We start from the raw sequence: 57,500 nt of genomic DNA on the forward strand, positions 1-57,500 counted from the left end.
TGTTACCTGAACTTCACCCTGGACATGGGTAGATCACCTGGTTTCGGGTCTACGACCACGTACTCATGCGCCCTATTCAGACTCGCTTTCGCTGCGGCTCCGCATCTTCTGCTTAACCTTGCACGGGATCGTAACTCGCCGGTTCATTCTACAAAAGGCACGCCATCACCCGTTAACGGGCTCTGACTACTTGTAGGCACACGGTTTCAGGATCTCTTTCACTCCCCTTCCGGGGTGCTTTTCACCTTTCCCTCACGGTACTGGTTCACTATCGGTCACTAGGGAGTATTTAGCCTTGGGAGATGGTCCTCCCGGATTCCGACGGAATTTCACGTGTTCCGCCGTACTCAGGATCCACTCAGGAGAGAACGAAGTTTTGACTACAGGGCTGTTACCTCCTATGGCGGGCCTTTCCAGACCTCTTCATCTACCTCGTTCCTTTGTAACTCCGTACAGAGTGTCCTACAACCCCAAGAGGCAAGCCTCTTGGTTTGGGCTAATCCCGTTTCGCTCGCCGCTACTCAGGGAATCGCATTTGCTTTCTCTTCCTCCGGGTACTTAGATGTTTCAGTTCCCCGGGTCTGCCTTCTCATATCCTATGAATTCAGATATGGATACCACTCCATTACGAGTGGTGGGTTTCCCCATTCGGAAATCTCCGGATCAAAGCTTGCTTACAGCTCCCCGAAGCATATCGGTGTTCGTCCCGTCCTTCATCGGCTCCTAGTGCCAAGGCATCCACCGTGCGCCCTTTCTAACTTAACCGTTAAAAAGAATCACTATGTGATATCTTGTCTTACTAATTGAATGTGATGTCTACTGTTATCTAGTTTTCAAAGAACACGTTTCGAAGGAATGATCCTTCAAAACTAAACAAGACAGGGAACGTTCTGTTTATAAGACCCAAGGTCTTATATTCCGTAATATATCCTTAGAAAGGAGGTGATCCAGCCGCACCTTCCGATACGGCTACCTTGTTACGACTTCACCCCAATCATCTGTCCCACCTTCGGCGGCTGGCTCCTAAAAGGTTACCTCACCGACTTCGGGTGTTACAAACTCTCGTGGTGTGACGGGCGGTGTGTACAAGGCCCGGGAACGTATTCACCGCGGCATGCTGATCCGCGATTACTAGCGATTCCAGCTTCACGCAGTCGAGTTGCAGACTGCGATCCGAACTGAGAACAGATTTGTGGGATTGGCTTAACCTCGCGGTTTCGCTGCCCTTTGTTCTGTCCATTGTAGCACGTGTGTAGCCCAGGTCATAAGGGGCATGATGATTTGACGTCATCCCCACCTTCCTCCGGTTTGTCACCGGCAGTCACCTTAGAGTGCCCAACTGAATGCTGGCAACTAAGATCAAGGGTTGCGCTCGTTGCGGGACTTAACCCAACATCTCACGACACGAGCTGACGACAACCATGCACCACCTGTCACTCTGCCCCCGAAGGGGACGTCCTATCTCTAGGATTGTCAGAGGATGTCAAGACCTGGTAAGGTTCTTCGCGTTGCTTCGAATTAAACCACATGCTCCACCGCTTGTGCGGGCCCCCGTCAATTCCTTTGAGTTTCAGTCTTGCGACCGTACTCCCCAGGCGGAGTGCTTAATGCGTTAGCTGCAGCACTAAGGGGCGGAAACCCCCTAACACTTAGCACTCATCGTTTACGGCGTGGACTACCAGGGTATCTAATCCTGTTCGCTCCCCACGCTTTCGCTCCTCAGCGTCAGTTACAGACCAGAGAGTCGCCTTCGCCACTGGTGTTCCTCCACATCTCTACGCATTTCACCGCTACACGTGGAATTCCACTCTCCTCTTCTGCACTCAAGTTCCCCAGTTTCCAATGACCCTCCCCGGTTGAGCCGGGGGCTTTCACATCAGACTTAAGAAACCGCCTGCGAGCCCTTTACGCCCAATAATTCCGGACAACGCTTGCCACCTACGTATTACCGCGGCTGCTGGCACGTAGTTAGCCGTGGCTTTCTGGTTAGGTACCGTCAAGGTGCCGCCCTATTTGAACGGCACTTGTTCTTCCCTAACAACAGAGCTTTACGATCCGAAAACCTTCATCACTCACGCGGCGTTGCTCCGTCAGACTTTCGTCCATTGCGGAAGATTCCCTACTGCTGCCTCCCGTAGGAGTCTGGGCCGTGTCTCAGTCCCAGTGTGGCCGATCACCCTCTCAGGTCGGCTACGCATCGTTGCCTTGGTGAGCCATTACCTCACCAACTAGCTAATGCGCCGCGGGTCCATCTGTAAGTGGTAGCCGAAGCCACCTTTTATGTTTGAACCATGCGGTTCAAACAAGCATCCGGTATTAGCCCCGGTTTCCCGGAGTTATCCCAGTCTTACAGGCAGGTTACCCACGTGTTACTCACCCGTCCGCCGCTAACATCAGGGAGCAAGCTCCCATCTGTCCGCTCGACTTGCATGTATTAGGCACGCCGCCAGCGTTCGTCCTGAGCCAGGATCAAACTCTCCGATAAAAGTTTGACTGACTACGCACATCGCTGTGCGATTTATAAAAAATGAATTAACAGGTACGTTTTGTCTTGTTTAGTTTTCAAAGATCATTTTGTTTGTCGACTTCGTTTAAGCGACTTTATTATTATAACTCGCTGACTCAGTGAAGTCAATAACTTTTTTGAATTTCTTTTTTGGTCATTGCCTTGTTTAGCGGCAACGAATAATAATATACCACCTTGTAAATAATAGTGCAATAGTTTTTTTGAAGAAATACTTAAGAATTTAAAAAGAGCGGCATCCTTTCACTTGAAGGATGCCGCTCTTCTTTATTAGCGCTGTCTCATTTGCGGGAATAACAGCACATCGCGAATAGAAGGTGCATTCGTCAGCAGCATAACCAGACGGTCGATACCAATTCCTAAGCCTCCTGTTGGCGGCATGCCGTATTCCAGAGCTTCAACAAAGTCTTCATCCATTAAATGAGCTTCATCGTTACCAGCTTCACGTTCTTTTAATTGCTCTTCAAAACGTTCTCTTTGATCAATAGGATCATTCAGCTCTGTAAACGCGTTTGCATGTTCACGGCCAACGATAAACAGTTCAAAACGATCTGTAAAACGCGGGTCCTCTGGATTTTTCTTGGCTAGAGGAGAGATTTCTACAGGATGTCCGTAAATAAACGTTGGCTGAATCAGCGTTTCTTCGATTTTTTGTTCGAAGAATTCGTTGATGATATGGCCTACCGTCATAGAATCTTTTATCTCTACGCCATGTTCTTTTGCGTATTCACGCGCTTGTTGAACATTAACCTCTTCCCAGAAATCAACACCAGTCGCTTCTTTGACTGCGTCAACCATATGGATTCTTTTCCATTCAGGTTTAAGGTCGATTTGTTCTTCACCGTATTGGATCGTAGTCGTACCAAGCACTTCTTGGGCAATATGAGCAACGAGGTTTTCAGTTAAGCTCATGATATCTTTATAGTCCGCATATGCTTCATATAACTCAATCATCGTGAATTCAGGGTTATGGCGTGTAGAGACACCTTCATTACGGAAAACACGGCCGATTTCATAAACCTTTTCTAATCCGCCGACAATCAGACGTTTTAGGTGCAGTTCAATTGCAATACGCATGTAGAGCGGAATATCCAATGCATTGTGATGGGTGATAAACGGGCGTGCAGAAGCGCCCCCAGGAATGCTATGCATTGTCGGTGTTTCTACTTCTAAGTATCCGTGATCATCAAGGTATCTTCTCATAGCTTGAATGATCTTGCTTCGTGCGATGAACGTATGTTTGCTGTCTGGATTTACGATAAGATCCAGATAGCGCTGGCGGTAGCGCTGCTCAACGTCTTTTAAACCATGGTATTTGTCAGGAAGCGGACGAAGCGCTTTTGTCAGCAATTCAAAAGAAGTTGCTTTAACAGACAATTCGCCTACATTTGTTTTGAAGACTTTTCCGGTTACACCGATAAGATCCCCGAGGTCAGAAGACTTGAAGATTTCGTATTGGTCATCACCGACACTGTCTTTTCGTACATAGATTTGGATTTGGCCTTCTAAGTCCTGAAGATGGGCAAAACCAGCTTTTCCTTTACCTCGTTTTGTCATCATGCGGCCTGCGATTGTGACTTCAATCGCTTTTTCTTCTAACTCTTCTTTGGTTAGTTCTTGATATGCTGAAATAACTTCCTGAGATTGATGAGTTCTTTCAAAACGTGCGCCGAACGGATCAATGCCGTTATCTCTCAGCTGGTTCATTTTATCGCGTCTGACTTGCAGCTGGTCATTCAATTCTTCATGGTTTTGCTCTTCTTGACTCATTGTTATCACTCCATTACAGATATTGTTTCATGAAAAAAGCAGAAAAACTGCCAGCATAAAACTGGCAGTGAGCAGCAAATAGAGGTGAGTATTATCCTACTTTTGCGTTTTGAAGCTCTTTTGCCTCAACTTCAACAGTAAATGCATCTAAAAGCTGCACAACCTCTTCTCTTGTCTCGCAATGATTGATGTCATTACGAACATTCGCATTGCCTCTTACGCCTTTCAGATACCATGCAGCGTGCTTTCTCATTTCTCTTACCGCTACGTTTTCACCTTTTAAGTCAATCAGGCGGTCAAGGTGCAGTTTGCATACAGCCATCTTTTCGCGTACTTGCGGCTCTTCTTTCAATTCACCTGTTTCAAGGTACTGAACCGTACGGTAAATCATCCACGGATTGCCCAATGCAGCGCGACCAATCATGACACCGTCTACTCCTGTTTCATCGAGCATACGCTTTGCATCCTGCGGCGTCTTAACATCGCCGTTTCCGATAACCGGAATTGATACTGATTGTTTTACTTCTTTAATGATGTCCCAGTTTGCGGTTCCTTCGTACATCTGAACTCTTGTACGGCCGTGGAGCGCAACTGCTTTTCCGCCGGCACGTTCTACAGCCTGTGCGTTTTTCACTGCGAAAATGTGGTCTTCATCCCAGCCCATTCTCATTTTTACTGTAACTGGTTTATCAACGGCATCCACTACTGCAGAAACCATTTCGTAAATCTTATCAGGATCGAGAAGCCATTTCGCTCCCGCGTCACATTTTGTAATCTTCGGTACAGGGCATCCCATATTAATATCAATAATATCAGCAGTTGTGTTTTGGTCTACAAACTTCGCCGCTTCCACAAGGGTTTCCTTTTTTCCTCCAAAGATTTGAAGGCTGAGCGGTTTTTCGCGTTCATCAATGTAAAGCATCCCCATGGTTCTTGCATTGTTGTAAAGGATCGCTTTGTCACTGACCATTTCAGCGCATACCAACCCAGCACCGAATTCCTTTACAGTCAACCTGAATGCCGAGTTGCAGACACCAGCCATCGGAGCAAGGACAACCCGGTTTTTCAATTGAATATCTCCGATTTTAAACATATTTGACCTCCCTTCATCATTTGTTATCTTTTTCTGACGGCGCTAATTCGTCCACGCTTATATTTAAAACATCTGCTGCACCTTGAATGATGTCAGCTGATGGCAATCGGTTTCCGCGTTCAATTTCGCCGAGAATAGAAACTGATATACCTAATGCTTTTGCAAATCCTTCTTGAGTATAACCTTTCAGCTTTCTGAATGCACGAATTCGTCTACCCCAGATATCTGCTTCCATACTCTTACACCTTCTTGGTCTGTTTCCGCGCTTATTGCCTCTTCTTCAACCTGCTGGCAAATCTCCGCGAGCGGCACAAGGACAAACAAACGCTCATACATTCTCGGATGCGGAACAATTAGTTGCTCTGTTTCAATATTTTCACGATTAAACAGCAAAATGTCAAGGTCTGCCGTCCGCGGTCCCCATCTTACTTCCCTTGTTCTGCCTAACTCATATTCTATATGCTGTGTCAGTTCTAGAAGTTCAAAAGGGTTCAGCGATGTCGTGATTTCAACAGCCATATTCAAGAATTCAGCTTGATCTTCGTATCCGACCGGATCAGTTTCGTAAATAGAGGATACTTTAGTAACTGTCACCTCATCATGTTGATGCAACAATGTCACCGCTCGCCTTAAATACTTTTCTTTATCTCCAATGTTCGACCCAAGCGCAATATAAGCTATATTGTTCATGATTTTTTTCTCGTGATTTCAATCGCTACTGATTTATAGTGTCCGGGAATTGGCGGATCGGGCTTAATGACTTTCACAGTACATTGCTTTACTGGCTTAAATTTGTTAAGGACAGATTCAGCAATACGTTCCGCCAGTGTTTCCACCAATTTCACAGGTTCCCCTTCTACGATATCTTTACATACGTGATAGAGCTCAGCGTAGTTGATCGTTTCCTCAAGGTCGTCTGTTTGTCCGGCTTTGCTTAAATCCAGCTCAGCGGTTAGATCAACTTTAAACCGCTGACCAAGCTTGTTTTCCTCTTTGAACACACCGTGATATCCGTAAAACTCCATTCCTTCTACATAGACTTTATCCATGGTGCTTCCCTCCCTTATTCAGCATTGCGTCCATCATTTTCGCCATTCTGGCAATTTGTTTTACATCATGGACCCTGACGATGTCGCAGCCTTTTTGAATCCCGAGACACACAGTTGCACCTGTGCCCTCAGTCCGCTCCTCAGGCGGAAGATCCAACACACGTCCGATGAATCTTTTTCGGGAGGTTGCCAAAAGAACCGGATACCCCAGCCCGCTGAAAATCTCGAGTTTGTTCATCACTGCCAAATTATCGTGATAGGTTTTCGCGAAACCAATTCCGGGATCAAGAATAATGTTCTTCTCCTCCACACCGGCCTCAACAGCGATTTTCACACTCTCCAATAAGTCCGATAACATATCCGGCAATAAGTCATTGTAATTCCTCTCTGGGCGGTTATGCATGAGAACAATCGGTACGTTGTGTTCGGCTGCAACAGATGCCATCTTTGGGTCATGTTTCGCTCCCCAAATATCATTGATGATAGATGCGCCGGCTTTAACAGCTTCATCTGCGACAGAAGCCTTGTACGTATCTACAGAAATCGGCACGCCCAGTTCTTTTGTGATACGCTCAATCACAGGAATCACTCTGGACATTTCCTCATCCTCTGACACATACTCGGCGCCGGGTCTTGTGGATTCTCCTCCGATGTCAATGATATGGGCACCGTCATCGATCATCTCTTTCGCGTGCAGCAACGCCTTGTCCAAGCTGTCATATTTTCCGCCGTCCGAGAAAGAGTCAGGCGTTACGTTTAAAATCCCCATCACCAGTGTCTTCTCGTTATATGATAAAGCGCTGGGCTTGGTGTGGATTACTTGTGTTTGGTCTATTGTTTGCTGCGCCATTCTCTTCCCCTCTTTTCATGAATCATGTTCTTTATTTCTTTTTTGTAAAGCATTTGAAGTGCAGAGAACGCTTCTCCGCTTCGGCCCGCATAGTTTGCATTTTCTATTTTAGTAAATGGGATGATTTCCAGAACCGAGTTTGTCATCCACGCTTCATCAGCTGCCAAAAGAGCTTCCAGCGCGTATCGGCCCGTTTTGAGCTCCAGTCCTAATTTCTTTGCATTTTCAATGACAAAACGTCTCGTGACGCCGTCCAGAATACCTGTATCAATCGACGGAGTATAAATGCAGCTGCCTTTTCTCCAGAAAACATTTGATATGATGCCTTCTGCAACAGCTCCATCGTCCGTCAAGAAAATCCCTTCGATACGCGGATCATTTCCGATTTCCCTTTTCGCATACATATTATTTAAATAATGATGAGATTTTAATCGGAACGGGCCCTCTGGTGTGTTTCTCCTTATTGATAAAACCTTACCTTCTTTTTGCATAGGAAGGCTTTCTGGGTTCAGCTGGTTCACAATACATAAAACAGTGGGGCTATCGTAAGTCTGGGCAACAAAGCCTTTATCGCTGATGCCGGCTGATATGTTCAATCTGACGCGGGCATCGCCATCCCTGATATCATTCAGCCAAAGCAGCTTGTCCAGCATCTCAAGAACCTCATGCTTTGAAACAGTATATTCGATTTGCAGATCTAAGAGCGCACGCTCAAGCCTTTCTATATGCCAATCAAGTAAAAACGGACACCCTTCGTAGAGCCTGAAGGTTTCGAAAACACCGATCCCATATAAAAAACCATGGTCAAAAGGAGAAAGAACTGCATCTTTCTCCTCTATATACCGGCCGTTAACATATATCATCACGCAATAACTTCCTTGCGGTATGTCTCAATGAAATTTCTGAGCATTTCTTTCCCAAATGAGGTCATAATGGATTCCGGGTGAAATTGCACGCCCTCAATCGGGAGGTCATTGTGGCGAATGGCCATGATTTCTCCTTCTTTCGTTTGTGCTGTTACTGTAAAACAGCTTGGCAGTGTCTCAGGTTTTACGATTAGCGAGTGATAACGAGTCGCAACAAGGGGATTTTTCAAACCTTCAAAGATTGTCTTGCCGTCATGCTCGATATTCGAGGTTTTTCCGTGCATCAGCCGCTCTGCTCTCACCACGTCACCGCCAAACACTTGTGCGATGGACTGATGTCCGAGACAAACACCGAAAATGGGGATTCTTCCTGCAAAATGTTTAATTGCTTCTAGGCTAATCCCTGCCTCATCGGGGCTGCACGGTCCGGGTGAAATCATCAGAAAATCCGGAGAAAGATCTTCAATTTCTTCGATCGTAATGTCGTCATTGCGTTTCACAATCAATTCTTCCCCAAGCTCGCCTAAATACTGCACCAAGTTGTACGTGAATGAATCGTAGTTATCAATCATTAAAATCATGTCTCAGCTCTCCTCATCTCATTTTTGGTCTCTTCTTTGCTCAGCTCTAACGCCTTTTGCATCGCAAAAGCTTTTTTGAATGATTCCCTGTATTCGTGCTTTGGAACAGAATCAATCACAACTCCTGCGCCGGACTGCATGAATGCCTGCCCTCCGGTTGCATAAATGGTTCGGATGACGATATTAAAATGAAGATCGTTGTTATATCCAAACCACCCTATAGATCCAGTATAAAGCCCGCGGCGTGTCGGCTCAAGTTCTTCTATAATTTCCATCGTTCTTACTTTGGGAGCACCTGTAATGGTTCCTCCGGGAAATAAGGCATGAATAATATCTACAGCATCGTACCCATCCTGCAGTTCCCCTTGAACGTTAGATACGATGTGCATCACATGCGAGTATTTTTCGATGGCCATAAACTCGTTCACGTTCACAGACCCGTACCTTGATACTCTCCCTAAATCATTTCGCTCAAGATCAACCAGCATGACATGTTCAGCGCGTTCTTTTTCATTGTGGATCAATTCGTTTGCGAGCGCCTTATCTTCTTCATCGGTTTTCCCTCTTGAACGGGTGCCTGCAATCGGTCTCGTCTCTAATCGTTTCCCCTTTTTGCTGACAAGAAGTTCAGGCGATCCGCAAATGATCTGGAAATCAGGTGTCTCTAAATAAGCCATATAAGGAGAAGGATTTACTTCTCTCAGGGTTTTGTAAACTTGATATGGGTGGGCAGACAGTGACTGTGACTGCCTTACTGATAGATTAACCTGAAACACATCTCCGCTGGCGATGTATTGTTTGATTTTCTCTACAGCCTGCGAGAATCCATCCTCAGTAAATGGCGCCGCGAAGGAACCGTCCGTTTCATGCTTTATCTCTCGCGAAGGAATAGCCGGAAGCTCAGTCAGCCACATCTGTTCCAGCCCAGATAACTTCGCGTCTGCGGATGCGCGATCAGAATCATTAACATGAGTAATCAGCCACAGAGACTCTTCTTGATGGTCATAAACTGCTATATCATCAAATACAAGAAAATAAATATCTGGCGTTTCCAAATCATCTAGTGACAGCATTTTAAAATTTTCAATGTAACGTGCGTAATCATAGCTGAGGAAACCGATTGCCCCGCCTTGAAAATCCGGAAGCTCGTGATTTGTTTCTGTTTCCAGCGTTTTAAACCAGCTGTGGAAGGCGCGTAATGGGTCACCTTCTTTAAACAGTATCTCATCACCATGCTTAATAGTCGTCATCCCGTCTTTTCCTTTTACAGTCGCAATTGGATCAAGACCGGCTATACTGTATCTGCCGCCTCTCGCGCTTTCAAGCAGCACATGATGTTTTTTGGTTTGTGCAAGTTTCTCAAATTGTTGTAAGAATGAGTCTTTTAGAAAAGGTACTTTTTTGCCTGCCGGTCTGCGTTGTGCCATTTATATCATTCCTCTATTTTCTTTTTTGCTTGATTTTTATTGTAAAGCAATCTTGTTGGTGAAAAAAGTGAATTTCTCTTCCAAGAATATCATTCGAAACAGACACGGCATATTTGATGCAGAAATAAAAAAACTCCCGGCAGGCCGGGAGTTTGGCTTTTTAATCGAATTGATACAGCGGCGTGCTCAGATAACGTTCGCCGTTACTTGGAATGACGGCCAATACTTTTTTGCCTTTTCCAAGCTTTTTCGCTACTTGAAGAGCAGCATAAATTGCCGCGCCTGATGAGATGCCTCCGAGAATTCCTTCTTCACGTGCAGCTCTGCGTGCATATTCGAATGCCTCTTCATTCTTTACAGGGAAGATTTCATCGTATACTTCTGTGTTTAAGATGTCCGGCACAAATCCAGCCCCGATTCCCTGGATTTTGTGGGGGCCTGGTTTTCCTCCTGAAAGAACAGGAGAGTCTGACGGTTCAACAGCGTAAATTTTGATGGAAGGGTATGCTTCCTTCAGAACCTCGCCCGCTCCTGTAATTGTTCCACCGGTGCCGATACCGGCTACAAATGCATCAAGCTGGTCATCGCCAAATTGCTGAACGATTTCTTTACCCGTTGTTTGGCGGTGAATTTCTGGATTAGAAGGGTTATTAAACTGTTGCGGCACAAAGTACCCGTGCTTTTCAGCAAGCTCTTCAGCTTTCTTAATGGCACCTTTCATTCCTTCCGCACCCGGAGTCAGCACAAGCTCAGCACCATATGCGCGAAGAAGGTTGCGGCGCTCCATGCTCATTGTATCAGGCATAACCAATATGGCTTTTAATCCTTTAGCAGCAGCAACCATCGCAAGCCCGATTCCGGTATTTCCGCTTGTCGGTTCAATGATTGTGTCACCAGCTTTTAATTTCCCTTCTCTTTCAGCGGCTTCAATCATGGCTAATCCGATACGGTCTTTTACACTGCTTCCAGGGTTCATGTATTCAAGCTTTAGATATACATCTGCGCTATTCTCATCTGCAAGGCGATTTAATTTAACGATTGGCGTATTCCCTATTAATTCAGTAATGGAGTTTGCTACACGTACCATTCTCGACACCTCAATTTCCGACTATTTGTATTGGTATTATGTATATAATCTATCAATTTCAAAATTTTTTGTCAATCACTTAGTACTTTTTTCCCCATAAAACCAAGATACATCGGCTTCTTTCCAAAGCGTTTTGACTGTCGCTTTATCACCTAACTGATCCATTGCGATTTGCCGTCTGATCTGATCCTTCACTTCATCATATGAGAATGTTCTCGCCTTTAGTTTTTCTTTCAGCTGAATAACGGCGTATCCGTTACTTACCTTTATCGGTTCGTCAGACCATTCATCCTCTTTAATTGTTTTTGCTTCTTCAATGTATGCTGACGGAATGTTGGCTGATGCTTCTGTGACAAAGCCTAAATCTCCGCCGTATGGTGATGTGTATCTGTCTGCAGACCTTTCCGCCGCTACAGCTTCAAAGCTTGAGCCGCCTTTCAGCTCTTTCAGGACTTCTCTCGCTTCTTCTTCATCTTTTACCACAATGTGACGAATTCGATACGAATCATCAAACTGATACAGCTCTTTATTTTTATTGTAGAATGATTTCATTTCTTTATTAGAAATATCAATATCCTTTGTTAACAGTTCCTCAAGGAGAATATTATAACGAATTTGGTCTTTCCACTCTTTTTCTGTTGTACGTTCGTCTTCGTAAAAAGAATTGTTAACCGCCTTAATCAACAAAAACTCACGATCAATTTCGTTTTTAGACACTTTGAGATTGTTCTTTTTGGCGAGCTGCTCAACGACTCGGGCATTGATCATATCTTCAAGTGTCGACTTTCCATATTGATCTTCCATTTCTTTCAGCCACTCTTGTCTCGTCACGCTTTTGCTTCCGACAGTCGCAATAGACTCCCCGGATGGCGATGCGCCGGCTTGGGATTTCGTCAGCGTATATGCAACGGCAATACAGCAAACCAACAGCGCCCCTAAAATAACGGTCCACATTGTTCTTGATTTCAAACCTGCTTTCAGCTCCTTTATTGAAATGTAAAAAACCCGCTAAAGAGCTTAGCGGGTAGTTTGGTCACGAAGCCCTTCCAGCTCTTCTTTTGTAAATAAGTACTTTTCATTACAAAAATGGCATACTGCTTCGGCTTGTCCATCTTCTTCTATCATATCTTGTATTTCTTTTTTGCCTAGCCCTAAAATGGCTGTTTCAAAACGTTCTTTTGAACAAGAACAATGGAATTGAACAGGCATCGTTTCCAAAATCTCAGGCTTCTCGCCTAGAACTTCTTCTAAAATTTCTTCTGGTGTCAGTCCTTTTTGGATGAGCTTTGAAATCGGCTCTACTTGGGATAGACGTTCTTCAATTTTTGTGATGGTTTCATCATCTGTTCCCGGCATAAGCTGAATAATAAAGCCGCCCGCCGCAAGAATGGTATTATCAGGATTCACGAGCACACCGACGCCTACCGATGAAGGAACCTGCTCAGATGACACAAGATAGTAGGTGAAATCATCTCCCAATTCTCCTGAAACAATTTCTGTTTGTCCTGTAAAGAACTCGCGCAATCCTAAATCTTTTACGACACTTAACGTTCCGCTTGTTCCAACCGCACGTCTGACATCAAGCTTGCCTTGTTCATTTAAATCAAAATGAACTTGCGGGTTAGAGACGTATGCTCTGACTTCTCCTTTTGCGTTAGCATCAGCTACAATAGCACCGATCGGGCCTCCGCCCTCGATTTTCACTGTCAGCTTATCTTCGCCCTTCAGCATAGCGCCGAGCATAAGCGAAGCTGTCATTGTACGGCCCAGTGCGGCGGATGCTGTCGGCCACGTGCCATGTCGTTTTTGTCCTTCGTTTACCATATCAGTTGTTCTCGCTGCATAAGCGCGCACTTTTCCGTCATACGCAAGTGCTTTTATTAAATAATCCATTCCAAAACCTCCTATACACTTCCTACGCGGTTTCGTTCATAAATCAATTCCAGCCCTTTTAAAGTCAAGAATGGATCTACGATATCTATGCAATCTGATTCATTTGCAATGAGCGACGCAAGGCCTCCGGTCGCAATGACCTTTGGTTCCTGTTTTGCCTGCCATTTCATTCGCTTTACAATTCCTTCTACTTGTCCGACATAGCCAAATAAAATTCCAGATTGCATCGCGCTAACCGTGTTTTTTCCAATAATATTGTCAGGCCGGGTGATTTCGATACGAGGAAGCTTTGCCGCACGCGAATAAAGCGCCTCTGTTGAAATCGTAATCCCAGGAGCAATTGCTCCGCCCATATATTGTTTGTTTTCATCAATATAGCAATACGTTGTGGCAGTTCCAAAATCAACGACAATTAACGGATTGCCGTATAGATGTATCGCAGCAACTGCATTTACGATTCTGTCTGCTCCCACTTCTTTAGGATTGTCATATTTTATATTCAAACCTGTTTTCATACCCGGTCCGACAATTTGCGGCTCGATATGAAAGTATTTTGTGCACATTCTTTCTAACGCAAACATAATTGGCGGCACAACAGATGAAATAATAATGCCATCTATCTGTTCAAACATAAGCCCGGAATGCTCAAATAAAGAGCGTAAAATCATTCCAAACTCATCTTCTGTTTTATGCCTGCTTGTCTCTATACGCCAGTGATATTCTAATTTCCCATCATGATATACACCAAGTACAGTATTGGTGTTCCCCACATCGATAACCAGTAACAACCTCTATCACCACTTTTGAATAGTTTCTCTACTTTACTTTTTACAAACATTCTACAATACCATACACGATCAGCGGCTTATTTGTAAACAAAACGATACCAGAACTGGATGATTGTAAAAGCCGCGACCTAACTGATGATTTACATAAAAAAACTGCCGGCGTCAGCCGGCAGTTTTTAGAAAGAAAGCGAATTACTCTGTTGTATCGTCTTTCTTTTCTTCTGTTTTTGTCAGAATGTTTACTTTCACGTCATCGTTCTTCTCTTCATCAGAGAAATTGCGTTCAGGTAACGATCCATGATCGACAAGATGTTTGATTTGTTCAGCATCCAGTGTTTCAACTTTCAGAAGCGTTTGAGCAATCAATTCAAGCTTGTCACGATTTTCAGTCAGGATTTGTTTCGCGCGCTCATAACATTCTTTAATGATACGCTGAATTTCCTGGTCAATTTCGTAAGCGATTTGATCACTGTAGTTCTGTTCGTTGTTGAAATCACGGCCTAAGAATACTTGGCCGCCCTGAGACTGTCCAAATTGCAACGGACCCAGTTTTTCTGACATACCGAATTCTGTAACCATTCGTCTTGCAATATTCGTCGCACGCTGGAAGTCATTGTGCGCCCCTGTGCTGACTTCACCGAAGATGATTTCTTCAGCGACACGCCCGCCCAAGAGGCCGACAATTTTATCAAGCAGCTCCGGCTTTGTCTGGAAGTAACGGTCTTCTCTTGGAAGCATAACAGCATAACCGCCAGCCTGGCCCCGAGGAACAATCGTTACTTTATGAACCATATCAGCCTCATCTAAAACGAGTCCGATCACGGTGTGTCCGCCTTCGTGATAAGCCACGATATTGCGTTCTTTTTTGGAGATGACGCGGCTTTTCTTAGCAGGTCCGGCAATTACGCGGTCCGTCGCTTCGTCAATATCACGCGCATCGATTTTTTTCTTGTTTTGACGAGCCGCCACAAGAGCAGCTTCATTCAAAAGATTTTCTAAGTCAGCGCCTGAGAATCCAGGTGTTCTCATGGCGATTGATTTCAAGTTAACCGTTTCGTCCAGCGGTTTATTTCTCGCATGGACTTTCAATACAGCTTCACGGCCAATGACATCTGGGCGGTCCACTGTGATTTGACGGTCAAAACGTCCCGGACGAAGTAAGGCTGGGTCCAAGATGTCCGCACGGTTCGTCGCAGCAATGATGATGATTCCTTCATTGGCGCTGAATCCGTCCATTTCAACAAGCAATTGGTTTAGCGTCTGTTCACGTTCATCGTGTCCGCCGCCGAGACCCGCTCCACGCTGGCGTCCGACTGCGTCAATCTCATCAATGAAAATCAAACAAGGCGCATTCTTTTTCGCATTTTCAAACAAGTCACGCACACGGGAAGCACCGACACCTACAAACATTTCAACGAAATCAGATCCGCTGATGCTGAAGAAAGGTACGCCAGCTTCACCCGCACAAGCTTTGGCAAGCAATGTTTTACCGGTACCCGGAGGTCCGACTAACAGCACGCCTTTTGGTATTCTTGCGCCAAGTTCGGCAAACTTGCGGGGATCTTTCAGAAAGTCAACAACTTCAACGAGTTCTTGTTTTTCTTCGTCAGCCCCTGCAACGTCTTTAAATTTGACGCGTTTCTTTTCCTCTGTATACAGCTTCGCCTTGCTCTTCCCAAAGTTCATGACACGGCTGCCGCCGCCTTGAGCCTGATTGAGCAGGAAGAAAAACAGAATAAAGATAATGACAAACGGGATGATGGTCGTCAAGAACGTCACCCAACCGCTTGTTTCTTGAGCGGGCTCAACCTTTACGTCTGTCTTTTTCAAAGCATTAAATATCTGGTCTGCTCCCTTTCCTTCAGGAACATGAGTCAAGAAGTATTGATCTTTGTCGTAGTTTTTCAGCTGCCCTTTTACCTCATAAACACCTCTGACAGGCTGAACCGATACGCTATCAACTTTCCCGTCATCCAGGTTTTTGATAAACGTACTGTACGACATATTTTCTGTTTTCGGATTTGAGGTCTGGAAGTAGCTCACAACCCCGATTACTACTAATAAAATAAGTAAATAAAAAATGGTATTACGGAAGACCCGATTCATTCCTTACCTCCTCCCACAGTAAGCACAACTATGTTCAATAGTACCATAGAAAATCATTCCAATACAAACAATAACCATCTCGGAAGCAGGCTGCCGATCAGCTTTCATAAACTGCCGGTTTTAACACTCCGATATAAGGCAGATTGCGATAGCGCTCAGCATAATCAAGTCCGTAACCCACTACAAACGCGTCAGGAACTTCAAAGCCTACAAAGTCTGCTTTAATGTCCGCTTTTCTTCCGCTCGGTTTATCCAAAAGGGTAACAATCTTAATTGATTTTGCTTTACGGTATCGGAAGAGCTCTACTAGATAACTTAAGGTTAACCCACTGTCGATGATATCTTCAATAATTAAGATGTCCCGGCCCTCTACAGATGTATCCAAATCTTTGATGATTTTTACTTCTCCAGAAGAAACCGTGGAGTTTCCGTAGCTTGATACATCCATGAAATCCATTTCCAAATATGTATCAATATGTTTGATAAGATCCGCCATAAAAGGAAGCGCTCCTTTTAACACGCCGATTGCCAACGGAAATGTATCTTGATACTCGCTTGTTAGTTCTGCGCCTAACTCTTTTACTTTCTCTTGTATCTCTTCCTCAGAGATCAGTACTTTCTCGATATCATGTTTCATCATGATTTTGCTTGCCCCCTACACTTTTCATGCTGTCTATATTGTAATACAATGCGGTCGCTATTTGGAATCACAAGATCTTCAAAAATTGATTTTTTCAAGCCCGGTATCCAGATAATTTCACCGCTTGCGTCTGTCACAATCGGCCAGTTGTCTCTTTCCCTGAGAGGCAATTTCTTATCAATAAATATATCCTTTACCTTTCTCGAGCCGTTCATCCCTTTTAGTTTGATCCGGTCTCCAGCTTTTCTTGTCCGAATCGTCAAGGGAAAACTCACCATTTTTTCACTTGTAATAAAAACAGCATTCCCATGTTCTTCAGGCGATTCCGCATATCGCTTTGCCTCTATCAGAAATCCATTGGGGAGCACTGCCGTTTCATCAGCAGCTCCGCTTATTTGGTATTCAAAGGGAACATTTTTGCACTGCCATTGTTCAAATGTAAACAAACATGTCTGATATGATTTGACCACCTTCAGCCCTTTCGGAAAGTTCAATACTCCTGAAGGACCGCCCTTTTCCGCCCATTCGAGAAACTGCTGAATGTGATGAGCTGAAAAGGAGTATGGAACGTTTTCATAAAGATAGTTTAATATTAGTTGAACTCCTCTTCTTTGTAAAGGCATCGGGAGGGCAAGCAATTGAGAGGAATTAATTTCAACTGATGTATTAGACTGGCTTGTGATTACTTTATTCATTTCTTCTTTCGTTAATGACTGTAAGAAATGCTCATCTTCCGTCAGTGCTTCACTTACTTTCTGAAACCTTTTATGCACATCCGGCGACTCCTGTTTCAGAAACGGGAGCACTGTTTTTCTAAATCTGTTTCTTGTGTAGTCATCTTTGGCGTTGCTTTCATCCGTCCGGTAGCTCAAGCCGTTTTGATGGCAGTAGTGAAGGATCTCTTCCTTTGTAATGGGTAAGAACGGCCTAATGATCCGTCCCGTCCCAAAACGTCTGACGGGCTGAATTCCTGCAAGTCCCGCTCCAAGTGTGCCCTTAGCAAGTCTCATAAGCATCGTTTCAACCTGGTCATCACCATGATGCGCAAGCGCCAGATAGTCCGCTTGATGCTTCGACATGACGTCCTCAAAGAACTGGTAGCGGCAATCACGTGCGGCGGCCTGCTTATTGAGACCTTTTTCCTGCGCATATGCAGTTACATGAATCTGAGCCGTTTCGCACGCGAGCTGCTCAGCCTTGCAATAAGCTTGGACAAAACGCATGTCCTCCTCGGATTCCGGGCCCCTGAACCGATGGTCGACATGAGCCGCAATGATATTTGCTGAACGTCCGCATAACGTATGCAACGCGTGAAGAAGAGCTATTGAATCCGGACCACCGGAAACGCCTACAATGATTGTCGCCCCTTTTAACTCAAGATTGTGTTTATGAAAAAAATCTTTGACACTTTTCACAATGTCCTCCTCGCAATGAGCAGGTTTTTTAAAGATATTCATATCCTATCACTTTCAATCCTTCCAAGCAAAGAAGAAGCATAGGCTTAGCAGATTAAGCCATTCAGATTAAGAAAAAGATAATGTAGGCGAAATAAAGTGCTAAAACGCTGATCACGATAAGCGTTGTTTCAAATAATCCCCCCGACTTAGCGGCCTTCTGTTTTGGGGTGTATCGTGTCTTCGTTACTTTCCCTTGGCGCGTTTTTTGCTGCCTTTGTCTTATGGCAGGCTGCGCCGGTGCTTTAGCAGCTTGTTTTCCCTGCACTGTCCTTTGCCCAGTGTCGAGCATATCTTTCTTCATTTCATCTGCGGATTGATAAGCCCCGTTCAATGCTGAAATAAGCACTTTTTTATACTTTTTCAGCAGCGGGTGTCCTTCGATTAGAGATCTAAGCTGTTCCTTAGGCTGATTTGACTTCTTGAATTCTTTTTTATGCACGCTGTTGACCATAATCATGGCAACAGCAAACAGGTCGTAGGATGGCTCTGCTTTTCTCGTTCCATACCCCCAATAGCCTCTGTCGTAAAACTCGGTATACTCTTTTATCGCCCGGCCTGCCTTTGTCGTGCCGCCTACATCAATGCAGCGGATTCTTGCTGGCGGACCGGTTACGATCAGATTGTCAGGTTTAAGATCGCCGAATATCCATCCTTGCTGGTGAAGCACCGATAAGCTGGATAAAAGTTGAATGATCAATACCGGTATCCATTCTGCTCCTTTATCACTGACATAATTCAAAAGCAGCGGGCCTTTTATGTATTCCATTGCATAAAATGAAACCTTCGTATTTGCACTGGGGATATAGGCATCATCTGTATCAAAAAAAGAAGGCCCCATTGTAACGGACTGGGCCTTTGAGAAAGATTTCAAGACATTCACTTCAGAAGTAATAGACAAGCTGTCATCACTCACCTTTAAGGCAACATGTCCATCTGATGCTTCTGCCAAATACACAATTCCATTGGCCCCTTTTCCAAGCTGTTTACGCAGCGTATAAGAGTTTCCGTTCCACTTGCCTTTGATTGCCGTACCCGGCTTGAGGCTACATGCCAAACTCGTTAAAGCGTCGTTCATCATCTGCCAGCATGCTCCTTCTTGAGCGGATTTTTTCAAACTGCTTTGTCGCTTCGCGTATCGCTGGGCCTGTAGGCGTGATGCCGCCTGTCGACAACTTTGCAAAGAGAGTGGAAAGAGATTGCAGCTTCGGTGTCCAGTTTAGCACAAGCTCGACCTCTTGTTTTTTCCCGGGAAATATACACATCGCAAATTCGTTATTCCCGATTCGGGAATTGAGACTGACAGACAAATCAATCAATGCCTCTTTTACAGTTGGAAGCTTAGGCGCCATACTCGCGCTTGTATCGACAAGAACCAACACCTGAAGATGCACCGTTTCTCCAAGCTCGTCCACCACTTCCATCACTTCGCCGCGTTTTTCCGGTGAAAGCTCCTCCATCTCCACATTCTTTCCAAGGATTTGTTTCAGCTCTTGATTGACTACACCTTGCAAGGTTTGCGTCATCGCTTTTTTTGTTACCATTTGCACAGTTTGTGAAAGCTGGGACGCATAAACGACTTGATGCACGCCGCCCCCGGCAAGCGCAATTCCTTCAACTTCCTTCATTGCCTCTGGGTCAATTTGATTTTCTTCCATTATACCTATCACATTTACCGTAATCCCCTGCTCCTTAGCATAAGCAGCCATTGCTAGCGGGTCTTCCCCATGATTCGAGCAGCCATCCGTTATCAACAAGATTTGATTTAAATGTCCGTTGTTCACATTCATTCCTCCTGGAGAATACGAGGATTCTCAGATTCATATATTCTCATCATCGCCAGAAGAAATTTGATTTATACGGAAGCATTATGAAATTTCTTGTTTGTTTTGAAAGATGGCCGGAACAGGAATCGATGCCCACTTTGGTGTATTGTGGTCAATCCGGACGACAACCACCGTCATATCGTCCTCGATCTGGCCGGATCTCGTGCGAATGACTTCCTCCATAAGCAAATCAGCAATCTCCTGCGGGTCATCTGTTTTTAAATCCTTCATTTTGCGTTTCATCCATAAATCATGATTTTCTACATGTTTTGGCCCCTCAAAAATACCATCACTCATCATGATCAAGAGGTCACCCGCTTTCAGCTGCTCACTCACAACCTCCACATCGAATTCATTAATAATGCCGATTGGCAGATTGCTCGCTTGAACTTTCATTACCTGATCACCCCTTTTGATAAAACTAGGCGTCGATCCGACCTTCAAAAATTTGCAGCTGGCATCTTGAAGATCGATAATAGATAGGTCAAGCGTGGAATAAATCTCGTCAGTTGTCCTCAGGGACAATATGCTGTTGATTGTTTTAATTGCTATTTTTTCATCAATGCCGGATTCAAGGATTTTTTCAAGAAGCTTGATCGTTTCATTGCTTTCGAAATGCGCCCTTGCACCATTGCCCATCCCGTCACTGATGGCCGCTGCATATTTTCTGGCTCCAAGCTCTATCATGCTGTAGCTGTCGCCGGAGACAAGGCCGCCGCCTTTCGCAGCGTGAGCGGCACCTGTAGATACCCTATATGATTTTGTTGATCCAAAGGCAACATGGCTGTATCCATTCGGGTGCGGGGAGTGCTGTTCGGCTTTCACAAGAATTTGTTCTTCCAAAATGTCGGAAAGCATAGGGGCAATGATTTTTTCACTTTCTCCATGGCCGCTGAATGGAATCGTCATTTCGATATCGATATTTCCTTGTTCAAGACTATAGATCTCCACATGTTGAATCTCGATTCCGAAATGCTGAAGCGCTTCTATGATTTGCTCTTCCTGCAGAAAGTGCTGTTCCCGCTCTCTTTTTATTTCCCGAGAAAAGTCTGCCATGACCTCAGAAACACCTAAAAGCTGTTCAGCAACAAGACGCCTGCTGTCCTGTACCTTTTTCTTCAGCGTCAAATGGGCATGATGATGCGCGAGTTCATCCTCAATCAGCTCTTCAACCTGCTTTGATTTAGAGCAATGCTGATGAAACTCTTTTTTAAGCCTTCGGTTAGATGCATATTCTTTTTCTTCTGTTTCAAGCATAACTTGTTTCATTAAGTCATATGTTTTATCAAAGTTCTGTACCCAGCACCTGTTTTTCTTGTAGCACGTCTGACAGGAATGCTCTGTGATCTTGCTTAAAAACAAATCAACTTCGCTGTCATCTGTCTGTTCTTCTGATGTTTGGTAAAAGGTTGCAAAGCTTTCAGACAGCGCGTGGAATACATTGGAGAACTGGTCTACCTTTTGAGCCGTGACATCTCTGATTTTCCTGGCATATTGCTGCTGCTCTTGAAGATGCTCCACCGTTCCCGGAATATATCTCGCCACCTTCTTTGTAATCGATTGAGGTGTAAGCAAAAACAGGCCGACTGCGATTAATGACTCATAAAGCGTCGTCATTAGACCAGCGGAACCTTCACCATATAAAGAAATAAGAAGAGATCCAACGATCAGACCGACTGCTGCGCCCGCTTTTTTTCCTTCCTTCAGCAAACCGCCTAATAAACCGGAAAAAGCAAGCAGGCTCATTTGATAGAGATTTCCGATATTCGCCAAACCAAGGATCAGGCCGGTCACGACACCAACGGTACAGCCAATGCTTGCACCGCCAATAAAGGAGAAACTCAATACAACATAACGAGCCAATATATGTTCTGCCTGCATCCCTTGATAGGACAAGCCGGCAAGCCCCGTCAAAACAGAAGCGATAAGGATCATAAAACAAATGATTTCTTCTATCTTCAATGACTGTTTCACTTTTTTTACGGTAAAAACCGGAAGGCTCTGAAGGAAAATCAGCGTCAAAATAAAGGATAGTCCAGCTTCAACGACAGCCATTACATAATCATAAGTTGTAAACACGCCACTTTGGGCGTAAACAAACCCGGCTCTTGCTATAGCCATGGAGAAAAACACAACAATCGGAAGTGCTTTCACACGATCATCGGTGATGAAGGCGGCCACTTTAGAACATACGAAGAATGCCAGTAATGCCGCTAATATGAGCAATGAGTGCTTTGGAGAAATGGTTAGCGCACCCGCAAGTACAGCCAGCACTGCATAAAGCGCCTTATCTCTTCTGATCAGAAGCATTGCCCCAAAGAAAGGAAGTGCGAAAGGAAGCACCTCGGATAATATGAAAGCCCGTCCAAGCAAAAATCCGATGACGACATAAATGAATCCTTTGTAGAAAAACAGTGAATGCAAATGATGAGTCACCAGCTTCGCGCCCCTGTTAAAAAACGATTGGAGTTTTTCCAAAGCTTGTCCCGCCATTGGCCCGTTCACTCTTCTTTCTGCTTTTTCCATCCCTCTCATCTCCCACCTGTTATATTCGTTGCCTGTCATTATAGCGAAAGCACAGATAGGATTTTGTCAAAAGAAGGGAACAATACTAAAGAAGTCTTCGACGGTTTCTGCCTAGATATTCATTTATCAAAAGAATATCCGGAATGTTGTCTAAAAATGAAAAAAACCGGTTTCTACAAGAGAAACCGGTTTTCTTAGGATGACCCGTACGGGATTCGAACCCGTGTTACCGCCGTGAAAGGGCGGTGTCTTAACCGCTTGACCAACGGGCCAAACAAATATGGTAGCGGCGGAGGGGATCGAACCCCCGACCTCACGGGTATGAACCGTACGCTCTAGCCAGCTGAGCTACACCGCCATATTGTTTTGTGCGTTTGAGCACAAGTTATATAATACAAAGGTTTATCCTTTTCGTCAACAGAAACTTTAATGTTATAATTTTCTGATTTTAAAAGCAGGAGAGGATAATTAAAAAGCATCCGTCGGGATGAACGGATGCTTCGTTTATTTATAGAAAGCAGCAAGTTATCCTCTTCTTGCTCCGCGCCCTCCACGTTTTGATTCCGTATTACGCTTTAAAGATGACAAGCGATCTTCGCTGTCTTTTAAAAACTTATTCATTTTCTGTTCAAAAGATTCTTTCGGACGGAAATCATTTCTAGGTCTGGCTTGCGGACGGTCTTTAGCTTTTTTAATAGATAAACCAATTTTCCCGTCTTTTTCAACGTTGATGACTTTCACTTCAACTTGGTCGCCGACTTTTAAGTGGTCGTTAATGTCTTTGACATAGTTATCAGCTACCTCACTGATGTGAACGAGACCGGTTGAGCCTCCAGGCAATTCAACAAATGCTCCAAAATTTGTAATACCTGTAATTTTCCCTTGCAACTTGCTGCCAACTTCAATCGACATAAAAAAAGTGCTCCTCCTTAGGCTTATAAAAAGATCGTTTGCTTAATTATACCTAAATAAAAATTTAAGTGTCAACAAGGCTACTTGCTCTTCTTCTCCACATTGAAGATAATTTCTCCGTCTCCGGACATGAATAAGTCCCGTCTGGCAAGCTCTGTGACGTAATCCTCATCCTTCAATTTGGATATTTCTTCTTTTAAATCTGCTTGTTTTGTCTTTAAACTTTTTAGTTCTTTTTCAAGCTGTTCTTTCTTTTCTTCTTTTGCGCTAAGGGAAGATGTTTGAGACCATACAGAGCTCGCCAGCACTATTGCCGTCAGAAATACGAGGGCGCCGAATACAGTCAACCGCCTGTACAGCCCTTTACGCCTTCTTTTCTTCAGCTGATTCTGCCGCTCTACTTGTTCTTTATAGTCGTTTTGTATTTCAGTTATCGTTCGTTCACTGGAAAAGTTCAAACCAGACGGTCCTCCTTTCATCTCTTCAAAAAACGTGAGATGGTCGTTCTTATGGTTACCAATAGTTTCTTCTTCTTTTTGAGAAATCCTGCACCTTTTTCAAAATAACGTCTCATAGTTAGACGTATTTTTTCAGGAAGAAGTTTCAAACATTGTTTTGCGATAAAACGGATCGGAAAACACAGAACCATGGCTATTTTATATAGACACAACAAGAGAAAAACGATCAGGCGGTATGTTTTCTTTAATAAAAACGACGCCAGCCAAATGATCGCTCCGCATGTCCATAAAACAGGACGAAATAACACGTGCTGAATGAGTTTTTTGAAGAATTGATAAACAGAAACAACAAGGTAAATGACGAATTTCAGTATTTTTATATAGATTCGCTTGCAAAGGCTCTGATACGTCGCAATGCCCAGCAGAACCGCTAAAAAGATGTACAGCCTGAATTCTCCCTCATTTACATGAAGCAAAACATAAAAGAAAAGCAGCCCCTGCACAATCCAGAAAAGAAGATCATGAATAAATAATAGCCATCTGGCAGTTTTGGCACGAATGACAAAGAGCCGGTATGTATCAAGCGATGCGCCGAGCCAGAGCCCCATACCGGACATCGCCAGCATTGTATAGAATTGTGTCGTCAGCGTCATTTAAACAACTTGCTAAAAAACCCTTTAGCTTTATCCCCTTGTTGTTCGTCTAAGTACACTAAATCAAATACCCTGCCTTTAATAGATACAATCCCTTTTTCCACATCTAAATTTTTCATCTGCAAGTTTTGGCCTCTGACTGAGAGCATCCCCATCACCGTTTCCAGAAGGAACTCTTCATTATCAAAGCTCTCCACATGCTTAACCCCAGAAATATCTAAATGCTTCCGGCCTTTCATTGTCACATCATGCTCTTCCGGAACAGACGAAGAACCTTTTTGATCGTAATATGAATTCATCTATTCAGCCCCCATATCCTCGATACTTTTAGCATTATTACTGCATTGTATGAGGCGGGAGATGTTTTTAGAACAAGCCTATTCGCCGAGTTTTTCTTCCTTTAGGATTGTATACATGTTTGCAGCTTCTTCTTTTTTCGTCGTGTCTTTCAACTCATTTATTTGAACTGTTACAAGCTTTTGGCCGAAGCGGACCGTTAGTTCATCTCCGGGTTTCACGTCAGAGCTTGCTTTAGCCTGGTTTCCGTTAATAGAGATTCGTCCTTGGTCAGCTACTTCCTTTGCTAATGTACGTCGCTTAATCAGCCGTGATACTTTCAAAAATTTATCTAATCTCATATTTATGATCTCCTCTCAGTTTCTTTTGCTTCATTCCACAGTTTGTCCATGTCTTCAAGAGACATATCAGCCAGCTCAATTTCCTGTTCCTTCGCAGTTTTCTCAATATAAGAGAAGCGTCTCCGGAATTTGTCATTGGTCATCGCCAGTGCTTCTTCAGGCTCTATTTTGTAGAAGCGGGCTACATTCACCAGTGCGAACAATACGTCGCCAAACTCAGCCTTGAGATTGTGTTCATGAGGATCTTCAGAAACCTCAGAAGAAAATTCTTTCATTTCCTCGCTTACCTTTTCCCAAATATCGCTGACGTCTTCCCAATCAAAACCGACCTTCGCTGCTTTTTTCTGGAGTTTAGCGGCTTTTGAAAGAGCTGGAAGTGTTTTCGGCACGCTGTCTAATAAGGATGCTTCCGGTGTGCTTTTTTCGGCTTTTTTTATGTCTTCCCAATTTGCCAAAACATCGTTTTCATCCTGAACCTTAGCATCTTTAAACACATGGGGATGTCTTCGGATCATTTTCTCACTGATTCCTTTTATGACATCATCAATAGTGAAATAACCTTCATCTTCACCTATTTGTGCGTGGAGTAAGACCTGAAGCAAAACGTCGCCGAGCTCTTCGATCATATGGTCTGTGTCTTCTTCGTCAATTGCTTCGAGAAGTTCATAACATTCTTCAATCATGTATTGTTTTAATGACTGATGAGTCTGCTTTTTATCCCACGGACATCCATTAGGCCCGCGAAGCTCTCTGATAATGCTTCGGAACGCGGAAAATTCGTGATAAAGCAGCTTCTCTTCTTTAATCGGCGGAATATACACACTTGTTAAGTTATTCAAGGCGACATTGCGGTCCAGCTCAAATAAAGGCACTGGCTGGATTTCCTCGTCACGGCTCCCCGCCGCAGTCACGATTACAACCTCATAATCGTCTGGAAGCTTCTCCATCAATGTCAGTTTGACTTCAGAAGCCGTCATTTGGTCGTAAACCTGACATATGATCAGGTGATGTCTAAGCTCAAGCTCATCCGCGGACAACGTGCCGGCATCCACAAATTGAAAACCTTCAATCGGGTCGATTTGCAAGGCATTGAATGTGGCATCAAGAAAACTTTGTCCTCCCGCGACGTTTACTTGAACATGTTCCTCTTCCTGCCGCTCCGTCAGCAGCTGTACTGTTTTTTCCGCTACAAAGGGGTGTCCCGGCACAGCATAAACCACGTCCTCATGTTGCGCCGCTTCAAACAGGATATCAGCAATTTCTTCGTATACGGCATCGAACTGGTCGTGTTTCTCATATATATCATCAAAAAAACGGATAGTCTTCGTATCTTTTTCAAGCTCCTGAATTAAGGGATGATCCTTGGTTCTGACATAAAGCGTATCTGCCTTCGTCAGCAGCTTATGTATCCCAATTGTCAATTGGTCCATGTCTCCGGCACCAAGTCCGACGACTGTAATATTACCCGCCATTTTGTTCTCTCCTTCTGATGATTTTGCTTAACTTGCTGCCAAAAGGCACACTGTTCAGCTCTTCATCTGTAAATATTCCCAATTTCATCATACAATAAATGAACACCGCGCCACCAATAGCAACAGCAGAAAAACTTTCAATCGCAGATGCTCCTCTTCCTGCTGCAGGGAGCAAAAAAGCCCAGAGTCGCAAATATGTAAACAAGACTGCCGCCATTAAAAGGGCAGATCCAATCATCGGAATCAAAATGCCTTTGAGCTTACCCAGCCATTCCTTTTGCCGAAGCTTATACAAGTTAAGGCCGGCGACAGCCGCAAAGGAAGCAGCCGTTGCAAGTGATGCCCCTTCAATCCCATAGCGCGGTACTAAAAGAGTGTTTAACACCCATTTTACTGCAAGACCCGCGCCCACCGCTATCGCAGGAAAAACAGTGTAGCCCGCTCCCTGCAAAACTGCGGCTGCCGTGACCGCCAAGGATGCAAACAAGATGGAGCTGCTGAATACTTGTAACGCGGCTGTCCCTTCACTATTTTGAAACAGCATGATGTTGACCGGCTCAAGAATGCAAATCAACCCAGCCGACGCCCCTGTACCCAGTACAAGACATAATTTTAAAGATGATGTGACTTTTTCTTTCATGATCTTCAGCTCTTTGTTCTTTACGGCCTTTGAAATATACGGAACGAGTGATGTCGCGATGCTCACCGCGAAAACTGAACCGAGCTGCAGCAAGGGCTGCCCCCGATCATAAATTCCCTTTAGGCGTTTCGCTACTTCGCTTGCCTGACCGCCCGAAAGCAGAGCATATAAATTCAACGCATCGACAAGCTGGACCAGCAAAAGCAGCAAACTGCTTACACAAATTGTAACCGAATACAAGAGCAGTTTTTTTATCAGTTCTTTTGTTGTAATGACATTTTCATTGTGGCTACTCGTTTGGTTGTCTCTTTTCACTTTGAACCAAAGAAAAGCAAGTATGATTAACCCAACGAAACTTCCGGCAAGAGACCCTGAAGCCGCGGCCGCTCCCGCAGTATAGAGCGAAGCCCCCTGTTTGACGAGCCAATATGATAAGCCCAGGAGCACCGCAACACGCAGAAACTGCTCTGTCATCTGCGATAAAGCTGACGGGAACATATCTTGCCGCCCTTGAAAAGCGCCTCTAAGCAGTGCGACAAACGGGAAGAGCAGAAACGCAAACGCAGTCACTTGAATTAAAACAGCGAGATGTGAATCTCCCATAAAACGTGCGATTGGAACAGCACCCATATATAAGCAAAGAAATAATAAAATGCCGATTAACGACAAAAACAACGCTGATATTTTTAATATGTTGCGATGGCTTTTTTCACTATAATCATTCATCAGTTTCGAGATAATGACCGGAAATCCTGAAGTGGACAGCATGACCGCAATACCAAGAAAGGGGTATACCTGCTGATATATATAAAATCCAACATCGCCGACAATGTTTTGAAACGGGACTCTGTAAACGGCGCTTAGTATTTTTGAGATGACGCCTGCCAGAATTAAAACAAATGCCCCCTGCCAAATCCAATGCCGTTTGACGCCTATTGAATCGTCCATCCAAAAGCTCCTTCCCAACGTCAGGGGCTATACGGTTCACGTATTGCCGCGGCATAAATAAAAACGAGGTTATTATACCATATCCCAACCCTTGGAATCCTTTATCGGCATGCACAAAAAAGAACAGCGTCCCAAAGAGAGCTGTTCTTTTCATACCTATTTTTGATAAAAGGAATAAGACCTACTGTTCCATTTGACGAGCCAAGAATCCAGCTGCTGTCTCAACGGCTTTATGCTCTACTTCGCCCATTGTCTGATCCTTTGAAAAAATAACCACGGCGCCTATCGGATCACCATTTGCCACAATTGGGCAGACAGTATAAGAATTCATGTCCTCATCTATGCCATTAACAAGCTGCACTGATTTCGTGTCACTCTCAAGCACGGAACTGCGCTGATCCATTGTTTTTTCCAGCATTTCGCTGATTGGCTTGTTTAAATAGTCTTTTTTCGAGCTGCCGGACACAGCAATATATACATCGCGGTCACAAATCAGCACTGAATGGCCGAGACTATCGTAAAGCGCGTCCGCATACTCCTTTGCAAAGTCTCCAAGCTCACTGATCGGAGAGTACTTTTTCAAAATAACTTCTCCGTCACGATCTACAAAAATCTCAAGCGGATCGCCTTCCCTGATTCTCAGAGTTCTGCGAATTTCTTTAGGAATCACGACCCGACCTAAGTCATCAATACGACGTACGATACCGGTTGCTTTCATCTCTGGTGCCTCTCTTTCATTTGATGGTATATACATGTGGGAAAGACCTAAAGCAGTTACTTTATGTACCTTCCGCCTCGCTTGAAATTAGTATCCGTCACATCAAATGTAATATACACCAGAGAGTAACAAATTTTACGTTGATGAAATGGTTTGCTTTTTCACATCTTTTAAGCCTTTCAGCATGCCCAGCACTGTTTCGAGCCATTCATCTGCACTCCGGCCTTTTGTCTGTATGGAGATCTTGAGCTTTTTGCCTTCCATTCCCAATCCGATTTGCCTGCCATATTTATTGCCCAGCTCAAACAGCTTCTGGCCGTCAATATCAGCACTTGCTTCTTCAGAAATCGTCAATCTGACCGCATCTTTATCCTGCTTAATCAGCTCAACACGCTCATGTCTCGCATAAACCTTCATTTCAGCAACAGTAAACAAGTACTCGACTTCTTTAGGGTAGTTTCCAAACCGGTCGATCATTTCGTCTTGAAGTTCATTCTTTTCTTCGAGTGTAGCCACAGACCTAAAGCGTTTATACATATCAATTTTCTGTTTGCCGTCTTGAATATAGGTTTCAGGAATATAGGCATCAAGCTCGACATCAATTTCTGTTTCAAACTTCTCCGTTTTCGCTGTGTCCCCTTTACGCTCCTCAATAGCCTCCTTCAGCATTTGTGAATAGAGATCAAATCCGACTGAGTCGATAAATCCGTGCTGCTGGGCGCCGAGAAGGTTCCCTGCTCCGCGAATTGTTAAGTCACGCATGGCAATTTTAAAACCGGAACCAAGCTCTGTAAATTCTTTAATGGCCTGCAGCCTTTTCTCAGCTACCTCTGTCAGCACTTTATCCCGACGGTACGTAAAGTAAGCATACGCCACACGATTAGAACGGCCGACACGCCCCCGCAGCTGATAAAGCTGAGAAAGCCCCATCTTGTCTGCGTCAAATACAATGAGCGTATTGACGTTCGGGATGTCTACGCCGGTTTCGATAATGGTTGTGCTGACGAGAACGTCTGATTCTCCTTCAAGAAAATTCAGCATAACGGTTTCTAGTTCGTTTTCTGTCATTTTCCCATGTGCATACGCTACCTTCGCGTCAGGGACAAGCATAGAGATCTCATCCGCTTTCCGTTCAATATCCTCTACCCGGTTGTACAAGAAATAGACCTGGCCTCCGCGCGCTAGCTCACGTTCAATCGCCTCTCTGACAAGGGCGCCGTTGTATTCCACAACATACGTCTGCACGGGGAAGCGGTTTTCCGGCGGAGTCTCGATGACTGAAAGATCCCTTACGCCAAGCATAGACATATGCAGCGTACGCGGAATAGGCGTCGCAGTTAATGTTAATACATCCACATTGGCTTTGATTTGCTTGATCTTCTCTTTATGGGTTACACCGAAACGCTGCTCTTCATCAATGATAAGGAGCCCTAAGTCTTTATAAACGACATCTTTGGATAATAGCCGGTGCGTCCCGATGACGATATCAACAGTACCGTTTTTTAATCCTTTGAGCGTTTCGTTCGCTTCTTTCCTCGTTCTGAATCTGCTGAGCAGGCCGATGTTAATCGGGTAGTCCTGAAAGCGCTCAGTAATGGTTTCATAGTGCTGCTGTGCCAAAATTGTTGTCGGAACAAGCAGCGCTACCTGTTTCCCGTCACCTATCGCCTTAAATGCAGCACGTATGGCAACCTCTGTTTTGCCATAACCCACATCTCCGCATAGCAAGCGGTCCATCGGACGTTCTCGTTCCATGTCCTTTTTGATTTCGTGAATGGAACGAAGCTGATCCTCAGTCTCTTGATAAGGAAACGCCGACTCAAATTCACGCTGCATCTCATGATCAGGCGTAAACGCATAGCCCTTGCTCGCTTCCCTTTCGGCATATAGCTTAATTAAGTCATCAGCAATATCCTGAACCGATGTCTCTACTTTTTTCTTGACCCGCTTCCATTCGCTTCCGCCTAATTTATACAGCTTTGGCTCTTTCCCTTCAGAGCCAACATATTTTTGCACCTGATCAATTTGTTCAACAGGGACGTAGAGCTTGTCGCTTCCCTGATAATGAATGTTTAAATAGTCTTTGTGGATTCCGTTGATTTCTAAGGTTTCAATCCCTAAATATTTCCCGATCCCGTGATTAATATGAACGACATAATCACCGATTTGCAGCTCGGAATAGCTCTTGATGCGCTCTGCATTTGTAAGCTTCTGTTTACGTGGCTTCTTTTTTACGCGATTTTTGAATAGTTCTTCTTCCGTAATAACGGCAAGCTTCATTAACGGCAGCTCAAAACCGGATTGGAGCTCGCCTTCCATGATATAAACCTGTCCCTGAACAAGCGCTTTTTTGCTGTCCGTCACGGCGGCTTCGATTTCGTAATCAGCCAGAACAGAAGATAACCGCTGCGTACGTTCCTTATTTGCACCTAAGAATACAACGGTGAAGTTGGATTTTTTAAAGCGCTCCATTTCTCCCGCAAGCACATTCATTTGGCCATGGAAGCTTTGCATTTGCCTGCTTGACACATTGACGATATTTTGCGGACTCGTATGGTGTACATGCCGTAAAAATAAAGAATAGTACAGCAGAGAGCGTTTTTGTTCAGCCACTATTTTTTGGAAGCTGAATGACAAACTGATGTCATGCAAAATCTTCCCTTCCTCGAGAAGGTTTGTTATGAACTCGGCTTCTTCTTTTTGAAGCTGTTCTTCCATCTCATGAATCCGGCTGACTTCATCCAAAATCAGAAGAGTATTATCAGGTGTATAATCTAGTAAACTAGCAGGCTTTTCATAGAAATACGAGAGATACTTCACCAGCTCCTGATCTGTCTGGCCTTCAGACAAGCGTTCTTTGTCATGAGAAATATTTGTATGAAGAATTTCTTTTTGCTTGTCTTGCTTTAATTTTTTCAGGCTTGCGGCAAGACCTTTATCCATTTTCTCCATTGCCCGAACTTTTTCTTCAGGCCTGATAATCAATTCCTTCGCAGGACCGATACTGATCGAGGAAAGAGTCTCAATTGACCGCTGATCATCCGAGTTAAAGCTGCGAATTGAATCCACTTCGGTGTCAAAAAGCTCAATTCTCACCGGATGCTCTGAAGTCAGCGGGTATATGTCGATGATTCCTCCGCGAATGCTGAATTCCCCGGGTGAAGCAACCATATCAGAGCGCTCATAACCGATCTCTACAAGCCGTGATGCAAGCTGGTCAGGTTCGATATCATGGCCCGTTTGAATGCGCATTTGACTGTTTTTCCACACCTCTACAGGCGGCAGCATTCTTCTGATCGCAGCTACAGGCGCAACAACAATTGGCGCTTCTCCATTCGTTAATCTATTAATGACATCTAATCGCTGCGCTCTCAATTCAGGGCTTGCGACTGCGATTTCTGATGAAATGAGTTCGTTGACGGGGTACAAAAGAACAGACTGATCCTCTAAAAGTGCAGTCAGATCATCCGTTACTTTCTGGGCTTGATACAAATTATGAGTGATGAGAAAGATAGGCTTATTCGTTTCATTAGCCAGGGCAGAAGTGAAAACAGAACGCGCGGAACCCGAAAGACCCGCGAGCAGCTGTTCCTTCAGCCCCTCGTGTAAACCGTTGATGATGGATTTAAAGTCATCGCTTTCTTTTATAAAGGTTTGAATATTGTCCATATGGCCCCTCCTCTCTGTTTCCTGTGAGAACAGAAAAACGCTTTGGTCTAGTGTCTACACCAAAGCTTTTTATTGAATAAATGTGTGATGTTCGTGGTAATGCGGATTTCGGTCAAGCGCCTCTTGGCAATCTTCACATATCGTCGATACATGGACATCTCCATTTTCTTTATAAGAAATCATATCGTTTCTTTCTTGGTTTGTTAAGTGCTGAAATCCGAGTGAGTCAGTCGATACCGTGGATGATTCGAGACTGCCTACTTTCACTCCGCAATGACGACAATAATAATGCAAAGCCATACAAGGGACCTCCTGATGAAAAAGTCATTTTGGTGTAGTATGGGCTTTATTGATTCATTTTATACCTTTGCGTTAAATTCGTTCATGACTTCCAAAAATGGTTTACTCAGAGCAGCTTCACAAGCCTTCACAGACTTTGCGATCGCTTCCCCAATATCAGGTGCCTCCTCCTTGGTGAAAGAGCCTAACACATAGTCAACGACCTTCATACCGTTTACAGGCCGGCCGATTCCAATGCGGATACGGTCAAACTCGGATGTTCCAAGATGCTGGATCAGTGATTTGATGCCATTGTGCCCTCCGGCGCTTCCTTTTGTTCTTAAACGGATCTTGCCAGCCGGAAGATCGAGATCGTCGTAAATGACTGTTACATCGTCATTTTCGACATCATAATAGTCCATTAAAGGCCGCAAACATTCTCCTGATAAATTCATATATGTAAGCGGTTTAACGAGTAGAACCTTTTTGCCGCAAACAAATCCGGTTCCGTATAATCCATTAAATTTATTCTGATTCAGCTCAATATTCCATTCCTTTGCAAGCTGATCTATCACCATAAATCCGACATTATGCCGTGTGTTTTCATAGTTCTTCCCCGGGTTTCCGAGACCGGCGATCACAAGCATGGCGAATCCTCCCTTAGTCACATAAACTCCCGTCTGCATAGCGGGCTATAATTCTTCTCATTCTAGCACAAAAGACGTAACCGCGGGAGGGTTACGCCTTAAGCTGCTATTGTTCTTTGTTTTCACCTTCAGGCTGGGCATCGGCAGATTCCTCTTCATCTATCTCAGCTGCTTCCTGCTGTTGCGGAGGAAGGATAGAAGCCACGACTTCATCTGATTCATGATGAAAGGAATAGTCATCGCCAGCAGGCAAATCCGCAATCGTCAGTACTTCATTTACATCGAGGTTTGAAATATCAGCCTCTATCGTTTGCGGAATGGCTTTTGGCTTAGCCTTTACAGTAAGTGCATACAGCGGCTGCTGCAATACGCCTCCGTTTTTCACTCCAATGGCTTCTCCGGTCAGATGGATCGGAACTTCCACCTCAATGTCTTCACTCATATTGACCACTTGAAAGTCAGCGTGCGTGATTTCATTTTTCAGCGGGTCCGTTTGCAGGTCTGTTACCATGACAGAATGTTTCTCTCCGCTGACGTCAAGCGTGAGGACTGTGTTTTTCCCTTCGTCCCTCAGCGTTTTGATCAGCTCCACACTGTCTAATGATACAGGTTTGTTTCCCGTGTCTTTCCCATATATGATACCTGGAACATGTCCTGAAGTACGGATATTCCGAAGAGACGAACGAGTAAAGTCCGTTCTTTCTTTTGCCGTTAAAGTTGCCATATTCAGCACCATCCTATTATCGTTTTATTGTCCTATTACAAACAATACCCATAACGACAAGGATCTAAACCTTTAAAAATCGATTTAGCTGAAGAGATAGCTGACTGATTGCTGCTCATGAACACGAATAATGGCTTCAGCCAGAAGCGGTCCGACTGAAAGCTGCTTAAACCGTTCAATTTTCTTTTCTTCAGGAAGCTTGATGCTGTTTGTCACAACAAGCTCTTTGATTGTTGAGTTATTAATCCGTTCAACAGCAGGGCCTGAAAGCACAGGATGTGTACAGCATGCATATACTTCTTTCGCCCCGTTTTCAACGAGCGCATTGGCAGCAAGTGTAATGGTGCCTGCAGTATCAATAATGTCATCGATCAGGATAGCGGTCTTCCCTTCGATATTACCTACAATATTCATGACTTCCGCCACGTTTGGACGAGGACGGCGTTTATCGATAATCGCAATCGGCGCTTTTAGTCGGTCAGCCAGTTTGCGGGCGCGTGTCACACCGCCGTGGTCTGGTGAAACAATGACGATATCTTCAAGGTTTTTGCCCTCAAAATATTCTCCTAAAATCGGAACACCCATTAAGTGGTCAATCGGTATATCAAAGAATCCTTGGATTTGCGGCGCATGCAGGTCAAGTGCAATTACGCGAGTAGCACCGGCTGTTTCAAGCAGGTTTGCGAAAAGTTTTGCTGTGATTGGCTCACGGGATCTCGCTTTTCTGTCTTGGCGCGCATAACCGTAATAAGGAATCACGATGTTAATCGTTTTTGCAGAAGCGCGTTTTAACGCGTCTACCATAATCAGCAGTTCCATAATATGCTCGTTAACAGGGGCACTTGTAGACTGGATGATATAACAATCACATCCGCGAATACTTTCTTCGATATTAATTTGGACTTCCCCGTCACTAAATCTTGTGACAGAACATTTTCCCAACTGAACTCCAACTATATCTGCGATTTCTTTTGCAAGCTCTGGATTCGAATTCAAAGAAAAAATCTTTAAATTCTTATCTCCGTATTGATTAGACATGGTAAACCTCCGAATTTAGGATTAATTTTTATGAATTTTTTTCACATAATCGTCTTTATTTACTTGTCTCGCTCTGGCAATAGCAAGCGCTTTTCCAGGTACATCTTCCGTAACAGTTGAACCTGCCGCCACATAAGCGCCTTCTCCGACTGTGACAGGGGCAACCAAGTTGGAGTTGCAGCCGATAAACGCGCCGTCTTCAATTTTTGTCAAATATTTATTCTTTCCATCATAATTGACAGTTATTGAACCGCAGCCCAGGTTTACATCTGTGCCTACCTCAGCATCACCGACATAGCTTAAATGAGAAGCCTTGCTTCTGTCTCCGAATTGAGTCTTTTTAATTTCAACAAAATTCCCGATCTTCACTTCATTCCCGATGACAGAATCAGGTCTGATGTGAGCAAAAGGTCCTATGTTTACATCATTCCCCACTTTACTGTGATTGACTACCGATTGTTTAATAACCGTACGGCTGCCAATGGAACTATTCATGATCTCCGTATGAGGTCCGATAATCGTATCTTCTCCGATTTGCACCTCACCTTTCAACACAGTCCCAGGATAAATCACAGTATCGCTTCCAATGACAGCGTCAGGAGAAATATACGTGTTCAACGGATCAATCAGCGTTACGCCATTTTGCATATGCCGTTTATTAATACGCTCTTTCATAAATTGTTCTGCCTGAGAAAGAGCGACTCTATCATTAACTCCGAGCGTTTCTTGGAAATTACCAGTCTGGTAAGCGGCAACAGTTTCGCCTTCGTTTTTAAGAATTTCTATGACATCCGGCAAATAATACTCACCTTGAGCATTGTCATTAGACACCTGATCAATGGCCCGGAATAACGCTTCATTGTCAAAACAATACGTACCAGTATTGATCTCGGTTACAAGACGTTCTTCTTCAGAGGCGTCCTTGTGCTCAACGATTTTTTGAACCGCTCCGTTTTCGCCGCGAATAATACGGCCGTATCCGGTTGGATCTTCTGCAACCGCAGTTAAAATCGTCGCTTTCGCTTCTCTTTGTGTATGTTCTTTCACCATCTGTTCCATTGTCTCTGCTTTTAAAAGAGGCGTATCTCCGCAAATGACAATTGTGACGCCTTTTTCGTCAGCAAGAAATGGCTGTGCCTGTTTTACAGCATGAGCAGTGCCAAGCTGTTCTGCTTGAAGCGCGTACTCGCTTTTATCACCAAGCTGCTTTTTCACTTCTTCCGCACCATGTCCGACAATCGTGACAAGCTTCGATAAAGATAGCTTTAAGGCTTCGTCCACGACGTGTTCTACCATAGGCTTACCGCAAACTGGATGAAGGACTTTATAAAGCTTTGATTTCATTCTCGTTCCTTGTCCAGCCGCTAAAACAACTGCATACCGCTTATCCATTTATTGGCCTCCAATATCCCTTTTATCCATAGAAAAATATATCCTAAATATCTTCTGATTTCAAGGAGACTTGATGATGTGCAAGAATTTTCTATCGAGTGCAATTAAGTTTGAAAAATCAGAATTAAAAAAGGACCGCCGGCAAAAGGCTTTTGTCAGCCCTTTCAGCAGTCCTTGCTTTTGGTTATTTTTTAAGAAGCTCCAGCTTCTTCGAATTCTAATGCTTCAGTGTCACCCAGACGATGATACTCATTTAACACGGCATCTTGAATCTTACCTCGCGTGCTTGAATTAATAGGATGAGCGATATCGCGGAACTCTCCATCAGGGGTGCGTTTACTCGGCATCGCAACGAAAAGACCATTGTTTCCATCAATCACACGAATGTCATGAACAACAAATTCGTGATCCAGCGTGATGGATGCAATCGCTCTCATGCGACCATCGGTATTCACGCGGCGTAATCTTACGTCAGTAACTTCCACAGTAGTTCACCACCTTTTCCCTATATAAAAGCATTAGTGTATCAATTCCACGATTCTTTCTGAAATCCTTCTCGTTTTTAAAATATTTTTTGAAAAAATAGGATATAGTTACACAATTAGGTCATAACGCTTTTATTTCGGGCATAAGGTAAATAAAAAAGTGATTCCGAGGTTCACCCAGAATCACTTTTTATTATTATTTCACCAATGCAATAACTTCGATCTCAACTAGCGCATCCTTCGGCAATCTCGCAACTTCCACACAAGATCTTGCCGGTTTGTGCGTGTCAAAATATTGCCCGTACACTTCGTTTACTACCGCAAACTGTTCCATGTCCGCGATAAATACAGTTGCTTTTACAACTGTTTCTAAAGAAGCACCTGCTTCTTCCAGCACCGCTTTTAAGTTACTGAATACTTGATGTGTCTGCTCCTTAATATCTCCGTTCACCATTTCTCCTGAAGGAGTCAAAGGGATTTGGCCTGAGCTGTAAAACATATTATTTACAATCATCCCTTGTGAATAAGGCCCGATTGCCGCTGGGGCATGCTTTGTATGGACTGCTTTTGTCATGATTCTGTCTCTCCATTCTTTAAAAGATTCTCTTTAAAAAAACGCAGAAAATTGCCATTCTGAATTTCAATGGACTTCTCTTTCATGTTAATGGTTGAAAGAGTAAGAAGTGACATATATTCATCAACAAGACGTTCATTTACTCCTTCGGCTTCAACCAAGACGCCGATTCCTGCCACATTTGCGTTAAACTCATCCAACAGGCTAATCATGCCATTAATGGTGCCGCCCGCTTTCATAAAGTCATCAATAATGAGTACGTTTGAGCCTGTTTTCATGCTTCTTTTCGCAAGTGACATTGTTTGAATGCGGTTTGAGGAGCCTGAGACGTAATTAATGCTGACTGTAGAGCCTTCTGTTACCTTGTTATCTTTGCGAACGATGACGACAGGCACATTCAGATAGCTCGCAGCTGCGTATGCCAGAGGGATGCCTTTGGTGGCAACGGTCATGACAACATCAATTTCGCGGTCTGCAAACACAGAAGCAAACAGCTTCCCTACCTTGGAGAGTACAGATGGTTTTCCTAAGATATCCGTTAAATATACATAACCGCCCGGAAGGATACGCTCAGGATTTGCCAGCGACTGTCCAAGTGTCTGCACAAACTCTTCAGCTTCAGCCTGCTTCATTTTCGGTATATATTTGACGCCCCCGGCAGCGCCGGGAACAGTAAGCAAAGTACCAATCCCCTGCTGCTCAAAGGTTTGCTTAATAATTGTTAAATCTTCACTGATCGATGATTTTGCAGATTCATACCGCTCTGAAAAAAAGGTTAGCGGTATTAACTCGTGCGGATGGGTTAACAAGTAATTTGTTAAGTCCACCAATCTGCCGCTGCGACGAAACTTCATGAACTTACCCCCAAAATCCGAATATTTTAAGATCAATATAACTTAACATACGGATTTAATCAAGAGCGTTCTGTTCGCCGATCATTCTCACCGCATAAACCTGATCACAGAAGCCTCTTAACCCGTTATAAATTCTCTGCACCTTCGACTCATACTGAACCAGTCCAAACACTGTCGGGCCGCTCCCGCTCATTAGCACGGCATCTGCCCCAAAGCGTTTCATCTGGTTTTTGATCATGGCAACTTCAGGATGCATATCAAGCGTAACAGATTCAAGCACATTGCCTAAACGGCTGCACATCTTTTGAAAATTCTTTTCCTCTATAGCCTCAATCATGCCATGAACATCGGGATGCTCTACATCATTCAGCTTCAGCTGTCTATACACTTCAGCAGTTGAAACACCGATTGTCGGCTTCGCTAAAATGACCCAGCAGTGAGGTGGCGTGCTGATATGTTTAATTTTCTCGCCGCGGCCTGTTGCCAGTGCCGTTCCGCCATAGACACAAAATGAAACGTCAGAGCCAATTTCCGCTCCAAGCTCAGCAAGCGTTTCTGCAGAAAGATTTAAATTCCACAGTCTGTTCAGCCCTCTAAGCGTTGCTGCCGCATCACTGCTTCCGCCGGCAAGACCGGCAGCCACCGGAATCACCTTCGTAATCATGATGGAAACTCCCTTTTTTACGTTGTATCTGTCCTTGATCAGCTTGGCAGCCTGATAAGCTAAGTTTCTTTGATCGTCGGGCACAAAACGGTTATGGGAAGAGACCCTCACTTCATCCTCTGCCAGCTCCGTCAATTCAATCCGATCCGCTAAATCAATCGTCGTCATGATCATTTCGACTTCGTGATAGCCATCCGGGCGTTTTCGGGTGACATCAAGTGACAAATTGATCTTCGCTGGCGCTTTTTCTAAAATACGCATAGCTTTCACCTACTTCTCCATCTAAACATAAGTATGAACATTGTATCACATTTGAAGTGCAGGATGAACATATCCATATTGCAGCCCATTACGTATTTATGTCCAAAATAAAAACCGGGGAACAGCACGTCCCCCGGGTCACATCCTTATCGGTTATTCTGATTCTGAGCCATTTGCTGTTCAGCGATTTCAATGGCGCGCTTTACCATGTTACCGGCATCGCGGGCGCGAATTTCGCCCCAGCCGCCATTTTTCACTGTGTCATAAAAACCAAGGTCTTTAGCCAGCTCATATTTAAACTCATCTGACATAACTCCACGACGTCTGCCCAAACGAAACAACCCCTTTTTTAGAAGTGATAGCCATTCGTGCACGCCACGATAAATATGTGACTGTTTTATCTTTTGTTATATCAGGCGGAACTTTCGTCATAATTACTGGAAACCAAAAAAGGCAAAACAAAAAGCAGTAAACAAAAGGTTCACTGCCCGTTAAAATGCCACTGAGCTTGCGGCGTCATCATTAAATGTCAACTCAACAGTCTCAGTCAAAATATCAGCATAACTGTATGAAACTCTTTCAAACGAATTCTCGTCTTGATCTAGTTGTATCACAAAAACAGAAGGGTACGTCTCAGCTAAAATGCCCGAACGCTCAATTGTTTTTCGGCGGCCACCGTTTGCTTTTAACGTCAGCCTTTTACCTAAATTCCCATCAAGCGATCTTTTAATATCGGACAACGTCTTCGCCATTGCATCCACCTCACTACATTTATTGTACAACACGAGCCCATTTTTGTCAAATAAAATTTAAATTATATCAACGTTAATAAGACGTTGTCAACAAAATTATTTTGACAAAATTCTATGATTCCTTAATTATTTTCCGCAAGTTTCGGTAAAATATGTATCATTATGTAAAATAAAAAACCCGCATAGTTTCCTATGCAGGTATTCATCTGTTAATTTGACTTATAAGGCATTCCAATTCTCAGCACTCCTCGTGTTTCTATACCTCCAAGCCCTTTCTCTCTTGTCAGCGTATTACGGAGCACTTCCCATACATTGATTCGTTCCATAAACGGCGTAAAACTGATTTTCGCAACGATATACACCGGATCAAGCGCATGAATGTTAACTCTTGATGGTGAACTCGCGAAATTGGCCCCCGCCCTTATCAGCGATTCAAAGTGAGATTGGCAGGCCCCAGCAAAAATAACAAGCTGATCTAAGTGAGGGATTTTTTTTCGTGCGTTTTGAACCGTTTCAACAAAATGCTTTGAATGTCTGTACGCGTTCAAATCATCAATGTTGCCCTTTTGCTTTGAGTACGCATCATGACCTGTTATCACCAAGATATCAGGTCGATATTTGTCGAGTAATTCTTCAATAGAAGCAGACATTTTCTTTTCATGACAATGGATGCCATAGACCGGCACTCCAATTTTCTTATAGACACTCAGGCATTTTTTCAGATATGCTTCATCCCCGTCCAAATGAAGCACTTTGCCCGGCATATGAAAATAATGCTCCTCATGCTGATACTGGCTTGTCGCATAGTACTCCTGCTTTTCTCTGAGCAGCTTATAATCCTGGCGGAGCAATTCGAGCGATTCATTCATTCTGCTCTCATCTTTCTTTTTCCGCATCATTTGCTCATCTTTTTTTACTGCTACAAGATCAGAAATATCCGCATCAGCAATCAGCCTGACTTCATCACCATGCAAAATAGCGATTGAATTTCCTTTGCTTGTTTGCTCTATTCCTATAATGCGAAACAAAACATCCATTTGATAGGATTTTCTGGCTACCATATCTCCTATTTGAAATTGCAAGTTCCTCACTCCACACATAGACTAAGCCTCATCATGAAAGAAAGAGCCTTGAGAAAGCGCCTTTTTTCGCTGAGTCCAAGTTTTTCTTCTCATTGAATGAAAGGTCCTTCTCTAGCCTATGTAGCGGCAGTCCAAGTGGTGCGCAAAACAAAAAGCCCTTTTAGAAAAGGGCTTTATACAATCCATTAGATAGCGCTGCAAACTCCTCAATAGACAGGGATTCTCCACGGCGCTTACCGTCAATATTTGTCTCTTCCAGCACTTGTTCAATCGCTGGCTTTTGCGCTTTTCCTTCAGGCAGGTTATTGACTAAGTTATTGAGCAGCGTTTTCCGGCGCTGAGCAAAGCTTGCCTTGATTAACTGAAAGAAAAATGCCTCGTTTTCCACGTCCACTGCCGGGCCGTCGCGGAGAATCAGCCGAATGACTGCGGAATCAACATTAGGCTGAGGAACAAACACAGTTTTCGGAACGGTCATCACCGTTTTGGCTTCAGTATAAAATTGCACTGCGATTGAAAGCGAGCCGTATTCCTTAGATGAAGGGTCTGCCGCCATGCGCTCTGCCACTTCTTTTTGCAGCATGACCACAATGCCTTTCAGCGGAAGATGTTCTTCAAGCAATTTCATGATAATCGGCGTTGTCACATAATAAGGAAGATTGGCTACAACCATGATCTCATCACAGCCTTGAAATTGTTCTTCAATAACTGATTTGACATCAGCCTTTAATACGTCCTGATGAATGATGGTGACATTGTCGTAAGGAGACAGCGTATCCTTTAAAATAGGCAATAATCGCTGGTCAATTTCAAATGCCGCGACCTTTTTTGCCCGCTTGGCAAGCTGCTCGGTCAAAGCCCCGATTCCCGGGCCGATTTCAATGACCCCTGTTTTCTCCGTCACTTCCGCGTGATCGACAATTCTGTCTAAAATGTTCGTATCAATTAAGAAATTCTGTCCTAAGCTCTTTTTAAAAGAAAAACCGTATTTTTTCAGTATCTCTTTGGTTCTTATCGGTGTCGCAATATCTTTATTCATTCTGTTCCTCCCGCATAACGGTATCGAGCGCACTCATAAAATCACTTTTTTTAATTTGAAACATTTGCAGCCGTTTTTGAAGCTGTTTGCCATTTGTATAGCCGATTTTCAACAGATCGCCCAGACGTTCGCGGCGGCGTTTGGCCGCAGATCCGCCAATCAGCCCTGCATGGATCAGATCCTCAGCTGAGATGTCACTCGGCTGGGCTTCCATTTCTTCATGCACGTTTTCTAAACATGCCCTAATGCTTTCAATCGATGCGTGCTCCACACCGATTCCCCGCTTGTTTTTAGGTTTGGCAAGATGCTTTGGCAAAAATGCATGCTTGCAGCCGGATACAGCCTCTGAAATGGTTTTGCGAATCTTCTCTCCCGGAAAGTCCGGGTCCGTTAAAATAATGACGCCTCTGGTCTTCTGGGCCAACCTGATTTGGTCAATCACATGAGCATCGATGGCTGAACCATTTGTTTCAATTGTGTCTGCATCAACAGCCAATTTGATGCGGGCCGTATCGTCACGTCCCTCGACCACAATAATCTCTTTAATTTTCATTATTGCCTCCAAAACAAAATAAAAACTTTTGTATATTTATGAAACTTTTTCTTATCTCGAGCGTCTAATAAACAGAAAATACACTTTGTTTATTATAACGAAAAAAACAGAGGGCGCAAAACCCTCTGAATACATAAGTATATATTAATTTAAAACTTTAATTTTGACTGTTTTATTTCCCCATCGGTACGCTGATGATTTTTCTGGGAAAAAGACGTCTATTTTGTTCCCTTTAATCGCTGAACCAGTATCTGCAGCAATCGCATATCCATAGCCTTCAACGTGGACTTTGGAGCCTAGCGGAATGACATTGGGATCTACAGCGATGACTTTCGCATTCGGATTATTTTTTAAATTAACGCCTGTAGCTGTATGACCTGAACAACCGCTGCAGCTTGCCGTATAAGCCGTAGATGAAACAGTCATGACTTTGCCAGTTGATTCATCGCTGCGGGACACAACTGTTTTTGAATCACCAGAAGCACTGACCTTTTCAACTTTTGGACTGCTTTGCTTCGTGCCGACAGCAATCACTTTATCCTTGCTTTGTTCAGCCGTTTCTTCTTTTACAAGCTCTCTGGACACTTCTTTGCCGTTTTCTTTAACGACTTCGAAATGTTTTTTAAGCTTGCCTTCTTTTCCTTTTTGGACGACTTTTTCTTCCCCTTTTTCAAGAGAAGCGTCTTCTTGCTTTTTCACATCGAACGCGATTTTCTCTTCAACTACATCGGTGACCTTTTCGATACGAGTAATTGTAATATCAGCCTTTCCTTTCGTCAGCTTTGCATCTAACGCAGGCTTGATTTTATCTTCGTCTTTTATGTTCATCTTTTGCTGTTTTAAAAAGTCAGCGACGGTAGTCGAAGTCGTCCAGATCTTCTTTTGTTTTCCTGCATCATTCACAGTCACCTGGAATGCGGGCTCTATGTTAATCTGCATGTCTTTCAAAATATCTGTATCTATTGCGGGATCAATTTGATCGTGTTCTTTCACATCAACATCTTGTTCGTCCAGTAATGCACCGACCGTTTTTGCTGTTGACCATAATGTCTTTTCTTTCCCGTTTATTGTAAGCTTGACAGGTTTTGCAGCCTCATACACAACGTCCATATCTGCTGTGATCTTTGTCTGTTTAGCAGGTGTGATCTTGTCTTCGTCTCTTGTCTTTATATCAAGCGTCTCCAAAAGATCACCGACTGTTTTTGCATGTGTGCGTATATGTTTCTTTTTGCCATTGATAGAAACTGAGACTGATTGTTTCATCAGCTCATGAGCCGCGTACGCAGTCCCGCTCCCTGCCAAAAGCAAACAAGCAGCAACCAGAATGACTTTGCTTTTGCTAAGCTTTACGGAAAACAGCTTTTTCATTTTTTGTGTGATGAAAAACGCCTCCTTCTCCTCGGAGAGATTATATAGAGTATCTAAAAGGCTGTCAACCCTCCTCTCTCTTTCTCCCAAAAGCCCAGTGTCTTCTTCATTATCCTGAAATACACTGAGAAACGGAAGAAAGACTTGTCGACAAACCTATCCTATGAGGAGAAGAAAGCATGTAGAACTTTTATGAATAAGCGCTGAAAAGGACAAGCTCTTACAAAACCCGCTAGCGTTTTTTGTCAGTTTATACGGAAAAGTCTTTTTGCATTTTCAGTCGTGATTGAAGCAACCTCTTCATAAGTCATTCCTTTTAATTCAGCAATTTGCTCAGCCACATATTTTACATAGCTTGGCTCATTTCTTTTCCCGCGGAAAGGATGAGGTGTAAGAAACGGGCAGTCCGTTTCAATCAACAAACGGTCATTCGGAATTTCCTTCACAACTTCCTTCGGCTTCTTCGCATTTTTGAATGTCACCGGTCCCCCGAATGATAAATAAAAATTCATTTTCATGCATTCTCTCGCCACTTCCGCACTTCCTGTAAAGCAGTGCATGATTCCGCCAACAGTTTCTGCGCCTTCCTCTTTCAAAATGGACACGACATCCTCCGTTGCATCACGGTTATGAATGATAATAGGTAAATTGACCTCTTTTGCTAAGGTGATTTGTTTTCTGAATACCTCTTTTTGAACGTCTTTAGGAGATTTATCCCAATGATAATCCAGTCCCATTTCACCGATCGCCACCACTTTTTCATGAGCAGAGAGCTCTTTAATCCATGCTAAATCTTCCTCAGTCATGTCGATTGCATCAACAGGGTGCCAGCCGATGGCTGCATAAATAAAATCATATTCCTCAATCATTTCCATTGCACGGGTAATGGTCGGACGATCAAAACCAACTACGACAATTCGTTCTACTTGTTCAGCTTTTGCCCGTTCAATCACCTCTTCCAGATCAGTATCATATTGTTCTGCATTTAAATGTGCATGTGTGTCAAACAACATAAGTAAAAAACTCCTTTCTTGTCGAAACACAAAAGGTGTTCGACGAATTGTTACACGTGAAACACCTTTTGTTTATCATTATTTAATTCTTGTGCCTGTCGGTAATGACTGATCGATAGATACGACTTTTAATGCGCCGTCTGCTTCCCCTGCAAGGATCATGCCTTGAGAAAGCTCGCCTCTCAGCTTAACCGGCTTTAGATTTGTTACACATACGAGTTTTTTGCCAATAAGCTCTTCAGGTGTATAATACTTCGCGATACCTGAAACAACTTGGCGTTTTTCAAAACCTAGATCCAGCTGCAGCTTCAATAAACGGTCTGCTTTTTTCACAGGCTCAGCCTCGATGACCTCTGCCACACGAAGCTCTACATCCATGAATTGATCAATCGTAATTTCCGGTAAGCGATCAACCTCTTGCGGCTCTTCTTCTTTTGTTTCTTCTTTAGCTGGCGCCGAGCCTTGCATCTTGCCTTTGATGTAAGCAATTTCTTCTTCTGCCTCTAAACGTGGGAATAACGGCTCACCTTTTTGCACTTTTGCATCTTTCAGTTGGCCGAAAGCTGTAATGCTGTCCCATGATTTCAACGTTTCATCCGTAATGCCCAGCTGCTCAAACATTTTCTCCGGTGTTTTTGTGAGGAACGGCTGAAGCAGTATTGCTGAAATACGCAATGATTCTGCCAAGTGATACATGACTGAATGAAGTTCTTCTTCTTTATCCGGATCCTTCGCAAGCACCCATGGAGCTGTCTCATCAATATATTTATTTGTACGGCTGATCAGCTGCCATAACGTTGAAAGAGCTACTGAGAACTCCATGTTTTCCATTGCCTTCTCGTAATTCTTTACTGTTTCTTCAGCGACTGAAGCGAGCGTTTGGTCAAATTCTGTTACAGCACCTTTGTAAGAACCGATTTGTCCGTCGAAATACTTATTGATCATCGCAACAGTACGATTCAATAGGTTTCCTAAATCATTTGCTAGATCATAGTTAATCCGCTCAACAAATCCTTCCGGCGTGAATACGCCGTCAGATCCGAATGGCACTTCGCGAAGCAGGTAATAACGTAGTTCATCTAAACCGTACCGTTCAATTAATGTAACCGGATCTACAACGTTCCCTTTTGATTTCGACATTTTTCCGTCCTTCATCAAAAGCCAGCCATGCGCAAATACTTGCTTCGGCAACGGCAAATCGAGTGCCATTAACATAATTGGCCAATAAATGGTGTGGAATCGCACAATCTCCTTACCGACTAAATGAACATCTGCAGGCCAATATTTTTGATAAAGCTCATCATTTTCTGTATCATAACCGAGTGCTGTTAAATAGTTAAATAGTGCGTCGATCCATACATATACAACATGTTTTGGATTTTCCGGCACCTTCACGCCCCAATCAAACGTGGTACGTGATACAGCTAAATCCTCAAGTCCAGGCTTGATGAAGTTGTTAATCATTTCATTTTTACGTGATTCCGGCTGGATGAATGTTGGATTTTCTTCATAGAACTTCAGAAGGCGATCGGCATATTTCCCCATACGGAAGAAATAAGATTCCTCTTTGATTAATTCCACCGGATGACCGCTGTCAGGACTTTTTCCGCCAATGACCTCTCCCTTTTCATTCCGTTCGATATCAACGAGCTGAGTTTCCGTGTAGAATGTTTCATCAGGAATACTGTACCAGCCTTCATATTGATCAAGATAGATGTCCCCATTATCAAGAAGTTTTTGAAAGACCTTTTCAATGACAACTTTATGCCGTTTTTCTGTCGTACGGATAAAATCATCGTTTGAGATTTCAAGTTGTTTCCAAAGTTTTTGAATATCTGCCGCTGCGCGATCCACATACTCCTGAGGTGTAATGTTTTCCTGCTCAGCTTTTTGTTGGATCTTTTGTCCATGCTCGTCCGTTCCCGTTAAATAACGAACATCAAACCCTTTTAATCTTTTGTAACGCGCCATTGCATCTCCCGCGACTGTCGTATACGCATGGCCGATATGTAATTTTCCGCTCGGATAATAAATCGGTGTTGTAATGTAAAAAGTATTGTTTTCTTGCGGCATCTTGAAACCTCCCAATCAGAATGTCAAAAAGCTCCCGCCCAAAGGACGAGAGCGGCGATAAGTGCAAATCATAAAATGATGATTATTTATATTTATCCTTTATCTATGATACCATCTTAGCCTTTAAGATCAAGAATATATACGTGTGCCAAGGAAAAGAATAATGAATTTGAAAAATCTTTTATGAAAGTAAAAAAAGTCTGTTCATGTCGAATTTTGTCGTATATAATCAAATAAAATAAACAACCTTAGTTCAAAAGTCTTGATTTAAAAGGATTTTTAGTAGGATAATAGCTTTATTAAAAATTTATAAAAAGCTGTTATTTCAGTAGTTTCTGATACATTACTGACTATAAGAACTAATTCTTACAATCAATAGCAAACAAAATGATTGACGATTATTGGAAACCTTGTTATGCTATGAAGGTAAGGATTTTGTCGAATAATGACGAAGAAAAATATAATTCAACCAAATAATCATCTCTTGGGAGGAGAAAGTTTATGAAATCTACTGGTATTGTACGTAAAGTTGATGAATTAGGACGTGTAGTTATTCCTATCGAGTTGCGTCGTACTCTAGGAATCGCAGAAAAAGATGCTCTTGAAATTTATGTTGATGATGAAAAAATCATCCTTAAAAAATATAAACCAAACATGACTTGCCAAGTAACAGGTGAAGTTTCTGATGATAACCTTAAACTTGCAAACGGTAAATTAGTTCTTAGTAAAGAAGGCGCTGAGCAAATCATCAGCGAAATCCAAAACCAGCTTCAAAACCTTAAATAATCATTTCTTTTACAAAAAACGTTCTTGTTATGACACAAGAACGTTTTTTTATTGCTGAATATGATAAGCATCGTACACTTCACGCTTTGGAACATTGCGATCAACTGCTGCTTTTTTTATAGCCTCTTTAGATGTAGCGCCTTTCGCGATGTAATGCTCGACATGTGCTTTAGGCGTGAGGGGCTCCCACCATTGTGCTTCCTCATCTGATTCTTCATTTTTATTGCCTTCTATGACGAGGCAAAACTCACCGCGTATCTGATCCTCGTTTGCCCATTCGATAACCTCAGATATCGTGCCTCTGATGAACTCTTCATATTTCTTGGTAAGCTCACGCGTCACAGCAATTTCTCGATCTCCTAATACCTCTGCCATCGCTGACAAGGTTTCCTTAAGTCTGTGAGGCGCTTCATAAAAGATGATCGTTTCCTGCCGTTTTTTCAGACTTTCCAGCTCCTTCTTCTTTTCTTTTTTCTGCCTGTTCAGAAAACCGTAAAAGAAGAAAGGCTGCGGGACAATACCAGAAGCGATTAGAGCCGTTAATGCAGCATTTGCTCCCGGCAGCGGCACAACATAACCGCCTATCTCCGTAAAATCCTTCACGATTTCCGCTCCCGGATCAGAGATGGTCGGCAGCCCAGCATCACTGACAAGGGCAATGTTTTTTCCGGTTTTGAGCCATTCAATGATTTTGTGTCCGCTGCTTTCTTTATTATGTTCGTGATAACTAACGAGCGGTGTTTCAATTTCGTATACATGACAAAGCTTTTTCGTTTGTCTCGTATCTTCCGCAGCAATTGCATCCACTGATTTCAGGGTGTCTATCGCCCGGAATGTCATATCCTCTAAATTTCCGATTGGTGTTGGGACCAAATATAGAATTCCCATGTCTGACTTTCCATTAAAGCTCATTTGGCGTCTTAACATATACAGCCTCCTTGCTGTTCCGCTTTTCTTCTATATAAAGCTCTTTTTTCTTCCGAGTCATTTTTTTGAAATAATATTCCGCCTGCATCGCTTCCCGCTTCGTTGAGAAAGCTTCGGCAAAAATCAATTCAACTGGACGTCTTACTTTTGTATACTTTGCGCCCTTCCCATCATTATGTGTTTTTACTCGTTTCTGCAGATCGTTGGTATACCCGGCATACCAACTATTGTCTTTACATTTCACAACGTAGAAAAAATGGTTATTTGTCTCCATATAAAATGGTCCTGATTTCTTTTGTGTATTCATTTTGTTCATTATAAACGAACAAAGGGGGGAGTATTTTTAAATCCGGACGTCCGCCTTTAATGCCTTCAACCAAAATGGTATTGGCTTCTTTCCCTTGCTTCGGATAGACAAATTGCACACGCTTCGGCTCGATTTGGTAAGCCTTCATCAGTTCAAAAATCTCTAATAGCCGTCCCGGCCGGTGAACAAGGGCTGCCTTTCCCCCTTGCTTGAGCAGCTTGCTGCTGACTGAAATGACATCCTCCAATGTGCAGTGAATTTCATGTCTTGCGATTCTAAGATGCTCATTCATATTTTGTTCTGTTTGCTTCGGCGTTTTAAAATACGGCGGATTGCAGGTGACAACATCATATCGATTATGTCCCAGCTTCTCCGGCATGTTTTTCAAATCCTCATGTATCATTTGAATCTGATCCTGTAGCTGATTATACTCCACACTGCGAACAGCCATATCATGGAGCCTTTCTTGAATTTCAACTCCAAGAATGTCCGCTTTTGATCTTGTGCTGAGCAGCAGCGGCACAATGCCATTGCCTGAGCATAGATCAACGATTTTTCCTTTTTGAATTGGAACGTAGGCAAACTTGGACAGCAGCACAGCGTCCAATGAAAATGCAAACACCGTTGGACTTTGTATGATTTTCATGTCCTCTGCCAGCAAATAATCTAATCTTTCATCATCACGTAATGAAACCATCTTCTTATCCTTTCAGTACCTTTGAAAAAGGCTCCCGTCTTATGCGGAAGCCTTTTCCTTATTTTTTATTTAAGAATGACAGACAGAACAGACAATCTTCTTTTCGAACACTTCCATAGTGAACATTGCAGATATGAAATCCTTCTTGATACAGACGTGCCAGATTATCATATCCTTCCCCTATATCAGTTTGCTCTGTCTTCTGTGTTTTTGATTCTTTTTTATCAGCTTTGAACTTTTCAATCTGCTGCGTCGTATCGTCCAGCCGTTTGCGCAAATTCTTGTTTTCAAGCTGTAAATGATGATTTTCTTCAATCATCTCACCGATATGCTGCTTCAAATCCCCCAGCTGTCGGTACAGTGAGCCAATTTGTTCTTCTAAGTTAATGACGGTATCAAATAACTCTTTTTTATCCAAGGTTCCACACCTCGTTAATCTGTGGTTTGTGCGGATACGACGCCCTCTTCCAAGAGCTCTTCCCAAGTATATTCTATCACTTTTTCACGGTTTATCAGTTCCACCTGAAGCACCCGTTCCAGAATATTAAGTCCGACGACCTTTGCAGGGCCGTTGGCTGTCGTAATCATTTCTCCTATATCCGGAAGCTGTTCTTTGGCCGTCTCATACTCATCGTTCTCATATTTTAAACAGCACATCAGACGTCCGCAAAGACCTGAAATCTTCGTAGGATTTAAAGACAAGTTTTGGTCCTTGGCCATTTTAATGGAAACAGGTTCAAAATCTCCAAGGAACGTTGAACAGCAAAGCATTCTTCCGCAAGGACCGATTCCTCCGAGCATTTTCGCCTCATCCCTTACTCCGATTTGACGCAGCTCAATTCTTGTTTTAAAGATAGAGGCCAAATCTTTTACAAGCTCTCTAAAGTCTACCCGACCGTCAGCAGTGAAGTAAAAAATAACTTTATTGCGGTCAAACGTAAATTCAACATCGACCAGCTTCATATCCAAGCCATGTTCAGCCACTTTCTTTTGACAGATGTCAAATGCTGATAAAGCTTCCTGTTTGTTTTCTTCTACGATGAGAAGGTCACGCTCGTCAGCCACACGTATCACTTTTCGAAGGGGCAGCACGACGTCGTGCTCATCCACCTGTTTATTCGCAATCACGACCTGGCCGTACTCAACGCCTCTGACAGTTTCTACAATAACGCAGCTGTCATGTTCTATATGAAATCCATTTGGATCAAAATAATATATTTTACCCGCTTTCTTAAAGCGGACTCCAATTACATTGTACAAGCTTATCCCTCCTGCAACATTAACACCAAGTGCTCCATTAATCCTTGTACATTCACATTGGAATGAAGCCGTTTCTTTGCTTCTAAAACAGCAAGAATCTGATTCGTAACGCTTTGTTGTGTCGATTGTAACGCATGCTGTTTTATTGATTGGAATAAGTCTTGATAAATCAATTTATCTTCATTTCCTATTTGGATGGACAACACATCGCGATATATCAATAAGAGCATATCAAGACCCATTTCTTGATGGGTTTTTTCTTTGAAAAAGGGCATCCATTGATCTTGAATAAAGAAAAAAGCATGTCCTTTCCGCTGGTGTAGGACTTCATACAATTTTATCACTTTCGCTCTAGACTCTGCAAACTCATCATTTCGACTCAATTCGACTGCTTCTGCTACATTATTGGTCATGTTGGCCAGAAGCCTTGCCATATGAGGCGAGACCTCTTGTTCGATGAGTCTATCTTCAATTGCTTTGGGCTGCAAAGGCTGAAAGGGAAGGGTTTGGCACCTTGAAATGATGGTATCCAATAACCGTTGGGGCTGCTCCGTGATGAGGATGGCCATTGTATCTTTATTCGGTTCTTCTAAAAATTTCAGCAGGCTGTTCGCCGCATTCGCTGTCATTTGATCTGCATGAGAAATAATATACAGCTTTTTATGCGATTCAAGCCCTGTCTTAGAAAACTCCTCTTGTAGCGCTTGAATTTGCGCCTTTTTGATCGATAAACCATCAGGCTGGACAAGATGGAGATCAGGGTGGTTCCCTGACTCAATCCGTTTACAGTTTCGGCAGCTCTCACAAGGCTCCGCGCCAACCTCCAGGCAAAAAAAGCTTTTCGCAAGAAGCAGCGCGGCATCAAGCTTGCCTGTTCCTTTTTTTCCCTCAAACAAATAAGCGTGTGATAGTCTGTCCTTCTCAATACTATTATATAAAAGCTTCATCACTCTGGGCTGAAGCTCGTTCATTTCATTCCAAGATATTGCCATTATATCACTCTCTATGTGTAAAGGTTAATCAATAAACCTTTTATTTCGCCAATACGCTCCAGCAAATCAATTGCCGGTTTTTCCTGATCCATCATCTCTTCCGTAAGCTGTATCAATTTGTCGTCGATTTCTTTTACAAGTCCCAGCGTTCTGCTGTTGCCATATAGGTCAAAGCTTTTCGATGTTTCATGTGAAAGCCCGCTGTCTACGGCCTCTTTGACAAAACGCTTCACCTGTCCTTTGAACCTCGCCAAGTCTTTAAAATTGCGGGATTTCGTCAACCTTTTTCCAAATGCCTCGATATCTGATAACAGCCGAGTGAGCTGATCAAATTTCAATTTGCTGCTTTGGTTTTCCATCGATGTTTTAAACGACGCTGTCATCTCAGATGTTTTCACAGAAGGAAGCTGTTTATTATCTATAAATGTACGTATATCTTTATTAATTTTCACAGTTTCAAATCCTTAAAATTGATGAAATTCATCGACTGGAAGGACAAATACTGTCGCTCCGCCAACTTCCACTTCGACTGGATAAGGGACATATGAATCAGCATTTCCACCCATTGGAGATACAGGCGCAATCATCTGATCACGTTTCTGTCCGTTTTCTTTAATGAGGCTCAATGCTTTATCGACGCGTATATCTTCGACACCAATCATAAACGTTGTATTACCTGATTTTAGAAATCCTCCCGTCGTCGCAAGCTTTGTCACTCTAAAGTTGTGATCCGTTAAGGTTTTCAAAAGCCGGTTGCTGTCCTGATCTTGTACAACTGCCACTATCAATTTCATCTGTGAAGGCCTCCTTTAGATTGGAAACAACAATGATCTCGTTTACATTATTATATCAACTATTGGTAAACAGGTCACAATTGAATTTTTTTCAACGCTTCATTGATCACCTTCATAACGTCCTGAACAACGAGGTCTTTGGATTGGCTGGCATCAACAGAGTGAAATCTTTCCGGGAATCGTTTCATCAACTCTTGATAACCTTCCTGTACCTTTGTATGGAAGCTTAATTTTTCTAAATCGAGCCTGTTTTTCTCCCGCGAGCCGTTTGCGTAAATGCGCTTCAGTCCTTCTTCCGGACTAATTGAAAAATAAACCGTTACATGGGGCATCATATCGCCGATAGCAAACTCATTAATTGACAGAACCTCATCAATCCCAAGTCCTCTGGCATATCCTTGGTATGCAAGCGAGCTGTCTATGAATCTGTCACAAAGAACGACGTGCCCCTGTTCCAATGCTGGTTTTACTTTTTCAACTAAATGCTGGCGTCTTGCAGCCGCATATAAGAGAGCTTCTGTTTTTGGGTCCATTAATGTGTTGTTCTCATTCAGAATGACCTCTCGAATTTGTTCTGCAATATCTATGCCGCCTGGCTCTCGAGTTGCTGTAACCTGAAGGCCCTCAGCTGTCAGTATGTTGTTGATTTCCTGCAGAACAGTCGTTTTCCCCGCACCTTCTGGACCTTCGAATGTAATAAATAAACCGCTCATGATTTCTCCTCTTCTATATAAACAAGTAGTTGTTTCTCTTTGATTTTCGTATTCCCTTGAACATGCATTTTCATGCTGATCAAGCGGCTGAGCTTTTGCACACTTTCTTTTGTCATTCTTTCTCCCGCCATAATCATCGGAATACCCGGAGGATAAGGAATGACATCCTCTGCGTTCAGCCGGCCTGCCGCTTCATCAAAGTCCACATATTCTTTTTTGAACGTTTGCAGCTCTTTTTTTTGATAAGGCAAGACAGTAACAGGCCGCGTTGCCCATTCTCCAGAAACAAACACCTGATCGGGAGGCGTTTTTTCAATCTCTTCATCAATGAATTTTATCGTTTCAGCGCTTATTCTGCGATTTCCTCCCAATGGAAGAACGAGCAAGACTTGATTTTCATCCGCAAGCTCAGTGAATATGTTGGCACGTTCTAATATGTTTTGCAGCGTATACCCTGAATGCCCACGTTTTGAACGTAATGTAAGCTTGAGGGGATCCGTTATCATCCGTGGATCGGCCGGCTTGACAGCTTCTGCATTTCTAAGTGAATCAAACGTTTGTTTAAGTAATTGTATTCGCTGCAGAATGTCAGAAAGCTTTTGTTCTTCTATTATATGCTGTACATAAGCGCGGGCAATGTCTAACGAAGCCATAATCGGATAAGAAGGGCTGCTGCTTTGTAATCGATTTAAATACTCTGCCACCCGATTCCGGTCAACTCTGCTGCTGTTAAGGTGCAAATAAGAACCCATCGTCATGGCAGGCAGCGTTTTATGAGCCGACTGAACAACGATATCTGCCCCCATCGTTAAAGCTGAGGACGGAAAAGGCTCCCCTAAAATAAAATGTGCGCCATGCGCTTCATCGACTAAAACAGGAATCCCGTAATGATGGGCCTCTGAAATGATTTCGGTCAAATCAGCACTATGCCCGTAATATGTCGGATGGGTCAGCACCAAGCCTTTCGCATCTGGATATGCTGCCAAGGCTTCTTTAACTGTTTTTAACGGAACATGAGTAGGCACATGCATCGCTGAATCAATGTCGGGTGCAAGATAAACCGGCTCAGCACCAGCCATATCAACAGCATGAAACACAGATTTATGACAGTTTCTTTGAACCAGAATGATATCACCCGGTTCACAAACAGATAAGATCATCGCTAGGTTCCCGACAGTTGTTCCATTCACCAGAAAAAAACTTTCCGTTGATCTATATAATTGACTGACAAGCTCCTGTGCTTCCTTAATTACCCCAGAAGGATGATGGAGGTCATCCAGTCCTGTCAGTTCAGTTACATCAATGGTAAGAAGCGGACCGAATAACGACTTAGCGTCATCAAAAAAGACATCTCCATTGTGATGTCCCGGAACATGAAATGAATGAGAATGTCTTCTCGCATGTTGAATCAGTGCTTTATATAAAGGTGTGTTCATTAAAACAATCCTTTGAATGTGTTTTCTTATCCTTATTATATCGTGCCTCTGACAGAACTTAAAGATAAGACTTACTGGTAACTACCTTTCCTTCATCGTAAGCAGCTTATGCTTCAGATCGTCTTCCATCACCATGAGTTCTTCTTCTGCCCGACGGCGTTTGATTCGTCCTTCTTCTTGTATGGTCAGCGTTTCTTCAAGCGTGCTTATTAAACTTTCCTGCACCTTTTTTAACGTATCGATATCTACAAGGCCTCGTTCATTCGCCCTCGCAGTTTCAATTGTATTGGTCTTCAAAAGCTCCGCATTTTTCAGCAAGAGCTCGTTGGTTGTATCTGATACTTTTTGTTGGGCATCTACTGCATTGCGCTGCCTTAAAAGCGTCAGCGCAATCGCTACTTGGTTTTTCCAAAGCGGAATCGCTGTCACAATGGATGACTGAATTTTTTCAGCTAACGCTTGATTTGTATTCTGAATCAGCCTGATTTGCGGGGCACTTTGGATTGTGATTTGCCTGCTGAGCAGCAAATCATGCACCCTTTTATCTAAACGGTCAGCAAATTGAACCAAATCGTTTACTTCTTGAACTGCCATTTGGTTGTGTTCGCTTGATTCAGCCTTTTGCTTCAATTGAGGGATTGTTTTTGTTTTTAATTCCTCCAGCTTCAGTTCTCCCGCAGCAATATATACATTCAACGCCGTGAAATACTCTTTATTTTTTTCGTATAGCTGCTCTAATAGCTTATTGTCACTGATTAAAGCATTTCTAGAGTGTTCCAGCTTCAAGCTGATTCTGTCTATCTGTACGCTGGTCTTTTGATATTTAGACAGCACCTCCTGAAGAGAATTCGACACTCTTCCAAACACGCGCGAAAAAAATCCTTTTTTCCTAGACTGAAGATCATCGGGATTTACTTGCTCCAGCTTTTTCATCAGCTCTCCAAGTATTTCGCCAATCTCCCCGACATCCTTCTTTTGAACATGATCAATCATAGTATGAGAAAAATTCAGCAGTTTGGACTGAGCTTGTGAACCGTATAAGACAATACTTTGCATATTTTTATGATCGATCTGCCCAGCAAGCTGAATTGCTTTTTCCTTGTTTTCCTCGGGAAGAACATCAATAAGGCGCACTTGCTGCTTCTCCGCTTTTACTGCCTCCGCCTCTATTTCTCCAAAAGGGTCCGCCAATAACTCATCGATATGAAGGTCGCTTTGATCTCGGTCCATCGCTCTTACCCTCTTCCATTATTTCTTTAATGAATGCTTCGCTGCATCTAATTCAAATTGCAGTTCGTCAATATCATCACCCATTAATTGAGTTAAATCTTCCTCTAAACGCTTTGTCAGTTCAGCGAGTGTGATGCGTGCCTCACTCAGTGACGTCGACAGCTCTTTGCTTTTTTTCGGATGTGATGATAAAAAGGCATACTTCTCTGTCAGTTCAACAACTGAATCGAGCGTTTGGTAAAAAAATCGCTCAGCCTGATAAAACCGCTTCGGTTCTTTTTTTGTAAGAATATAAATCCTTCTGACAAGTCTCAGCATTTCTGCATTTTGTTTAAACATTTGTATGCTTTTCGCTTGAAATAAAGCTTTTCGAAGGCGTATGATTTTATGCCTTGCTTCCTCTAGGTTTTTCTTTATATAGGCATATTCTCTTCCTGTCAGTCCATGCTTCTTGAGAAACAACCGCCTTGAATTCCAAACACCAGTTGTATATACGACTAGTCCTGAAGCGAGCCCATATACAAATGATAAAAAAAGAGGCTGATTCAGACCGAAAAAGCACAGTATTCCTATGAAAACAAAAGTCGCACTGCTCGTGAAACTCCATATTAAAAAGTGAAGAAATCTCTGCATGAGATCATCGACTCCTGTGTATATTCTCAGTTTTAATATTATTATCTACTACGATCAATCCCTAAACAAGTTTCATTACTTTTTATTAACTCATTTCTTTTAAAAGAATACAAAAAAAGACCTCTTCAGGTCTTAAGAATATAATGGCGGTGTATGAATGCTTTTAAGCTTTTTTACATAAAAGGCATAGTCAGGATCTGAAGTTGATGTAGAAATTACTTTTCTCTCACAATCTAAGCATATGAATTTCGTATAAAGATGAATGCCTCTATCCTTCTCTTGATCACAAATTACACATGTACGATTTAGTTTACCTGTTTCGTCCATCGTCCCCACCTC

The 57,500-nt window shown here is 43.3% G+C and carries 59 protein-coding genes, 2 tRNA genes and 2 rRNA genes (1 of these 63 running past the window's edge); 1 reads left to right on the top strand and 62 read right to left on the bottom strand.

The window, feature by feature from the left end; genetic code table 11:
• The 49 genes from BV11031_RS18470 to metG form a co-directional block, all read right to left on the bottom strand.
• Positions 1-765 (bottom strand): 23S ribosomal RNA (locus tag BV11031_RS18470) (it extends 2,163 nt beyond the left edge of the window).
• 170 nt (positions 766-935) lie between these two features.
• Positions 936-2,485: ribosomal RNA gene (locus BV11031_RS18475) — 16S ribosomal RNA — on the bottom strand.
• Together the 16S and 23S rRNA genes form the textbook arrangement of a ribosomal RNA operon.
• A gap of 309 nt (positions 2,486-2,794) precedes the next feature.
• Positions 2,795-4,294 (bottom strand): lysine--tRNA ligase, encoded by a 1,500-nt coding sequence (gene lysS / locus BV11031_RS18480; RefSeq protein ID WP_121641707.1) that lies wholly within the window; start codon positions 4,292-4,294, stop codon positions 2,795-2,797.
• 91 nt (positions 4,295-4,385) lie between these two features.
• Positions 4,386-5,387, bottom strand: coding sequence for a tRNA dihydrouridine synthase DusB (dusB, locus tag BV11031_RS18485; RefSeq protein WP_100739311.1), 1,002 nt, complete (start codon positions 5,385-5,387; stop codon positions 4,386-4,388).
• 16 nt (positions 5,388-5,403) lie between these two features.
• Entirely contained in the window at positions 5,404-5,622 is a 219-nt protein-coding gene (locus tag BV11031_RS18490) for a helix-turn-helix domain-containing protein (RefSeq protein WP_039076421.1), read from the bottom strand.
• Entirely contained in the window at positions 5,574-6,077 is a 504-nt protein-coding gene (folK, locus tag BV11031_RS18495; protein ID WP_129550806.1) for a 2-amino-4-hydroxy-6-hydroxymethyldihydropteridine diphosphokinase, read from the bottom strand. The genes BV11031_RS18490 and folK overlap by 49 nt, the downstream gene beginning before the upstream one ends.
• The gene (gene folB / locus BV11031_RS18500; protein ID WP_039076423.1) at positions 6,074-6,436 is read right to left on the bottom strand and encodes a dihydroneopterin aldolase; all 363 of its coding nucleotides are present in this window, start codon (positions 6,434-6,436) and stop codon (positions 6,074-6,076) included. The genes folK and folB overlap by 4 nt, the downstream gene beginning before the upstream one ends.
• Entirely contained in the window at positions 6,429-7,286 is an 858-nt protein-coding gene (folP, locus tag BV11031_RS18505; RefSeq protein ID WP_129550807.1) for a dihydropteroate synthase, read from the bottom strand. Before folP ends, folB begins: the two co-directional genes overlap by 8 nt.
• The gene (gene pabC, locus BV11031_RS18510) at positions 7,268-8,149 is read right to left on the bottom strand and encodes an aminodeoxychorismate lyase (protein WP_129551024.1); all 882 of its coding nucleotides are present in this window, start codon (positions 8,147-8,149) and stop codon (positions 7,268-7,270) included. Before pabC ends, folP begins: the two co-directional genes overlap by 19 nt.
• Positions 8,149-8,733 carry an aminodeoxychorismate/anthranilate synthase component II gene (gene pabA / locus BV11031_RS18515; RefSeq protein ID WP_121641703.1) on the bottom strand — a complete coding sequence of 195 codons (585 nt, stop codon included), beginning with the start codon at positions 8,731-8,733 and terminating at the stop codon, positions 8,149-8,151. The genes pabC and pabA overlap by 1 nt, the downstream gene beginning before the upstream one ends.
• Positions 8,730-10,160: an anthranilate synthase component I family protein gene (locus tag BV11031_RS18520; protein WP_129550808.1), complete on the bottom strand. Its 1,431-nt coding sequence runs from the start codon at positions 10,158-10,160 to the stop codon at positions 8,730-8,732. The genes pabA and BV11031_RS18520 overlap by 4 nt, the downstream gene beginning before the upstream one ends.
• A gap of 160 nt (positions 10,161-10,320) precedes the next feature.
• Entirely contained in the window at positions 10,321-11,247 is a 927-nt protein-coding gene (gene cysK / locus BV11031_RS18525) for a cysteine synthase A (RefSeq protein ID WP_129550809.1), read from the bottom strand.
• A gap of 75 nt (positions 11,248-11,322) precedes the next feature.
• A complete protein-coding gene (locus BV11031_RS18530; protein WP_129550810.1) occupies positions 11,323-12,216 on the bottom strand; it encodes a peptidyl-prolyl cis-trans isomerase in 894 nt (297 codons plus the stop codon).
• A 48-nt stretch (positions 12,217-12,264) separates the two neighbouring features.
• Positions 12,265-13,140, bottom strand: a complete 876-nt coding sequence (hslO, locus tag BV11031_RS18535) for a redox-regulated molecular chaperone HslO (protein WP_129550811.1) — start codon at positions 13,138-13,140, stop codon at positions 12,265-12,267.
• An 11-nt stretch (positions 13,141-13,151) separates the two neighbouring features.
• Positions 13,152-13,928, bottom strand: coding sequence for a type III pantothenate kinase (locus BV11031_RS18540; protein ID WP_039076431.1), 777 nt, complete (start codon positions 13,926-13,928; stop codon positions 13,152-13,154).
• A gap of 192 nt (positions 13,929-14,120) precedes the next feature.
• On the bottom strand, positions 14,121-16,034 hold the full coding sequence (gene ftsH, locus BV11031_RS18545) for an ATP-dependent zinc metalloprotease FtsH (RefSeq protein WP_121641698.1): 1,914 nt from the start codon (positions 16,032-16,034) through the stop codon (positions 14,121-14,123).
• 97 nt (positions 16,035-16,131) lie between these two features.
• The gene (gene hpt / locus BV11031_RS18550; protein ID WP_019713025.1) at positions 16,132-16,674 is read right to left on the bottom strand and encodes a hypoxanthine phosphoribosyltransferase; all 543 of its coding nucleotides are present in this window, start codon (positions 16,672-16,674) and stop codon (positions 16,132-16,134) included.
• Positions 16,671-18,089: a tRNA lysidine(34) synthetase TilS gene (gene tilS / locus BV11031_RS18555; protein ID WP_129550812.1), complete on the bottom strand. Its 1,419-nt coding sequence runs from the start codon at positions 18,087-18,089 to the stop codon at positions 16,671-16,673. The genes hpt and tilS overlap by 4 nt, the downstream gene beginning before the upstream one ends.
• A 103-nt stretch (positions 18,090-18,192) precedes the next feature.
• Complete coding sequence (locus BV11031_RS18560; protein WP_129550813.1) at positions 18,193-19,209, bottom strand: protein kinase domain-containing protein; 1,017 nt, start codon at positions 19,207-19,209, stop codon at positions 18,193-18,195.
• Positions 19,175-19,912, bottom strand: a complete 738-nt coding sequence (locus BV11031_RS18565) for a VWA domain-containing protein (protein WP_121641695.1) — start codon at positions 19,910-19,912, stop codon at positions 19,175-19,177. The genes BV11031_RS18560 and BV11031_RS18565 overlap by 35 nt, the downstream gene beginning before the upstream one ends.
• An 84-nt stretch (positions 19,913-19,996) precedes the next feature.
• Positions 19,997-22,480, bottom strand: coding sequence for a stage II sporulation protein E (spoIIE, locus tag BV11031_RS18570; protein ID WP_129550814.1), 2,484 nt, complete (start codon positions 22,478-22,480; stop codon positions 19,997-19,999).
• A 200-nt stretch (positions 22,481-22,680) separates the two neighbouring features.
• Positions 22,681-22,752, bottom strand: a tRNA-Glu gene (locus BV11031_RS18575).
• Positions 22,753-22,761: 9 nt separating this feature from the next.
• A tRNA-Met gene (locus BV11031_RS18580) sits at positions 22,762-22,838 on the bottom strand.
• Positions 22,839-23,005: 167 nt separating this feature from the next.
• Entirely contained in the window at positions 23,006-23,392 is a 387-nt protein-coding gene (locus BV11031_RS18585) for a S1 domain-containing RNA-binding protein (RefSeq protein WP_003218379.1), read from the bottom strand.
• A gap of 80 nt (positions 23,393-23,472) precedes the next feature.
• The gene (gene divIC / locus BV11031_RS18590) at positions 23,473-23,850 is read right to left on the bottom strand and encodes a cell division protein DivIC (protein WP_121641693.1); all 378 of its coding nucleotides are present in this window, start codon (positions 23,848-23,850) and stop codon (positions 23,473-23,475) included.
• Between the two features lie 17 nt (positions 23,851-23,867).
• Positions 23,868-24,503: a spore cortex biosynthesis protein YabQ gene (gene yabQ / locus BV11031_RS18595; protein WP_129550815.1), complete on the bottom strand. Its 636-nt coding sequence runs from the start codon at positions 24,501-24,503 to the stop codon at positions 23,868-23,870.
• Positions 24,500-24,802: a sporulation protein YabP gene (yabP, locus tag BV11031_RS18600; protein ID WP_039076439.1), complete on the bottom strand. Its 303-nt coding sequence runs from the start codon at positions 24,800-24,802 to the stop codon at positions 24,500-24,502. The genes yabQ and yabP overlap by 4 nt, the downstream gene beginning before the upstream one ends.
• A 78-nt stretch (positions 24,803-24,880) precedes the next feature.
• The gene (locus BV11031_RS18605) at positions 24,881-25,141 is read right to left on the bottom strand and encodes an RNA-binding S4 domain-containing protein (protein WP_039076440.1); all 261 of its coding nucleotides are present in this window, start codon (positions 25,139-25,141) and stop codon (positions 24,881-24,883) included.
• A 2-nt stretch (positions 25,142-25,143) separates the two neighbouring features.
• Entirely contained in the window at positions 25,144-26,613 is a 1,470-nt protein-coding gene (yabN, locus tag BV11031_RS18610) for a bifunctional methyltransferase/pyrophosphohydrolase YabN (RefSeq protein ID WP_129550816.1), read from the bottom strand.
• On the bottom strand, positions 26,603-28,201 hold the full coding sequence (locus BV11031_RS18615) for a putative polysaccharide biosynthesis protein (RefSeq protein WP_129550817.1): 1,599 nt from the start codon (positions 28,199-28,201) through the stop codon (positions 26,603-26,605). Before BV11031_RS18615 ends, yabN begins: the two co-directional genes overlap by 11 nt.
• A 181-nt stretch (positions 28,202-28,382) precedes the next feature.
• On the bottom strand, positions 28,383-28,919 hold the full coding sequence (gene spoVT, locus BV11031_RS18620; protein WP_039076443.1) for a stage V sporulation protein T: 537 nt from the start codon (positions 28,917-28,919) through the stop codon (positions 28,383-28,385).
• 135 nt (positions 28,920-29,054) lie between these two features.
• Positions 29,055-32,588, bottom strand: coding sequence for a transcription-repair coupling factor (gene mfd / locus BV11031_RS18625; protein WP_129550818.1), 3,534 nt, complete (start codon positions 32,586-32,588; stop codon positions 29,055-29,057).
• 69 nt (positions 32,589-32,657) lie between these two features.
• A complete protein-coding gene (fin, locus tag BV11031_RS18630) occupies positions 32,658-32,888 on the bottom strand; it encodes an anti-sigma-F factor Fin (protein WP_121641687.1) in 231 nt (76 codons plus the stop codon).
• Positions 32,889-32,947: 59 nt separating this feature from the next.
• A complete protein-coding gene (pth, locus tag BV11031_RS18635; RefSeq protein ID WP_129550819.1) occupies positions 32,948-33,514 on the bottom strand; it encodes an aminoacyl-tRNA hydrolase in 567 nt (188 codons plus the stop codon).
• Positions 33,515-33,620: 106 nt separating this feature from the next.
• Positions 33,621-34,238, bottom strand: coding sequence for a 50S ribosomal protein L25/general stress protein Ctc (locus BV11031_RS18640; protein ID WP_129550820.1), 618 nt, complete (start codon positions 34,236-34,238; stop codon positions 33,621-33,623).
• Between the two features lie 84 nt (positions 34,239-34,322).
• Positions 34,323-35,276, bottom strand: a complete 954-nt coding sequence (locus BV11031_RS18645) for a ribose-phosphate diphosphokinase (protein ID WP_064814082.1) — start codon at positions 35,274-35,276, stop codon at positions 34,323-34,325.
• 21 nt (positions 35,277-35,297) lie between these two features.
• A complete protein-coding gene (glmU, locus tag BV11031_RS18650; protein WP_129550821.1) occupies positions 35,298-36,668 on the bottom strand; it encodes a bifunctional UDP-N-acetylglucosamine diphosphorylase/glucosamine-1-phosphate N-acetyltransferase GlmU in 1,371 nt (456 codons plus the stop codon).
• Between the two features lie 191 nt (positions 36,669-36,859).
• The gene (gene spoVG / locus BV11031_RS18660) at positions 36,860-37,153 is read right to left on the bottom strand and encodes a septation regulator SpoVG (RefSeq protein ID WP_003218346.1); all 294 of its coding nucleotides are present in this window, start codon (positions 37,151-37,153) and stop codon (positions 36,860-36,862) included.
• A gap of 196 nt (positions 37,154-37,349) precedes the next feature.
• Positions 37,350-37,727 (bottom strand): 2-iminobutanoate/2-iminopropanoate deaminase, encoded by a 378-nt coding sequence (ridA, locus tag BV11031_RS18665; RefSeq protein ID WP_129550822.1) that lies wholly within the window; start codon positions 37,725-37,727, stop codon positions 37,350-37,352.
• Positions 37,724-38,581, bottom strand: coding sequence for a pur operon repressor (purR, locus tag BV11031_RS18670; RefSeq protein WP_121641681.1), 858 nt, complete (start codon positions 38,579-38,581; stop codon positions 37,724-37,726). The genes ridA and purR overlap by 4 nt, the downstream gene beginning before the upstream one ends.
• Before the next feature lie 55 nt (positions 38,582-38,636).
• A complete protein-coding gene (ispE, locus tag BV11031_RS18675; protein WP_039076452.1) occupies positions 38,637-39,506 on the bottom strand; it encodes a 4-(cytidine 5'-diphospho)-2-C-methyl-D-erythritol kinase in 870 nt (289 codons plus the stop codon).
• A 146-nt stretch (positions 39,507-39,652) separates the two neighbouring features.
• Entirely contained in the window at positions 39,653-39,838 is a 186-nt protein-coding gene (locus BV11031_RS18680) for a small, acid-soluble spore protein, alpha/beta type (RefSeq protein ID WP_003218333.1), read from the bottom strand.
• A gap of 159 nt (positions 39,839-39,997) precedes the next feature.
• Entirely contained in the window at positions 39,998-40,258 is a 261-nt protein-coding gene (gene veg / locus BV11031_RS18685; protein WP_003218330.1) for a biofilm formation stimulator Veg, read from the bottom strand.
• A gap of 209 nt (positions 40,259-40,467) precedes the next feature.
• Complete coding sequence (gene prtG, locus BV11031_RS18690) at positions 40,468-41,340, bottom strand: sporulation-specific protease PrtG (RefSeq protein ID WP_121641679.1); 873 nt, start codon at positions 41,338-41,340, stop codon at positions 40,468-40,470.
• Between the two features lie 160 nt (positions 41,341-41,500).
• Positions 41,501-42,379: a 16S rRNA (adenine(1518)-N(6)/adenine(1519)-N(6))-dimethyltransferase RsmA gene (gene rsmA, locus BV11031_RS18695; RefSeq protein WP_039076454.1), complete on the bottom strand. Its 879-nt coding sequence runs from the start codon at positions 42,377-42,379 to the stop codon at positions 41,501-41,503.
• Positions 42,372-42,932: a ribonuclease M5 gene (rnmV, locus tag BV11031_RS18700; protein ID WP_039076455.1), complete on the bottom strand. Its 561-nt coding sequence runs from the start codon at positions 42,930-42,932 to the stop codon at positions 42,372-42,374. The genes rsmA and rnmV overlap by 8 nt, the downstream gene beginning before the upstream one ends.
• 144 nt (positions 42,933-43,076) lie before the next feature.
• Positions 43,077-44,390, bottom strand: coding sequence for a ubiquitin-like domain-containing protein (locus tag BV11031_RS18705; protein WP_129550823.1), 1,314 nt, complete (start codon positions 44,388-44,390; stop codon positions 43,077-43,079).
• A 155-nt stretch (positions 44,391-44,545) separates the two neighbouring features.
• On the bottom strand, positions 44,546-45,313 hold the full coding sequence (locus BV11031_RS18710; protein ID WP_129550824.1) for a TatD family hydrolase: 768 nt from the start codon (positions 45,311-45,313) through the stop codon (positions 44,546-44,548).
• 78 nt (positions 45,314-45,391) lie between these two features.
• Positions 45,392-47,386 (bottom strand): methionine--tRNA ligase, encoded by a 1,995-nt coding sequence (gene metG, locus BV11031_RS18715; RefSeq protein WP_129550825.1) that lies wholly within the window; start codon positions 47,384-47,386, stop codon positions 45,392-45,394.
• Positions 47,387-47,887: 501 nt separating this feature from the next.
• Between metG and abrB the strand changes: the two genes are divergently transcribed.
• Positions 47,888-48,172 (top strand): transition state genes transcriptional regulator AbrB, encoded by a 285-nt coding sequence (gene abrB, locus BV11031_RS18720; RefSeq protein ID WP_039076459.1) that lies wholly within the window; start codon positions 47,888-47,890, stop codon positions 48,170-48,172.
• A 48-nt stretch (positions 48,173-48,220) separates the two neighbouring features.
• On the opposite strand, the gene rsmI is transcribed toward abrB, so the two are convergent.
• The 13 genes from rsmI to csfB all read right to left on the bottom strand — a co-directional run bounded on the left by rsmI (position 48,221) and on the right by csfB (position 57,488).
• Positions 48,221-49,099: a 16S rRNA (cytidine(1402)-2'-O)-methyltransferase gene (gene rsmI / locus BV11031_RS18725; protein WP_129550826.1), complete on the bottom strand. Its 879-nt coding sequence runs from the start codon at positions 49,097-49,099 to the stop codon at positions 48,221-48,223.
• On the bottom strand, positions 49,074-49,373 hold the full coding sequence (locus tag BV11031_RS18730; protein WP_129550827.1) for a GIY-YIG nuclease family protein: 300 nt from the start codon (positions 49,371-49,373) through the stop codon (positions 49,074-49,076). The genes rsmI and BV11031_RS18730 overlap by 26 nt, the downstream gene beginning before the upstream one ends.
• Entirely contained in the window at positions 49,360-50,103 is a 744-nt protein-coding gene (locus BV11031_RS18735) for a tRNA1(Val) (adenine(37)-N6)-methyltransferase (RefSeq protein ID WP_129550828.1), read from the bottom strand. Before BV11031_RS18735 ends, BV11031_RS18730 begins: the two co-directional genes overlap by 14 nt.
• A gap of 58 nt (positions 50,104-50,161) precedes the next feature.
• Positions 50,162-50,521: a replication initiation-control protein YabA gene (yabA, locus tag BV11031_RS18740; protein ID WP_039076463.1), complete on the bottom strand. Its 360-nt coding sequence runs from the start codon at positions 50,519-50,521 to the stop codon at positions 50,162-50,164.
• Positions 50,522-50,535: 14 nt separating this feature from the next.
• A complete protein-coding gene (gene ricT, locus BV11031_RS18745; RefSeq protein ID WP_003242158.1) occupies positions 50,536-51,363 on the bottom strand; it encodes a competence/sporulation regulator complex protein RicT in 828 nt (275 codons plus the stop codon).
• A 2-nt stretch (positions 51,364-51,365) separates the two neighbouring features.
• The gene (holB, locus tag BV11031_RS18750) at positions 51,366-52,355 is read right to left on the bottom strand and encodes a DNA polymerase III subunit delta' (RefSeq protein ID WP_121641672.1); all 990 of its coding nucleotides are present in this window, start codon (positions 52,353-52,355) and stop codon (positions 51,366-51,368) included.
• Positions 52,356-52,366: 11 nt separating this feature from the next.
• Positions 52,367-52,807 (bottom strand): YaaR family protein, encoded by a 441-nt coding sequence (locus tag BV11031_RS18755; protein ID WP_039076465.1) that lies wholly within the window; start codon positions 52,805-52,807, stop codon positions 52,367-52,369.
• A gap of 12 nt (positions 52,808-52,819) precedes the next feature.
• The gene (darA, locus tag BV11031_RS18760; protein ID WP_003218295.1) at positions 52,820-53,149 is read right to left on the bottom strand and encodes a cyclic di-AMP receptor DarA; all 330 of its coding nucleotides are present in this window, start codon (positions 53,147-53,149) and stop codon (positions 52,820-52,822) included.
• 74 nt (positions 53,150-53,223) lie between these two features.
• A complete protein-coding gene (tmk, locus tag BV11031_RS18765; protein WP_039076466.1) occupies positions 53,224-53,862 on the bottom strand; it encodes a dTMP kinase in 639 nt (212 codons plus the stop codon).
• Positions 53,859-55,298: an aminotransferase class I/II-fold pyridoxal phosphate-dependent enzyme gene (locus BV11031_RS18770; RefSeq protein ID WP_129550829.1), complete on the bottom strand. Its 1,440-nt coding sequence runs from the start codon at positions 55,296-55,298 to the stop codon at positions 53,859-53,861. Before BV11031_RS18770 ends, tmk begins: the two co-directional genes overlap by 4 nt.
• Positions 55,299-55,379: 81 nt before the next feature.
• On the bottom strand, positions 55,380-56,528 hold the full coding sequence (locus tag BV11031_RS18775; protein ID WP_039076468.1) for a toxic anion resistance protein: 1,149 nt from the start codon (positions 56,526-56,528) through the stop codon (positions 55,380-55,382).
• An 18-nt stretch (positions 56,529-56,546) separates the two neighbouring features.
• Complete coding sequence (locus BV11031_RS18780) at positions 56,547-57,161, bottom strand: 5-bromo-4-chloroindolyl phosphate hydrolysis family protein (protein WP_129550830.1); 615 nt, start codon at positions 57,159-57,161, stop codon at positions 56,547-56,549.
• A 132-nt stretch (positions 57,162-57,293) separates the two neighbouring features.
• Complete coding sequence (gene csfB, locus BV11031_RS18785) at positions 57,294-57,488, bottom strand: anti-sigma-G factor (protein WP_129550831.1); 195 nt, start codon at positions 57,486-57,488, stop codon at positions 57,294-57,296.
• Positions 57,489-57,500 lie beyond the last annotated feature (12 nt).

The sequence above is a fragment of the Bacillus vallismortis genome (assembly GCF_004116955.1).
GTDB classification, from domain to species: Bacteria; Bacillota; Bacilli; order Bacillales; family Bacillaceae; genus Bacillus; species Bacillus vallismortis.

Excerpts from the sequence above, each read along its gene's own strand:
- spoIIE (WP_129550814.1), bottom strand. The coding sequence starts at position 22,480 with ATGGAAAAAGCAGAAAGAAGAGTGAACGGGCCAATGGCGGGACAAGCT.
- BV11031_RS18770 (WP_129550829.1), bottom strand. The coding sequence starts at position 55,298 with ATGAACACACCTTTATATAAAGCACTGATTCAACATGCGAGAAGACAT.
- folP (WP_129550807.1), bottom strand. The coding sequence starts at position 7,286 with ATGGCGCAGCAAACAATAGACCAAACACAAGTAATCCACACCAAGCCC.
- yabN (WP_129550816.1), bottom strand. The coding sequence starts at position 26,613 with ATGGCGGGTAATATTACAGTCGTCGGACTTGGTGCCGGAGACATGGAC.
- cysK (WP_129550809.1), bottom strand. The coding sequence starts at position 11,247 with ATGGTACGTGTAGCAAACTCCATTACTGAATTAATAGGGAATACGCCA.
- dusB (WP_100739311.1), bottom strand. The coding sequence starts at position 5,387 with ATGTTTAAAATCGGAGATATTCAATTGAAAAACCGGGTTGTCCTTGCT.
- BV11031_RS18605 (WP_039076440.1), bottom strand. The coding sequence starts at position 25,141 with ATGAGATTAGATAAATTTTTGAAAGTATCACGGCTGATTAAGCGACGT.
- BV11031_RS18710 (WP_129550824.1), bottom strand. The coding sequence starts at position 45,313 with ATGTTGTTTGACACACATGCACATTTAAATGCAGAACAATATGATACT.
- folB (WP_039076423.1), bottom strand. The coding sequence starts at position 6,436 with ATGGATAAAGTCTATGTAGAAGGAATGGAGTTTTACGGATATCACGGT.
- fin (WP_121641687.1), bottom strand. The coding sequence starts at position 32,888 with ATGGCTTTGCATTATTATTGTCGTCATTGCGGAGTGAAAGTAGGCAGT.
- BV11031_RS18640 (WP_129550820.1), bottom strand. The coding sequence starts at position 34,238 with ATGGCAACTTTAACGGCAAAAGAAAGAACGGACTTTACTCGTTCGTCT.
- BV11031_RS18780 (WP_129550830.1), bottom strand. The coding sequence starts at position 57,161 with ATGCAGAGATTTCTTCACTTTTTAATATGGAGTTTCACGAGCAGTGCG.
- BV11031_RS18585 (WP_003218379.1), bottom strand. The coding sequence starts at position 23,392 with ATGTCGATTGAAGTTGGCAGCAAGTTGCAAGGGAAAATTACAGGTATT.
- BV11031_RS18490 (WP_039076421.1), bottom strand. The coding sequence starts at position 5,622 with ATGGAAGCAGATATCTGGGGTAGACGAATTCGTGCATTCAGAAAGCTG.
- holB (WP_121641672.1), bottom strand. The coding sequence starts at position 52,355 with ATGGCAATATCTTGGAATGAAATGAACGAGCTTCAGCCCAGAGTGATG.
- lysS (WP_121641707.1), bottom strand. The coding sequence starts at position 4,294 with ATGAGTCAAGAAGAGCAAAACCATGAAGAATTGAATGACCAGCTGCAA.
- abrB (WP_039076459.1), top strand. The coding sequence starts at position 47,888 with ATGAAATCTACTGGTATTGTACGTAAAGTTGATGAATTAGGACGTGTA.
- rnmV (WP_039076455.1), bottom strand. The coding sequence starts at position 42,932 with ATGAAAATTAAAGAGATTATTGTGGTCGAGGGACGTGACGATACGGCC.
- veg (WP_003218330.1), bottom strand. The coding sequence starts at position 40,258 with ATGGCGAAGACGTTGTCCGATATTAAAAGATCGCTTGATGGGAATTTA.
- folK (WP_129550806.1), bottom strand. The coding sequence starts at position 6,077 with ATGAACAATATAGCTTATATTGCGCTTGGGTCGAACATTGGAGATAAA.
- BV11031_RS18645 (WP_064814082.1), bottom strand. The coding sequence starts at position 35,276 with ATGTCTAATCAATACGGAGATAAGAATTTAAAGATTTTTTCTTTGAAT.
- tmk (WP_039076466.1), bottom strand. The coding sequence starts at position 53,862 with ATGAGCGGTTTATTTATTACATTCGAAGGTCCAGAAGGTGCGGGGAAA.
- pth (WP_129550819.1), bottom strand. The coding sequence starts at position 33,514 with ATGCTTGTGATCGCCGGTCTCGGAAACCCGGGGAAGAACTATGAAAAC.
- darA (WP_003218295.1), bottom strand. The coding sequence starts at position 53,149 with ATGAAATTGATAGTGGCAGTTGTACAAGATCAGGACAGCAACCGGCTT.
- BV11031_RS18775 (WP_039076468.1), bottom strand. The coding sequence starts at position 56,528 with ATGGACCGAGATCAAAGCGACCTTCATATCGATGAGTTATTGGCGGAC.
- yabP (WP_039076439.1), bottom strand. The coding sequence starts at position 24,802 with ATGAATTCATATTACGATCAAAAAGGTTCTTCGTCTGTTCCGGAAGAG.
- spoVT (WP_039076443.1), bottom strand. The coding sequence starts at position 28,919 with ATGAAAGCAACCGGTATCGTACGTCGTATTGATGACTTAGGTCGGGTC.
- hpt (WP_019713025.1), bottom strand. The coding sequence starts at position 16,674 with ATGATGAAACATGATATCGAGAAAGTACTGATCTCTGAGGAAGAGATA.
- ispE (WP_039076452.1), bottom strand. The coding sequence starts at position 39,506 with ATGCGTATTTTAGAAAAAGCGCCAGCGAAGATCAATTTGTCACTTGAT.
- pabC (WP_129551024.1), bottom strand. The coding sequence starts at position 8,149 with ATGATATATGTTAACGGCCGGTATATAGAGGAGAAAGATGCAGTTCTT.
- metG (WP_129550825.1), bottom strand. The coding sequence starts at position 47,386 with ATGCCGCAAGAAAACAATACTTTTTACATTACAACACCGATTTATTAT.
- csfB (WP_129550831.1), bottom strand. The coding sequence starts at position 57,488 with ATGGACGAAACAGGTAAACTAAATCGTACATGTGTAATTTGTGATCAA.
- mfd (WP_129550818.1), bottom strand. The coding sequence starts at position 32,588 with ATGGACAATATTCAAACCTTTATAAAAGAAAGCGATGACTTTAAATCC.
- BV11031_RS18735 (WP_129550828.1), bottom strand. The coding sequence starts at position 50,103 with ATGGTTTCATTACGTGATGATGAAAGATTAGATTATTTGCTGGCAGAG.
- BV11031_RS18520 (WP_129550808.1), bottom strand. The coding sequence starts at position 10,160 with ATGGCACAACGCAGACCGGCAGGCAAAAAAGTACCTTTTCTAAAAGAC.
- BV11031_RS18615 (WP_129550817.1), bottom strand. The coding sequence starts at position 28,201 with ATGGACGATTCAATAGGCGTCAAACGGCATTGGATTTGGCAGGGGGCA.
- rsmI (WP_129550826.1), bottom strand. The coding sequence starts at position 49,099 with ATGTTAAGACGCCAAATGAGCTTTAATGGAAAGTCAGACATGGGAATT.
- glmU (WP_129550821.1), bottom strand. The coding sequence starts at position 36,668 with ATGGATAAGCGGTATGCAGTTGTTTTAGCGGCTGGACAAGGAACGAGA.
- ftsH (WP_121641698.1), bottom strand. The coding sequence starts at position 16,034 with ATGAATCGGGTCTTCCGTAATACCATTTTTTATTTACTTATTTTATTA.
- hslO (WP_129550811.1), bottom strand. The coding sequence starts at position 13,140 with ATGGATTATTTAATAAAAGCACTTGCGTATGACGGAAAAGTGCGCGCT.
- yabQ (WP_129550815.1), bottom strand. The coding sequence starts at position 24,503 with ATGACGCTGACGACACAATTCTATACAATGCTGGCGATGTCCGGTATG.
- ridA (WP_129550822.1), bottom strand. The coding sequence starts at position 37,727 with ATGACAAAAGCAGTCCATACAAAGCATGCCCCAGCGGCAATCGGGCCT.
- purR (WP_121641681.1), bottom strand. The coding sequence starts at position 38,581 with ATGAAGTTTCGTCGCAGCGGCAGATTGGTGGACTTAACAAATTACTTG.
- BV11031_RS18560 (WP_129550813.1), bottom strand. The coding sequence starts at position 19,209 with ATGATGAACGACGCTTTAACGAGTTTGGCATGTAGCCTCAAGCCGGGT.
- rsmA (WP_039076454.1), bottom strand. The coding sequence starts at position 42,379 with ATGAATAAAGATATTGCGACACCGATAAGAACCAAAGAGATACTGAAA.
- pabA (WP_121641703.1), bottom strand. The coding sequence starts at position 8,733 with ATGATTTTAATGATTGATAACTACGATTCATTCACGTACAACTTGGTG.
- BV11031_RS18730 (WP_129550827.1), bottom strand. The coding sequence starts at position 49,373 with ATGGAGACAAATAACCATTTTTTCTACGTTGTGAAATGTAAAGACAAT.